The sequence below is a fragment of the Chryseobacterium limigenitum genome (genome assembly GCF_900114875.1).
In the GTDB taxonomy this organism is placed as follows: domain Bacteria; phylum Bacteroidota; class Bacteroidia; order Flavobacteriales; family Weeksellaceae; genus Chryseobacterium; species Chryseobacterium limigenitum.
In genome coordinates this window covers 1-57506 of the sequence record NZ_FPKW01000024.1, presented here as the reverse complement: position 1 = coordinate 57506, position 57506 = coordinate 1, and the positions used below count along the sequence as shown (strand labels likewise).

Sequence of the window (57506 nt, the reverse complement as noted above, 5' to 3'; positions counted from 1 at the left end):
TACCCGTCTCTCTTGGAGAAGATGCCTACCGCCTTTTTTAAGATATCACGTTCAAGCTTTGTTTCTTCTAGTTCTTTGCGAAGTCTCAATAACTCTTCCCTTATTGGATCAGAGGATATTTGTTTTTCCTTGCTAAGTTTACCTTCTTTGTGAAGTTTTCGCCAATTAACGAGACTTTCTTTACAGATCCCCAATTCTTCAGCTACCGAGGATACATTGCCTCGCTGCTCACTTAAAGATACTGCTTGGATCTTAAACTCTAGACTGTAATTTTTTCTGATCTTTTTCATACTCTTAAAGATAAAGAGTATAAGAATTGTGTCCTAACAAAGTTAGCAACTCCAATCTTTTCCTACTACCAGAAATGAATTACTGAAAGATGTCAATTCATTTGGTACAAAAAAAGAATCTGAGCCTTCAATATCAAAAAAAGCAAGCAATACTTTTATCAAAAAATACTGTATTAACAAAAATGATCAGGTAAAAAGTAAAAACAAAAAAGAACTTTTAGTAGGCCGGGACACAGAAATTAATAAAATCACAGAAATTCTTTGCCGTTTCAGTAAACAAAATGTATTGATAATTGGTGATCATGGCATTGGAAAAACTGCATTAATAGAAGGTTTTGTTCAAAAAAATATTGCAAAACAAATTCCGGATGTACTTTCTGGCCTTCAAGTTTTCGAGATGGATATGGGCGCACTTGTCGCCGGCGCTTCTTATAAAGGCGAAATTGAAGACAGAATTAAAAGTATTGCTCAGGAGCTGAAAGCTTTTCCGAAATCTGTTTTAATTATTGAAGAATTTCATTCGCTTTTTGGAAATCAGGGCTCAGATTCAGGAATTGTAAATCTTTTGAAAAGTGAAATTTCCAATGGTTTGACAATCATTGCAACCTCAACTATTGAAGAATACACGAAAAAAATAGAAAAAGAACAAGGTCTCGCAGGAATGTTCGAACTTCTAAAACTGGAAGAAACAGAAGATGAAACTCACCTGAGAATGCTGAAACAGACATTAGAAGATTATCAGATTCACCACAATATTAAGGTGGATGACGAAACCATGAAGGAGGCCATTCGCCTTTCCAAGCGATACATGAAGGAAAAAAGTCTTCCCGCTTCTGCCATTGATTTGATCGACCATACAATGTCCGTTCTAAAAACAGCAGGAGAATCCTTTTTAAAAGAAAAAAATCATTTATTAATCAAGATCATTCATCTTGAAGATAATACAAATAACTATAATGATTCTGAACGAAAAATACACTCCGAGTGGCAGTTAAAAGATTTGATTGAAAAAACAAAATATCTCATCAGCACTTCAGATACTTATAAAGAAGAAGATCAAATTCCGGAATTTGAAAACGCAGATGAGATTTTAAAATATTCAAGAGAATTAATTGAAAGTGTTGAAAAAATAGCCCAGCAAAAAAGAACGCATATTACAGAACTGGATTTAGCGTTAATAATTTCTCAAAAAACCAACATCCCGATCGGAAAACTGAAAGAAGAAGAAAAACAAAGGCTCAACGACATGGAAAATGTCTTGGCAAAACGCGTTGTCGGGCAAGATCATGCCATTTCCATTGTTTCGGAAGCTGTGCTGGAAACCCGTTCAGGATTAAGTAAAGCCGGACAGCCCATCGGATCTTTCTTCTTTTTAGGACCAACAGGAACCGGAAAAACAGAGCTTGCAAAGTCATTGGCAGAATTTTTATTTCAGGACGAAAATGCTATCATCCGTTTTGATATGTCTGAATTCAAAGAAGAACACTCCGCGGCATTACTTTACGGCGCACCTCCGGGATATGTTGGGTATGAGGAAGGCGGACTTTTAGTGAATAAAATCAGGCAAAAGCCCTACTCTATTGTTCTTTTTGATGAAATCGAAAAAGCACACGCTTCAGTTTTTGATGTTTTTTTACAAATTATGGATGAAGGGAAGCTTCATGACAGATTGGGTAAAGAAGGTGACTTTTCTAATGCAATTATTTTATTTACATCAAACATAGGTTCAGAATTTATTGTTGAATCTTTTGGAAAAGGTGAAATTCCACCGTCATCAAAATTAATGGAAATGATGAGTCGCTTTTTCCGCCCGGAATTTTTAGGAAGATTAACGGAGACCATCCCATTTGCCCCTATCAGCAGAGAAAATGCATTGAAAATCTTTGAAATTCATCTTAAAAAAGAATTACTGGATCTTGTAAAAAATCTAAATATTGAACTTAGCATTACCCAGGAAGCCAAAGCGTTTTTATCAATGGAAGGGTACGACATCAAATACGGAGCAAGGCCTTTAAAAGGTATTATCAGAGGACGATTAAGAAGACCTTTGGCAAAAAAAATAGTTGCAGGTGAATATAAAGAAGGTGATAAAATAGAAGTTTCTTTGGGAAATAACGATCTGATTTGGAAGAAAATTAATTAGATTTAAATTTTTCTTTTACAAATAAAAGCCACAATAATCTTATAGAAAATCATCCCCAAGTTTGTATGTATGTATGTATGTATGTATGTATGTATATACGAAGATTCAATTTTTAAACTCATACATCAATTAACCAAATTCAAACTTTGAATCTGATTTTGGGCGAAAAAAAAAACGAAAATCACACATATTTCTGACCCTTATCATAAATTATACAATAAGATTACAACTTAAACGCCTGTAAATAAATACTCAACAAAACAGTTACCATAACAATTCACAAATTCATAATAATTTATTGAATATTGCATAAAATTATTACATTTAGGAGTTAATAAATAGTTAATTCCAACTTTTTACATATTTATCAATTTTTATCACAAAGAATGCAATCGATTACATTTTTAAGTTTAAAATATAAGATGTAATAAAAATCATCATTAATCACAATTAAAACTAAACTATGCAAATTATAGATTCAGGGCCGAAATATTCATCAGGCACAAAAGCACAGATCAATATGATGTACGTTACCGTTTTGACTTTGGTGGCCACACTGGGCGGGCTTTTGTTCGGATATGACACCGCAGTGATCTCGGGAGCTGAAAAATCAATTCAGGAATATTTGATTATTCCGTTGGGATTGAGTTCGTTGGCGCATGGAGCGACAATTTCCAGTGCTCTGATAGGCTGTATCATCGGAGGTGCGGTTTCAGGATATATTTCAACAAGATTAGGAAGAAAAAAATCATTGATGCTTGCGGCATTTTTGTTCTTCATCAGTGCTTTGGGAGCTGCTTATCCTGAATTTTTATTTTTTAAGCACGGAGAACATTCAATGGGTGTTTTGCTGGCTTTTAATTTTTATCGAATTATCGGCGGTATCGGTGTTGGACTTGCTTCTGCGGTTTGCCCGATGTACATTGGTGAAATTGCCCCCGCCGAAGTTCGCGGAAGACTGGTTTCTCTAAACCAGTTTGCCATTATTTTCGGAATGCTGGTCGTTTATTTTGTTAATTGGGGAATTGCTGATGGCAAAAGCATTGAATGGATTAATCAGATCGGATGGCGTTACATGTTTTTATCATTAACGATTCCTGCCGCGTTATTCGGGGTTCTATTATTTTTTGTTCCGGAAACGCCACGTTATCTTACCTTAATTAAACAGGATGATGAAGCGTTGAAAATTTTAACCAAAATAAACGGTGAAGCAAGAGCAAAAGAGATATTTTTTGAGATAAAAGGAACCGTTGCAGAACATAAAAGTGAAATTTTCGCTTTCGGAAAAACAGTAATCATTATTGGGATTTTGCTTTCTGTTTTTCAGCAATTTGTAGGAATTAATGTGGCTTTATACTATGCCCCAAGGATTTTTGAAAGTATGGGTGTTCATAAAGATGCATCCATGTTGCAAACTGTTGTGATGGGATTGGTCAATGTAGTCTTCACGGTTGTTGCTATTTTTACGGTTGATAAATGGGGACGAAAACCTTTATTGATCGTAGGTTCCATCGGCATGGCAATCGGAATGTTTGCGATCGCCATTTTCTCGTATTATCATATTATCGGGATTGCAACATTGGTTTTCATCATCGTTTATACCGCTTCTTTTATGATGTCCTGGGGGCCGATTTGCTGGGTTTTAATCTCAGAAATCTTTCCTAATAAAATCAGAGGTTCTGCCATTGCTATTGCAGTTGCCGCACAATGGGCAGCCAATTATCTGATCTCTTCTACCTATCCTTTTATGATGGAATTCAGTGGAGCTTTTACGTACGGTTTTTACGGCGTGATGAGCGTTTTATCATTAATTTTTGTCTGGAAAATGGTTCCTGAAACAAAAGGAAGATCATTGGAAGACATTGAAAAAATCTGGAAAAAGTAAAGTATTTTTTATATCAGTTAGTAAAATAGGGCATCGATTTTTCGGTGTCCTATTTTGGTTAAATCAACCACACATTTTTGGTATTTAAATTCATCATAAAATGTCATTTTTTATGATAAGTACCATTGATTATATGTAAGTACAGCATTTTGTCTCATACAGAAAACAGCCTTAAAACAAAGATAACTAAGCATTTAAATACATTTTATCTTTAATTTAGTCATACCCCACCATAACCTGATATAAAATACATAATATTTCCTGTCTGATAGTTATAATTTGATTAAATTTACCTCAACAACATATATCGTTTTGATATATAAAAAACAGCTAGAAAAACTCATTTATGAATAAGAAAAGTGCCACCATATACGATATTTCAAAGAAAATTAATGTGAGTGTGGCAACTGTTTCCAGAGCGCTTAATGATCATCCGAGGATAAGTCAGGCAACGAAAGATTTGGTGAAAAAAACCGCCAAAGAAATGAACTATAAGCAGAATAATCTTGCCAAAGCCCTAAAAAGTGGTGAAACAAAAAACGTAGGAATTATCGTTCCTTTTGTTAATACCAACTTCTTCTCCTCCGTTATCCGCGGAATTGAAGAAGAACTTTCTCCGCACGGTTATCACGTAATTATCTGCCAGAGTCACGAAGATGTAAATATTGAAAAAAGACACTTAAATACGTTGCTGAATGCTCAGGTTGACGGGATTTTCATGTCCGTTTCGAAGACAACTATTGATACAGAACATATTCAGAGTATTTTAGATACAACCAATACGCCGATCATCTTTTTTGATAGAAAAAAGGATATTCCGGGCATCAGTACCATCGTTATTGATGATTACCGAGGCGGTTACATGGCTACCGAACATTTAATTAAAGAAGGTTATAAAAATATTTGTCATTTTGCAGGAGATCTTAATCTTGAGATCTATCAAAACCGTCTTAACGGCTATAAACAAGCTTTAATTGATCATAATTTTCAGGTAAAAGAAGACAATATCATTATCACAGGAAGTTCGATTGAGGAAGGAATTGATGCTGTTAAAAAGTTTTGGGATAAAAAATCTATCCCCGATGCGATATTTTCATCGAGTGATTTTGCGGCATTAGGCGCTTGTCAGGAATTGAAAAAACGTAAGATTAAAATACCTCAGGAAGTAGCAGTTATTGGCTTTTCAAACGAACCTTTTACTCAATTTATGGAGCTTCCGATGAGTTCTGTAGACCAAACTCCCGTTATCATGGGGAAAATGGCCGGACAGGTATTTATTGAAAGCGTAAAGGAAAATGGTTCCGGAGTTTCTATTGAGAAAAAAGTGGTATTGGCACCGCAGCTTTATATTAGGAAGTCTTCGAAAAGGAAGTAGTTTTAGTTAGTTTAAAGACATACAAAAGTGGATCTGGATAATCAATCTCTTTATATTATTCTTGGCGGCATTGGTCAAATTATCTTATGGTTATTTTATAAAATATTAAGAAACACAAAAATATTTTTGATAGTATTAATATTAGCAATTTTGCTTGCTTTGCTTGGATATCTTAATATCAGCCGCGAATCACTAAAAATGCCAAACGGTAATGCTGCTACATGGGCATTCTTGCCTTTATTTTTTATGATATATTACTGGATACTCAGAAATTTATTTCTGATAATTTTCGGAAATGAACCTTTGATGACTGGTTATATGCAATCAAGCTGGGAACAAGGCGAGTATAGAAAACTACACATGGGTGATGCTATTTTTACAGTATTGACTTTAGTTTTACCATTTTTGACAACTTTACTCTTTTAATAAAAAATACCAATATTTATTTAATTTGAAAATATGGAAAAGAAACATTTAACTGATGAAGAATTTAAAAAGCTTGTAATAGAAATAGCTATAAAAATTTCGCCAATCTTAGTAGAGAAAAAACCTGATTCGTGGTCAGCAGCAGAGAATATAGCAATATATTCAAAAGATATTGCTGAAGCAGTAAGAAGTATTTTGATTGATCCAAGTGGTAAAAGTTTATAAACACAGATTACAAATCCCCGCTATCAATCCAAGAGAAAATGCCTCCCACAAATGTAGAAAGCATTTTCAACCCTAATATTTATATAATTAAAACAATTATAAACTTACTCCCCGTCTCCAGGGAATAAAATCGTTTTGATTCAAAATTGCGGCTTTTGTTTTTACCTCTCCGCTTGCGACTTCGATGATAAATTCTAAAAGCTCTTCTGCCTTTTCGTCGATTGTTTTTTCGCCTGTAATCACGTCTCCTGTGTTGAAATCGATGATGTCGGGCATTCTTTGTGATAAAGAAGTGTTTGACGAAATTTTTACAACGGGAACTACCGGATTTCCGGTCGGAGTTCCCAAACCTGTAGTGAATAAAACTACGTTTGAGCCTGAACCAACCAAAGCAGTTGTACATTCCACGTCATTTCCGGGGGTGCATAATAAATTTAAGCCCGGTTCTTTGATATATTCTGTGAAATCGAGAACGTCATTTATCGGTGACGAACCACCTTTTTTAGCCGCTCCTGCAGATTTCATGGCGTCGGTTATCAGCCCATCTTTAATATTCCCCGGTGACGGATTCATATCAAATCCTGAACCAGCAGCAACGACTGATTCTTCAAAATCTTTCATTAACTGTAAAAATCTTTCTGCATCATCTTCATTCACACAGCGATTCACCAATTCCTGCTCTACTCCACATAATTCCGGAAATTCGGAAAGGATGGTTGAACCACCGATTCCAGCCATTAAATCTGATAATTGTCCTAAAACCGGATTGGCAGAAATTCCTGAAAAACCGTCTGAGCCACCGCATTCCAAGCCTAAAACTAACTTAGAAATTGGAGCTGGTTTTCTTTCGATTTCATTGGCTTGTTTGATCGCTTCGTAAGAGTCTTTGATGATTCCATTAAGCATTTCATCAACGGTTCCCGATTTTTGCTGTTCGTAAACGATGATCGGTTTTTTATTATTCGGACTTATTTTTTGCAATGCATCCGTAAAAATCTGAACCTGCAAATTCTGACAACCCAAACTCAAAACCGTTGCTCCGGCTACATTCGGATTATTCACATAACCTGCCAATAACCTTCCCAATGCTTCTGCATCCTGACGAATACCGCCACAACCGCCTTGGTGCGTGATGAATTTTACATCTATATTTTTAAAAACTCTAGAGTTTTGATCTTCTTCAACAACAGTTTCCGCTTCAGAATTATTGATTAATGATCTTAATAATATCTGATGTTTTGTTGCTTTTTCAAACAACAATTCTTTTTCAAAAACATCTTTTAGAATCTCTACATTTCTATTTTCACAAAAAACCAATGGAAAAAATAACCACACGTTTTCTGTTCCGACCTGCCCGTCTTCTCTGTGATATCCCATGAAAGTTTTATCCTTCCATTTATCAACATTCGGAGCGGTCCAAGCAGTTGTTTCTGTTTTGCCTTCTACTTTTGCGCTTTGGTGCTTAACGTTTTCAGTTGTGATAACCTCTCCTTCTTGGATTGGCTGACTGGCTTTTCCCACCAAAACACCATACATAATGATCTCGTCTCCAATCGCAAGATCTTCAGTCACGAATTTGTGTTTCGCCTTCGTGTCTTTTATAATGTCATACGTAAGATCACCCAAAGTAACAGTTTCCCCCTGCGTCAGATCAACCAATGCCACTGCTACATTATCTTTGGGATTTACTTTCAGTACTTTCTTTTGCATAATTTTTTAAGAATAAAATTGTATAAAGTTGTGATATGCAGTTTCAATATCGTCGTGGTCTATTTCCCACAATGCTTTTGCTACCGCAGATTTCAAACCGTTAACCTTTGTAAGGTCTGCGTCCCAGAAAATGGTTTCGCTTAACGCCAATTCTGCGACTTTCTCATAATCTTCGTTTGCCCAGATCTCTTTGAATCTAGTGACAATCGCTTCTTCATCATTTATCGGTAAAGATTTTTCTCCAAAATTCCCTTGATAGAATCTGATTAAACTTGCCAATGAGAAGGTTAAATTAAGCGGTAATTTATGGTTAATTTCAACATATTTCAACAAACTCGGAAGAATTCTCACCTTAAATTTAGAAACAAAATACAATGCGATACTTGCCTGATAATGCTTGATAAAAGGATTTCTGAATCTGTCGAAAACTTCTTCAGCAAAATCTTTCAGTTCATTTTCATCTAATCCTAATGTAGGATTTACTTCATTAAAAATCGTTTCATTTAAAAATTTACCTAAAAATTGATTATCGATAGATTCTTTTACCGTTTCTTTTCCTGATAAAATCGCCGGAGCCAACATTAAAGTATGACCACCATTCAAAATTCTCACTTTTCTCAAACGATATGGCTGAATATCATCAACAACCAAAATCTGCTCGTCAATTTTATCAAAAGGAATTCTTTCTTTTAAATTTGCCGCATCCTGAATCACAAAAAGTAAAAATACTTCCGAAACCACCATCATCTGATCTTCGTAATCCAATTGGTCTTCGTACGTTTCTACATCATCTTTTGGATAACCCGGAACGATTCTGTCTACCAATGTATTATGGAAATAATTATTTTGTTCAATCCATTGCACAAAGTTAGAATCTAAATTCCAAAGTTGGGCATATTTTAAGATAATTTCTTTTAAAGCTAAAGCATTGTCCTCAATCAATTCACAAGGAATAATTCTCAACCCTTTATCTTCCGCTCCATTGAAATGTTTGAATCTTTCGTGTAATAAAACCGTTAGTTTCGCAGGAAAATTCTTGTGCGGACCAGCGTAGTTATTTTCTGATTCGTCGTAAGCAATTCCTGTTTCTGTTGTATTGGAAAAGATAAATTCTAATTCTTCTTCTTTCGCTAACGCTAAGAATTCATCATAATTTGTATAAGGATTGATCGACTTCTGAATCGCAGAAATCACTTGTTTTGTATCAATGATCTCCCCTTTTTTAATTCCTCTAGAGAAAAGCGTGTATAAATTATCCTGCTCTTCCAGTTTATGAACCGAACCGCCTGCCGTTGGCTGAACGTTTACGATTCCGGCATTAAATCCTGCTTCTTTATTTAATTTATCAATCACATAATCTGTGAATCCTCTCATGAAATTTCCGCCTCCAAACTGTACAATTTTGATTGGAAGTTTTTCCTGAGAACCGCGTAATTCACGATTTAATTTTTGTTTTGTCTGATTTTCCATCTTTTTTAACTCGATGATTTTGTTTTTTAAAGCAAAGTCCGCAAAGTTTTTTTTTTTGCTTGAAATGCCGTTTATTTTTCGTTCGCAAAGGCGTTTCACTCAGCTAAGGGCATTACAACCCTTGCTTCCTTATCTATTTATTTTATTTAAACCATTAAGGTTAATTTATTTACTTATCACTTTATATTTTGGAACCAATGTTTTCATTACAATCCATGCAATAAGGTAAGCCACTGCGCAGATTGAAAAAATGATCATATATCCTTTATCAATTCCGTCTGAAACTACTGCTCCGGACTTTTTTAACTGCTCAAAGAAACCATCCGGTAAACGATCGTTGATGTACTGAGGATATTTTTCCAACAAAGGAACTCCGTCCACTGTTGACCAAGCTTTATGAGCATGATCGAATAATACTCCAGAAGATTTATTAATGATAAACGAACCGATTCCACCTGCCATTCCGCCAATTCCTGTGATGGTTGCAATTGCTTTTTTCGGAAACATATCGCCTACAGTCGAGAAAATATTTGCTGACCAAGCCTGGTGAGCAGCACCTGCAATACCGATAATTAAAACAGGAATCCAATAGGTTGCACTCCCTAATGGTTGTGCTAAAAGTGCTAGCAAAGGGAAAAATGCGAAAATCAACATCGCTTTCATTCTTCCTGAATAAGCGTTCATTCCTTTCTTTTCAACAAAATATTTTGGAAGCCAACCACCGATGATCGACAGTAAAGTGATCATATAAAGAACGAATAATGGTAATGCACTCTGTGTGGAATCCATCCCATACACTGAACTTAAATAAGCCGGTGTCCAGAATAAAAAGAACCACCAAACGCCGTCTGTCATAAATTTTCCGAACGCAAACGCCCAAGTCTGCCTGTAGCTGAAACATTCTTTGAATGTAAATACTTTTTCCGGAACAGAAGTGTCTTCATTGGGAAGATCGTCCTGATCCTGATTAATATACGTTAATTCATGTTCGTTAACTCTCTTGTGTAAATGCGGTTTTTTGTAAACAAATACCCAAAGTCCCATCCATACAAATCCTAGCGCACCAATAATGATAAATGCCCATTCCCAACCCATTGATTTTGCAATAAAGGGGATCGTAAGGGGTGCTGCCAAAGCTCCGACTGTTGCTCCTGCATTCCAGATACTTGTAGAAAACGCTCTGTCTTTTTTAGGGAAATATTCCGCCGTAGTTTTAATTGCTGCCGGAAAATTTCCTGCTTCACCAATTGCCAGTACGAAACGTGCAAAAATGAACAGTGTAACACTCGTACTGATGATCGCAGAGGTATTGGAAACCGTAGAAATCAGTTCTTTTGAACCATGAAAACCAGCTAACCAGTTTCCGGTAAGAATTCCAGATGTACCAATTCCGCAGAATGCATGTAAAACCGCACCAATAGACCAAATACCTATTGCCCAAAGAAAACCTTTTTTCGTATCCATCCAATCCACAAACTTTCCTGCGAAAAGCATTCCTACCGCATAAAATATAGAAAATAATGCAGTAATGTTTCCGTAATCGTTGTTATTCCAGTGAAATTCGGGTGCGATAAAATCTTTCCAAGTTAATGACAACACCTGACGATCCAAATAATTGATCGTAGTAGCAAGAAATAACAGAAGACATATCGTCCATCTGTAGGTAGTCGGTTTAAGAGATTTAACTGAACTCATATTAATTTAGAATTAGTTCGCTTTTTGTTTGTTTTAATAATGATGTTTGTTTTTAACGCAAAGTCCGCAAAGTTTTTTTTGCCAACTGTATTACTTATTTTAAGTTCGCAAAGGCGTTTCACTTAACTAAGACCACAAAGTGTTTTAGTTTATTTAATCATTATTATTTTAAAGTCTGAATAATTTCCAGCACTTTTTTAGTTTCGTTTTCTATGGTTGTATAGTCTTTAGCGAGCATCAATTCTTTACTTACCAATTTACTTCCCATTCCCACGGCAGAAACACCTGCTTTGAACCAGCTTTCAATGCTTTCTTTTGTAGTATCAACACCTCCTGTCGGCATGAATTTCAGGTTTGGGAAAACATCTTTAATGGCGCTCATAAATCCGGTTCCCAAAGAATTACCCGGGAATAATTTAATGAAAGTTACTCCTGAATTTTCAGCTTCGATAATTTCAGTCGGAGTCATACAACCCGGACTGTACAACAAGTCTTTTGGAATTAAAAATTCTGCAACTTCCGTCACAAAACCCGGGCTGATAAAGAAATCTGCACCCACTTTATAATATTCTTCAGCTTGCTGTACATTCTTTATTGTTCCGATTCCCAAAAGCATTTCAGGCATTTCTGCGTTACGGATTTCTACCATCTTTGTGAAATTACTCAATGCAGCTTCGCCACGGCTTGTATATTCTACCGCACGGATTCCTGCTTTGTAAAGTGATCTCAATATTTCTAAAGTCACTGCCTCATCAGTATTATAGTATAGAGGCAAAACTCCTTGGCTGATGATCGTATTTGTAACTGATTGAATTTTTGTCATTTTGCTTAATTATCTTGTTTAAAAATAATTTTTGATGGGATTAAATCCATCCTTTAGTATGCTGTACTTGCAAGACTTTTTTTAATTATCTCTTGATGCGTCCACCGGAATCCCCGTTCATCACTTCCAGAATATCTTCTGCGCTGCTGTAATTAATATCACCTAAAATAGTATGTTTTATTGCGCAGGCTGCGTTGGCAAATTTTAATGCTTTTTCGTCATCAAAATTGATTAAACCGTAAATTAAACCTGCTGCAAAAGCATCACCTGTCCCGATTCTGTCGACTACAGGATTAACTTCCAAAAGTTCCGTTTCAAAATAATTGTCTTCAACTAAAGCTCTTCCCTGCGTTTGCTGAGAACTTGCTGTAACGCCAATTCTTATCTTGTCGAAAATCTTATGAATAGAAGGAATTTGTTGTTTTAATTCTTTACAGGCTTCGATGAAACCTTCTTTATCTGATGAAAACTGAGTTCCGAGAATTTCATTAATTTCATTCACTCCACCGATAAAAATCGTTGAATATGAAACCAATTCTTTCAAGACTTCATTTCCGTTTTTGCCATATTTCCAAAGGTTTGAGCGGTAAGCCGAGTCTGATGTAACTTCAATTCCCAATTCGCGGGCAGTTTGCAACCCTTCTTTTAAACTTTCATAAGCCGATTCGGAAATTCCGGGGCTGATGCCGGTCCAATGGAAATATTTGCAGCCTTCAAGGGCTTTTTTCCAGTCAATTTGTTCAGATTTAATGTTTGCGAAAGAACCGTTCAATCTGTTGTAAGCAATTCTGCTGGCACGAACTGATGAACCGACTTCTAAAAAATACAAACCTAAAGGATGCTCATTTTTGTTGATGAAAGTCGTATCAATCCCAAAACTTTTGATGAAATAAACTGCCGATTCACCCACAAAATCATCAGAAACACTGCTGATATGTCTCACGTCACAACCCATTGTTGCCAATGAAGATGCTACATTAAGCTCTGTTCCGCCAAAAAAGAATTCCATTTCGTGGCTTTGCTTCATCGTTCTGTTTCCGGGTGGCGAAAGTCGCATGATGACTTCTCCGAATGTGACTATTTTGTTGCTCATTGTTTTAATTAACTCTCTTTATTTTAACCACAAAAGACACAAAAGCTTTTAACACTTTAGCAATCTTGAAGTTTAATACATTGAAAATAAAAGATCACATAAGTTAAAAATCTTCGATTTTTCTTCTTAAAATTCTTAGTGATTTAAAATTTTACTTTTTATTTCTCGCAAACTTTATTCAATTTGAAATTTAAAAATCAAAATAATTTTTAGCATTATGATAACAAATATCTGAAATTGTTTTACCAATCAGTTCGATATCGTCAGGTAATTCACCGTTTTTCATCTCTTCACCGAAAAGATTACACAATACTCTTCTGAAATATTCGTGTCTCGGGTAAGAAAGGAAACTTCTGGAATCTGTCAACATTCCAACGAAACAGCTGATCAATCCCATGTTTGAAAGAGCATTCATCTGCTTGATCATTCCGTCTTTCTGATCAAGGAACCACCATCCTGAACCGAACTGTACTTTTCCTTTGATGCTTCCATCATTGAAATTCCCGATCATTGTCGCGAAAATCTCGTTGTCGGCAGGATTTAAGTTATATAAAATGGTCTTCGTTAAGTTATCTTTTCCGTCTAAAGTGTTTAATAATTTAGACAAAGTTTCAGCCTGAACGAAGTCACCGATAGAATCCCAACCCGTATCTGGACCTAGAATTCTGTGCATTCTTTCGTTATTATTTCTCAATGCGCCCAAGTGGAACTGCTGAACCCATCCAAATTTATGATAAGCTTCGCCTAAGAATAATAAAATAGCTGTTTTGAACTGATTCACCTGTTTTTCAGCGATCACTTTTCCTGATAATTTATCATTGAAAATAGTACTCACTTCTGCTTCTGAAGCTTCTTCGAAAGAAATATTGTTCAATCCGTGGTCGCAAAGTCTGCATCCGTTTCCGTGGAAATATTCAATTCTTTTTAGTAAAGCATCACATAACGTTTGGTAAGAATTAATTTCAATTCCGGCAGATTCGCCTAGCTTTGAAATGTAATCTGCAAAGTTGTGGTTTTCAATCAAAATCGCTTTATCAGGGCGGAAAGCCGTACTTACTTTAATGCTGAAATCGCTTTTCGCCAAATCCTGATGATAATTCAATAGATCTGTAGGATCTTCCGTTGTGCACAGAGATTCTACATTCATCATTTTTAATAAACCTCTTGTCGATTTTTCAGGAGTCTGAAGTTGAGCGGTGATATTTTCGTAAATTTCTGATGCATTGCTTTCATTTAACAATTCATCAATTCCGAAATATCTTTTTAATTCTAAATGTGTCCAGTGATACAAAGGGTTTCTCAATGTATACGGAACAGTTTTAGCCCAAGCCTCAAATTTTTCTTTATCTGAAGCATCTCCCGTGATGAATTTTTCGTTCACGCCCATGGTACGCATCGCTCTCCATTTGTAATGGTCGCCGGCAATCCAAACCTTTGAGATATTTTCGAAAACGGTGTCTTCTGCAATATCTTTGGGAATCAAATGATTATGATAATCAATGATCGGTTGCTTTTCTGCATACTTGAAGTATAATTCTTCAGCGTATTTATTTTGTAATAAAAAATTATCTGTAATAAAAGGTTTCATTCTAATCTAATTCTGTTGTTACTCATTAGCCGGTTTCCCGATCGTTGCCAAAATTCCGCCATCAACGTAAATAATCTGTCCGTTGACAAATCGGCTTGCATCTGAAGCCAGGAAAATAGCTGTCCCAGCAAGGTCTTCAGGGTTTCCCCATCTTCCTTGCGGAGTTCTGCTAATGATAAAATCGTTAAAAGGATGTCCATCCACTCGGATTGGTTCTGTCTGGGAAGTTGCAAAATATCCGGGACCGATTCCGTTCACCTGAATATTGTGTTTTGCCCATTCTGTCGCCAGATTTTTGGTAAGCATTTTCAGGCCGCCTTTTGCAGAAGCGTATGCCACTACATTGTCGCGACCCAACTCGCTCATCATCGAGCAGATGTTGATGATCTTTCCGGATTTTCTTTTGATCATATGTTTGCCGACTAATTTCGACATGATAAAAGGCCCTGTAAGATCCACATCAATTACTTTTCTAAAGTCTTCTACCTCCATCTCAATCGCCGGAATACGTTTGATGATTCCTGCATTATTGACAAGGATGTCTATTTTTCCATGGGTAGCTTCCATAAGCGCTACTTTCTGAGCGGCTTCCAGCTCGTCCGTCACATCAAAAAGATATCCGGTTGCTTTGTAGCCTTTATCGTGATAATAGTTTAAAGCTTCCTCTAATTTTGACGGCGTTGTGCTTGTGATCGCCAGTTCAGCACCTGCAGCGGCAAGACCTTCAGCCATTGCCATTCCTAATCCGTGAGTACCGCCAGTTACAACGGCTACTTTACCGGATAAATCAAATAAATTCATTAGAAAAATTACTTTAGTTCGTTAGTTTTGATACCGTCCATATCGCCGTAGTCCATATTTTCCCCGGCCATACCCCAGATAAAAGTATAATTGGACGTTCCTACCCCTGAGTGGATAGACCATTCCGGAGATAGTACAGCTTGACGGTTTTGCATAAAAATATGACGCGTTTCCTGAGGCTGTCCTAAGAAATGACTGATCGTCTGCCCTTCTTCCAAATCAAAATAGAAATAAGCTTCCATTCTTCTGGTGTGGGTATGTGAAGGCATTGTATTCCAAACACTTCCCGGGTGAAGTTCTGTCATTCCCATTTGTAATTGACACGTTTCAAGAACAGAATTGACTATCAGTTTGTTGATCGTACGCTTGTTGGCATATTTCTCTTCACCTAATTCTACAATTTCAGCTTCGTTTTTCGTGATCTTTTTTGTAGGATAAGTGTGATGCGCCGGAGCTGAGTTGATGTAAAAATAAGGTTGATCATCACCCGATTTTTCAAATACTACTTCTTTTGCACCTTTACCAATATATAAAGCTTCCTTGTTTCCAAGCTCATATACTTCGCCATCTACCGTTACTTTTCCGGCACCGCCAACGTTGATGATCCCCAACTCTCTCCTGTCCAGGAAATTCTCGGCTTTCAAATCGTCTGTTGGTTCCAGTTTTAAAGCTTGTGTTGAAGGCATGATACCTCCTACAATAAGCCTGTCGTACATAGAATAGACTAATTTTATCTTATCTTCATTAAATAAATCATTGATTAGAAACTCCCTCCTAAGATCCTCAGTGGTATACTTTTTTGCATCTTCAGGATGGTGGGCGTAACGAAATTCTGATTGTGTCATACTACTTGATTTTTATACTTTTCTTTTTGCGGTTTTCTCAAACCTGTTAAACTTTGCGTAATCGATTGCATAAAATTACACCAAAATTTGATAGAATTACTGTTGGGATAAATATATAATTATTCTTTAATTAGTTAACAAAAAATTAATTTTAATTTACAATCACCTGAAAAACAGACTTATAATTTTAAATTTTTAAAAAAAATAAAGAAATTTTCATGAAAATTTATGCGTAAAAATTAACCAAAAGTTAATCCTAGCCTTTAATTTTAAATAAAATCATGCCAAAATAAAGCAGTAAAATAAGAGTTACAAAATCCTTAATAATAACTTCATTTCACTATACATATGATGCGTATTAAGTTTAATCATTAACATTAAAGAAAAACGGTTAAAAATATTAACTTAAAAAGATGACAAAAATCAGGAAAACTGATGAAATTTTGAGTTTGGGTATCAATTTTGGGAATTTTTAAGACAAAAAAACAGTCATTTTTAAAGTAAATTTTAAGTTTCCGAATATTAAACAGTAAAAAAAATCATGTATTTTAAAAATATTTCAATATTCACTAATTAACTAATAAATATTTAATTATCAGTTAATTAAAATTGAATAACTAACAAATGTTCTGTTAAATTTAACAACTTAAACAATCAAATTAATGAAAAAATAATATTTTTTTCTTTGCGTAATGGAAAATAATATTAGTTTAGAAGCCAAGATATTTTATAATGAAAAATTACGCAATCGATTGCACTTGAATAAAGCGTACAATTTTTAAAAATATTAATCACTAAAAAGAATAGAATACTTACTAAATCCACAAACAAAAAAGCAACAAAGCTTGAAAAAAAACTTTCAACCAAAGAATTAAAACTATAAGGATACAATAATGGATAAAAGAGTACAATCAGTAAAGTGGTTATATTTAACTTTCTTTCTACTTCCTGTCCTTGCAATGGCTCAAGAAAAAGAAACGAAAGCAGAAAAAGAAACCAAAATCGATGAAGTGGTTTTGGTAGGATATTCCAGAGTTTCTAAAAAAGATGTTACCAACGCCGTTGGTTCTGTAAAAGCCGAAGCTGTAAAGGATATGCCTGTTAACAGCGCTGCAGAAGCCATCCAGGGAAGAATTGCCGGTGTACAGATCACTGCAAGTGAAGGCTCGCCCGGTGCAGAAGTTGAAATTAAAGTAAGAGGTGGTACTTCTATCACACAGAGTAATGCGCCCTTATATATCGTAGACGGAATCCAGATGGATAATGCACTATCTATCATTTCACCGAAAGAAATTGAATCAATTGAAGTATTAAAAGATGCTGCTTCCACTTCTATCTACGGATCGAGAGGTGCAAACGGGGTTGTGATAATTACAACAAAAGGAGGGCGCAAAAAGGCGGTTACAACGATTAACTACAGCGGTTACACAGGGGTTAGAAAAATCACGAATACGATTCCGGTTTTAGATCCTTATGAATTTGTAATGTACCAGTATGAACTTTACAACAAAAACGGTGTCGCTGAAGATATTACAGCTTTTAATACAAGATATGGAACGTATGACCAACTTGCGACCAAATATCAGAATATTAAAGAAAGAGATTGGCAAAATGAGCTTTTCGGACAAGAAGCATTCAACTTTACGCATAATTTAAGCTTAACAGGAGGATCTGACAAATCTGCATTTTCATTAACATTAAATCATGTGGAAGAAGACGGTATCATGCTAAATTCTGGTTTCAGAAGAAGTATGGCCAACTTTAAATATGATTATGATGTTTCTAAAAAATTAAAAGTTGGATTCAACGCAAGATACAGCCGACAGCTAATTTCCGGAGCAGGAACTTCTGCTACAGGATCTCAGGGAACAAACAGACTGAGAAATGCGGTAAGATATCAACCTTTCGAAGGAGGAAGTAATGTTCCTGTTGACGATTTTGATCCTAACTACGCAACAAATACCAATTTGGTAAATCCTTTATTGTTGAATGACAATGAAATAAAGGACGCAAGAACCAATGACTTATTATTAAACGCCTATTTAAACTATAATATTACGAAAGACTTAACTTTCAGAAGTGTTGTAGGTTATGTACAGAAAGATAATTTTGTGAATCAGTTTTGGGGAACTATTACAAGTGATGCCAGAGCGAATAACAATCAGCCGATTGTACAGTTAACAAGAAACCAAACCAGAAGAATTACCAATACGAATACTTTAAACTATACAAAGAAATTCGGAAATCATAAACTTGATTTATTATTGGGTCAGGAAACGGTACAGACCGATGGTGAAGTATCCAGTACTTACACAAAATGGCTTCCGGTTTCTATTCTTCCTAACGAAGCATTTGCCAATATTCAGGCGGCAAGTCCGCCATCAGGAATGATTCAGGATGCACCAAAAACAAGTGCATTACCTCCGGACAGATTAGCTTCTTTCTTTGGGAGAGTCAACTATATTTATGACAACAAATATATCATAACGGCTTCTGTAAGAGCGGATGGTTCTAATATTTTTGGTCCTGAAAATAGATGGGCAACATTTCCTGCGCTTTCAGTAGCATGGAAAATGAAGGAAGAAAAATTCCTTAAAAACAAAGAATGGCTGGATGAGCTTAAACTTCGTTTTGGATATGGTTTAGCCGGAAACAACAGAATTACCCCTTATTTATACAATACATTCTTTACTACATCTACAGATTTCGGATATACTTTCGGAAGCGGTGTGACGCCTGGAGCGACTACCGGAACTGTTTTAGCCAATCCTAACATCAAATGGGAAGCTACTGTTTCTAAAAACCTAGGGATTGATTTCGGATTTTTCAACGGAAGATTATACGGTAGTGTAGACGGATATATTACCGATACAAAGGATCTTTTGGTTTTAGCTAAAATTCCACAGACTTCAGGTTATGATTCTCAATTTCAAAATTCAGGGAAGACTCAGAATAAAGGAGTTGAAGTTTCATTAGGAGCTATTATCGTAAATAAAGAAAACTTTACATGGAAGACTGATTTTAATATCTCTGCCAACAGAAATGTTATTAAAAGTTTAGGCGCCAGTAATGGGCCAAACAGTACTCAATATCTTGTAGCTTCGGGATGGGTAAATAATTTATTTGATTTTATTGCTAAAGTTGGAAACCCTGTAGGAACTTACTACGGGTATGTTACGGAAGGAAGATATGAAATCAGTGATTTTGATTATAATTCAACAACACAAGCCTATACTTTAAAAACAGGAGTTGCGAGTAGCAGTGCGGTAGCAAACGGTTCAAAACCAATCCAGCCGGGAGATCTTAAATTAAGAGATCTTAATGGTGACGGGCAGATCACAGCAGCTGACCAGACAGAGTTAGGAAGCGCTCAGCCAAAGTTTTTCGGAGGTTTCAGTCAGACTTTCAGATACAGAAACTGGGATATGAGCTTATTCTTTAATTTCTCTGTTGGAAATAAAGTGTACAATGCTAATAAAGTAGAGTTTACCACTCAATATTTATACAGAGACAACAACATGGCTGCGGAAGTTGCAGACAGATGGAGATGGTTTGACAATAACGGTGTTAAAGTGAATGATCCCACTGCCCTAGCCGCTTTGAATGCTAATACAACAATGTGGACACCTCCACAGGGAAATTACATTTTACATTCCTATGCCATTGAAGATGGATCTTTCTTAAGATTAAACAATGTAACGATAGGATACAGCCTTCCGAAAAATTCATTAGAAAGCCTTGGTATCAAGAATTTCAGGTTATACGCTACGGTTAATAATCTATTTACCATTACAGGTTATAAAGGTTACGACCCTGAAGCAAGTACAAGAAAAAACCCTTTAACTCCGGGGGTAGATTATGCTGCATATCCTAGAAGCAGATTTATTTTAACAGGTGTTGATATAACCTTTTAATTAAAACTTAAACATGAAAAAGACAATAATTATTTTAAGTTGCATCCTGTCCTTAACTACGCTTAATTCATGTAATGATTATCTGGAAGCAGAAAATTATTCAAGTGTGGCAGAAGCGCAACAATTTGACAGTACAGCAGATACATTTTCCGCATTGGTAGGGGTTTACAGCCAGCTTGCCGGTGATGATGGATATGGACAAAGATTATCATTGATCTATCCTCATTCAAGTGACGACTTCAGAACTTCAGGAGATTACAACTGTAACGACAGAAGAGGAATTGCTACGTTCGGATCTTGCCCTACCAATACAGAACTTAATAAACCTTTCTTAAAATTATATTCAGGAATTGAAAGAGCGAATCTTTGCATTAAAAACATTCCGCTTTCTCCGGTTTACCAGACAGGTTCTGATGCCGATAAAAAATTAATGGATCGCTATCTTGGTGAGGCATTAACCTTAAGAGCTCAATTTTATTATGAATTAATAAGAAACTGGGGAGATGTTCCGTTTCAGGATAAACCGTCTGCAGATCTTGAGGATCTTTATCTTGCAAAAACAGACAGAGATTTTATCTACGAAAGAATGATCTCTGATCTTGCACAGGCTTCAGTATTAGTTCCGTGGAGATCAGAAGGAAGCACAACCAATGCAAGAATTTCCAAAGGTTTCGTAAAAGGTCTTAGAGCAAGAATTGCATTAGCGAGAGCAGGATATTCTTTAAGAAGAAGCCCGCAAGTGATGGCACAGGGGTCAAATCCTCAAACCTATTATCAGATTGCTTTAGATGAGTGTAAAGACATCATGAATCATACAGGAGAACACAGTTTAAATCCTAGCTATGAAGCCGTTTTCAAAGCGCTACACAGCAATTCTCAAGATGCTACAAATGAAATTATTTTCTGTGTGGGAGCTTTTGGAGGAAATGCCAGAACAGACAGTAAAATTGGGTATTATAACGGTTTAAAACATGATGATAACTCCAACTGGAAAGGTGGTGGCGGTATCAATGCACTCCCAACTTACTTCTATGAGTTTACTAAATATGACTTAAGAAGAGACATGAACGTTGGAATTTTCAAAGTAAACAACACCAACCAGGCAGAATTGGTAACGGCGATTTCTTTCACAGATTCTAAATACAGAAAATCTTGGACAAATATTACAGGTCCTTCTCAAAACCTTGCAGTAGACTGGCCTTTATTACGTTTTTCAGATGTATTATTAATGTTTGCTGAGGCTGATAATGAAATTCATGGAGCGCCTTCTGCTGATGCAATCAATGCCGTAAAAGCAGTAAGAAACAGGGCTTACATAGGAAACTTAGCTCAGGTAGGAACAATTCCGACTGATAAAACCGGATTCTTCAAATATATCGTTCAGGAAAGACTGTTGGAACTTGGTTCTGAAGGAATCAGAAAATATGACCTGATCCGTTGGAATCTATTAGATGCTAAAATCACAGAAACAAGACAGAAATTGACAGCTTTCGCAAACGGAACGGGCCAATATGCAAATGTTCCGCTAAACCTTTACTTTAAAAAATCGGTTTACGATCCTACAAAGTCTGCACAGCAAAATATTAATGACATCGATATCTACTATACTGGTGGAGACAAATCTCAGGTATTTTACATGGCTTCACAAGATGCAACGCCTACAGGTTACACAAAAATTGCCTGGAGAGCAGCAGTTTTACCAACTTACATCAGTGATCCGGTAAAAGGTTTTGCTCAGTATTTCCAGCCAAATAAGAGAGAATTATTGCCAATTTATAGCGATATCATCCAGTCTAACTACAATCTTACCCAAGATTACGGTTACTAGAAGATAAAAAAATACATTCATATCAAGTTAGATACAGACTTACTCCGTAACAAGAGCTAAGTCTGTATTTTTAAAAAAATCCAAAATCAAATTCAATGAAAGCTTCCACTTTTCATAAAAATTTTATTCTGTTTTCTGTTTTTTCTGTATTAATTTTAAGCCTTCTTTCTTTCAAAACTAATGATAAAACAATCGTGGTTTCGAAAGACGGAAAAGGCAACTTCACCACAATACAACAAGCCGTTGACGCGGTTGAAAACAGAACTTCAACAAGAACAAAAATTTTAATCAAAGCAGGAGTTTACAAAGAAAAAATCATCATTCCCGAAACAAAAGGAGCTATTTTATTGGAAGGAGAAAATCCTGAAAACACGATCATCACTTACGACGATTTTGCTTCAAAAAAGAATTCTGAAGGTAAAGATATTGGAACAACAGGTTCTTCAACTATTTTTATTTATTCAAATGATTTTACAGCGAAAAATATTTCGTTTGAAAACAGTTCAGGAAGAGTCGGACAAGCTGTTACCGTTTTGACTTCAGGCGACAGGATTATTTTTGAAAACTGTAAATTCTTAGGAAACCAAGACACTTTATATTTAAAAGGAGCTCAGGATTTAGTTGATAAAACAAAACCATCAAGAAATTATTTCAAAAACTGCTATATCGAAGGTACAACCGATTATATTTTCGGAGCCGGAACAGCCGTTTTTGAAAACTGTACAATTTACTCAAAAGAAACGGCAAGCTATGTGACAGCTGCTTCTACTCCACAGGAAAACGAGTTTGGATTTGTCTTTATTAAATCTAAAATTACCGGAAATGCTAAAGAAAATTCAGTCTATTTAGGAAGACCTTGGCGACCTTTTGCTAAAACCGTTTACATCAATTGTGAAATCAATTCCACCATAAAACTAGAAGGATGGCATAATTGGAGCAAACCTGATGCAGAAAAAACAACTTTCTATGCAGAATCTAATTCTAAAGGAACAGGAGCCAACATTTCCAAGAGAGTTTCCTGGTCACACCAACTAACCAAAGAAGAAAGAAAAAAATACACTACAGAAAATATTCTCAAAGGAAACGACAACTGGAACACGAAAAAAAGTTTAAAATAATTTAAACCACACCATCACAACCACCAAAGATTTTCAATCATGAAAAAACACTTCACAAAACTATTCACGATAGGAATTTTATGCGGTATTTCCTCATTGGCAAATGCTCAGAATGTGTTGAGTTTCCCCGGTGCAGAAGGTTTCGGAAGATACACAACCGGCGGACGTGGCGGAAAGGTTTATTTTGTAACGAAATTAACAGATGACGGTTCAGAAGGTACTTTGAGATATGCTTTAGACCAAAAAGGTCCGAGATATATTGCTTTTAAAACAAGCGGAACGATTTATTTAGAATCTCCATTAAAAATAAAAGAAGGTGACGTTACCATTGCCGGACAAACCGCTCCCGGAGACGGAATTACCGTTGCCAATTACGAAACTTTCGTTGGCGCAGACAATGTGGTTATACGTTACATGCGATTTCGAATGGGAGATCAGAAAAACTATGAAGGCGATGCTTTGGGCGCAAGATTCATTAAAAATCTGATCGTTGATCATTGCTCAATGAGTTGGTCAACAGACGAGACGGTTTCTATTTATGTCAACGAAAATACAACACTTCAATGGTGTGTCATTGCAGAAAGTCTGAGAAATTCTGCTCACCAAAAAGGCGCTCACGGATACGGTGGAATTGCGGGCGGAAAATTTGCCTCTTTTCATCATAATATTTACGCTCATCACGATAGTAGAAATCCGCGATTGGGGGAATATGCAGGAAGCAAATTTGCCTTAACCGACCTTACCGATTTTAGAAATAATATCATTTACAATTGGGGGCACAACAATGTTTACGGAGGCGAAGGAATGAATGTGAATATCGTCAATAATTACTACAAACCCGGCCCTGCAACAATGACAAAACAACGAATTGTTGCCATCGATAAAAACGAAAAACCCGAGACAGAAGTTTACAATATTTGGGGGAAATATTACATCAACGGAAATGTAATGGAAGGAAATCCTGCAGTCACAAAAGACAATTGGACGGAAGGTGTTTTCAGTCAGATGAAAGCTTCTTATAATTTGACGGATAAAGATAAAAACTCAATAAAAATCAATCAGCCACACGATATTCAGAATAATGTAAAAACGCAGTCTGCAAAAGAAGCTTACGAGAAAATTTTACAGATCGGTGGAGCAAGTTTGGTGAGAGATGCAGTGGATCTGCATGTTTTGAAAGATGTAAAAAACGGAAGTTTCACTTACAAAGGTTCAAAAGGAAGTACCAACGGAATCATTGATTCCCAAAAAGATGTCGGCGGATTTCCAGACCTGAAACAAGGGAAAACTCTACTCGATTCGGACAACGATGGAATGCCTGATGAATGGGAAATTAAAAATAAATTAAATCCAAAAGTGGCCAACGCCAACGGAAGAGATTTAGATAAAAACTACGATAATATTGAAGTTTATTTTAATGATATTGTTAAAAAAATAACCGAAAAACAATTCTAATAACCATGAAAACTCTTGTTAAATTCGGTAAAAAATAATCAACTTTAAAGTTTAAAATCATGAATTTCATTAACAAAAACATAAAAGCATACGCTGTTGCAATTTTAGGTTCAGGAATGTTCTTGGCATGTGCTCAAACTAAATCTGTAGCATCAAAACCTGCAACAGAAAATTCAAAATCAGGAAAAGTAGTTCCAACCAACCTAAAATGGTCTGAAAGAATGCTACTTTCCGAAATGAACCGTTTTCCGGAATCCTGGATGCTTGATTTCAGTAAAAGTCCGAAATGGACCTATCCATCAGCTATTGTTTTGGATGGAGCTGAACAGGTTTATGCAAAAACAGGCAAAAAAGAATATTACGACTACATTAGCAGCTTTGGAGAAAAATTGGTGAAAGAAGATGGCAGTATCCTTACCTACGAATTAGATAAATACAATATAGATCTTCTAAACAGCGGAAATGTACTTCTTTATCTTTACGAAAAAGAGAAAAAAGAAAAGTATCTAAAAGCTTTGAAAATGCTTCGTTCTCAGATTGACGGACAACCAAGAACATCAGAAGGTGGTTTTTGGCACAAAAAGATCTATCCAAGCCAAATGTGGCTGGATGGTTTATACATGGGACAACCATTTTATGCTCACTACACCAAAGATTTTGCAAAAGGCGCAGATGCAACAAAAGCTTATAATGATGTTGTTTTACAGTTTGATTTGATTCAAAAACATTTGGTAGACAAAAAAACAGGATTGCTGTATCACGCTTGGGACGAGAGTAAAGAACAGGCTTGGGCAAACAAAGAAACCGGAGTTTCTCCTAATTTCTGGGGAAGAGCAATGGGTTGGTACGGAATGGCAATGGTAGACGTCTTGGATTATTTACCCAAAGACCATCCGGGAAGAGCAAAATTAATTTCTTACTTAAAATCTTATACAGATGCTATAATAAAAGTTCAGGATAAAGACAACGGACTTTGGTATCAAGTGCTGGATAAGGCTGGAGAAAAAGGAAATTACACAGAAGCTACAGCATCATCAATGTTTGTCTACACGATCATTAAATCTGTCAACAACGGTTATCTTCCAAAATCTTATAAAGCTGCTGCCAAAAAAGGTTATGATGGAATTATCAAAAATTTAATTACAGTTGATGAAAATGGTGTGGTTAATTTAAATAAATGCTGTGCAGTGGCAGGTTTAGGAGGAAAACCTTACAGAGATGGTTCTTACGAATATTATGTAAACGAAGAAATTCGTTCCAACGATGCAAAAGGAACAGGACCATTTATCTTGGCAAGTATAGAATTTGAAAAATAAAACCTACAATCCAATTCCTACCACCTAAACAATGAATCTGATTTTATGAGGACAAAAAATATTTTAAATATAGCAGCAATTGCAGCATTTTCAGTTGCTTCAACATATCTTAATGCACAGGAAAAAAACTATGTTTCCGAAGTTTGGACTGTAGATCAGGGAAAAAACTTTAGAAATCCTGTTTTGTATGCAGATTATTCCGATCCGGATGTGATTCGTGTCGGTGACGATTATTATATGACGGCTTCAAGTTTCAATGAAGCTCCGGGATTACCCATTCTTCATTCAAAAGATATGGTGAACTGGAAATTAGTGAATTATGCACTTCCTGACGTTCTTCCGAGCGAACATTTCTCTACTCCAAAAAGAGGTGACGGAGTTTGGGCGCCAAGCATCAGATTTCATAAAGGTGAATTTTACATTTATTGGGGCGATCCCGATTTCGGAATTTATATGATTAAAACCAAAGATCCATTGGGAACTTGGGAAAAGGCTGTTTTGGTAATGGAAGGAAAAGGCTTGATCGATTCTTGTCCGTTTTGGGATGAAGATGGAAACGCCTATTTAGTTCATGGTTGGGCCGGAAGCCGTGCCGGAGTGAAAAGTATTTTAAGCCTAAATAAAATGAATCCTGAAGGAACAAAGGTCTTGGATAAAGGCGTTCACGTTTTTGACGGTCACGACGCACATCCAACCGTGGAAGGTCCCAAAATGTATAAAAGAAACGGCTATTACTATATTTTTGCCCCTGCAGGAGGAGTTGCTACAGGTTGGCAATTGGTTTTAAGATCAAAAAATATTTACGGTCCTTATGAAGAGAAAGTTGTGCTAGAGCAAGGTTCCACAAAAATCAACGGACCTCATCAGGGAGCTTGGGTAGATACGCCTTCAGGTGAAGATTGGTTTTACCATTTTCAAGACGTTGATGCGGGTGGAAGAATCGTTCACTTACAACCTATGAAGTGGGAAAAAGACTGGCCTGTCATCGGAATCGACAATAATAAAAACGGAATCGGCGAACCGGTTTTAACCTATAAAAAACCAAACGTCGGACAATCCTACCCTATCGTTACCCCAAATGAAACAGATGAATTTGATGGTGAAAAATTAGGAATTCAATGGCAATGGAGTGCGAATGAAAATATCGTCTGGTCATCCAAACTTCCGGGACAAAAATTTTTAAGATTATTCTCAATGAAAGTTCACGAAGGTGAAAAAAATCTATGGAACGTTCCGAATTTATTAACCCAAAAATTCCCGGCACCAAGCTTTGCAGCTTCAACAAAAGTGAAATTAACACCCGAAGATGCCAAAGAAGGAAAAACAGCGGGATTATTGATCATGGGATTAGATCATGAATCAATCGTGATTACAAACAAACCCGACGGATATTATTTACAATTAAGAAGAGCTGAAAAAGCAGATAAAGGCGGTGAAGAAAAAGTTTTATTTGAAACAAAATTAAAAGGAAACGAAGTTTATTTAAAAGTAAATGTAAACGAACCGAATGGTTTATGTCAATTCAGTTACAGCGAAAACGGAAAAAATTTCACAAAAGCAGGCGACGTTTTCCAGGCAAAACCCGGAAAATGGATTGGAGCTAAAGTCGGTTTATACAGCGTAAGCACAACCAAAGCACCTCGCGGAGGATATGCGGATTTTGATTGGTTTAGAATTACTAAAAATTAATTATTTCCCACAGAATATCCTTAAAATAAAAGCTATGCCAGCTAATTTTAAAATCAATTAAAAAAATTAAAACTCAAAAAAAATAAAATGAAGAAGTCTCTCAAAGTTATCGGTTTAGTAGTAGCAATGATGTTTTCAGGGCAAATGTATGCTCAGAATCCGGATATTTATAAAAACATTGAGTTTAAAATGCCTCAGGTTACAGAAACTTCTTTTGCCGCAAACACCGTTTCAATCAATCACTATGGTGGCGTTGCAGGCGGAAATGTAAAAAATACAGAAGCTTTCAAAAAAGCGATCGAGGATTTAAGTAAAAAAGGAGGTGGGAAATTAGTCGTTCCCCGCGGAATGTGGCTAACAGGCCCAATAGAACTTAAAAGCAACATCAATCTTCATGTAGAAGAAGGTGCTTTCATCGTTTTCAGTAAAGATAAAGCAGATTATCCTTTAGTTGATGTAAGTTTTGAAGGATTAAATACCATTCGTTGTCAATCACCTATTTCGGCTAGAAATGCAACTAACATCGCGATCACTGGAAAAGGGGTGATTGACGGAAGCGGTGACGCATGGAGAGCCATCAAAAAAAGCAAAGTCGCAGAATCTGAATGGAAAGAAATCGTAAAATCCGGAGGAATTCTATCTACTGACGGTAAAAACTGGTATCCTTCAGAAAGCTATAAAAAAGGATTTGAAAGCAGTTCAAGCTTCAATGTTCCTGATAAAATTTCTAAAGAAGAACTGACAACAGTTAAAGATTTCCTTCGTCCGGTTATGGTAAGTCTGGTTGGATGCGACAAAGTTTTATTAGACGGCCCAACTTTCCAGAATTCTCCAGCCTGGAACCTTCACCCATTGATGTGTACAAACGTTATTTTAAGAAATCTTACGGTTAGAAATCCTTGGTTTTCTCAAAACGGTGATGGTGTAGACTTGGAATCTTGTAAAAATGTTTTGATCTACGATAATACTTTCGATGTTGGTGATGATGCAATTTGTATTAAATCAGGGAAAAATGAAGACGGAAGAAAAAGAAATATGCCCACTGAAAATGTTATCATTAAAAACAATGTTGTCTACCACGGTCACGGAGGTTTTGTGGTAGGAAGCGAAATGTCTGGCGGAGCAAGAAACATCCACGTTTCCGACTGTACTTTCATCGGAACAGATATTGGTCTTCGTTTCAAAACAACCCGCGGAAGAGGTGGAATCGTTGAAAATATTTACATTAAAAATATTGATATGATCAACATTCCGACACAAACAATTGGTTTCAATATGTTCTATGAAGGCGCTTCTCCGGTTTTGGAAGACGGACAAAAACAAGAAGGCAACAAAGCACCGGAAAAGGTTTATCCGGTAACAGAAGAAACTCCGATCTTTAGAAATATTTTCTTTAAAAACATCAATGCTGTTAATTCTTATGAAGCGATCACTTTGTTTGGTTTAGCTGAAATGAATCTTAAAAATATCGTTATTGAAGATTCTCAGTTCGACACGAAAAAAGCTTTAACAATCGTTGATGCAGACGGAATTCAACTAAAAAATGTTAAACTGAAATATTCTGAAGGAACAGGCGCAACAATTTACAACAGTAAAAATATCAACCTTTCAACAGTAAAATTTGAATCTGCAAATAAGCCGTTCGTTAAGGTTTTAGGAAATAAAACAGGAGCAGTCCTGTTACCAAAAGAAGTCACGTCTGATAAAAATTTGCTTTCTATCGGAACTGATGTAGCTAAAAATGCAGTTAAATAAATATTTTAATTATTTGACAACATGAATTTTAGCAAAAAACTTACTTATATTTCTATTTTTTGGTTAGGAGGCACATTAGCATTCGGTCAAGTTCCACGACCGAATGCTACTCCTTACACCAATGAAGTGACGTATGAAAAATTCAAGAAAAAATATTCTTTCATCACACCTATCGACCGACCTGTTCCGCAAAACATTGGAGTTGATAAAGATGTAGAATATACCAACATCAACGGACTTTCCTTAAAAGCCGACATCTACTACCCTCTCGATAAATCAAAAAAATATCCGGGAATTGCTATGGTTCACGGCGGTGGTTGGGTTTCAGGAAGTAAGGAGAATGAAAAATTTATGGCAATGGAATTAGCTTCAAAAGGATATGTTGTCATCACAATCGGATATCGATTGGCTGATGTTGCAAAATATCCTGCAGGAGTTGAAGATATTGAAACAGGTATTCAATGGTTAAAGAAAAATCATTCAACATATTCTTTAAACAAAAAGAAAATGGTGGTTTTGGGTGAATCTGCCGGAGCTCAAATTGCGACTTTAGTTGGGGTTAAGAAAAAGAATAAATTGCAGGCTATTGTCAATGTAGACGGCGTTGTTTCTTTTGTTCATGAAGAATCCGGCAAAGAAGGAACTTACGACGCTTATTGGCTGGGTTATCCACAAAAAGACAATCCGAAAATCTGGAAAGAAGCCTCACCTTTGGAATATGTGGATAAAAACACACCTCCCATCCTTTTCATCAACAGTTCGCAACCTCGTTTTCATGCAGGAAGAGACGATATGATGAAGAAACTGAAAAGCTATAATATTCCGACAGAATTTCATGAAATTAAAGATTCTCCACATTCATTTTGGTCTGCAGAACCCTGGTTTACAGAAACATTGAATTTAACGGTTGACTTTTTAGATAAAGTTTTGAAATAATAATTTTAAACGCAAAGTTTTATTAATAAATATGTTAAACTTTAAGGAGCAAAGAAGAATCAATAAATTGATTTGATAAAGTTAGCGTCATAGCTTCGCGAAGCAATTTTTTTTGCCTTTGCTCTCTAAAAACTATGAGGTTTTATAAAAAACTTTACGTCAAAAAAAGAATCCAACCTATGAAAAAATTATTCTTAATTCTGTTCATTTCGATGACTCAATTTCTGTTTGCAGGAAATGAGCCATACATTAAAATTACCGTAGCAAAAGACGGAAGCGGAGATTTTACATCGATTCAGAAAGCAATTAATTCTATTAGAGATTTAGGACCTTCCGAAGCATTGATTTTTATTCAATCCGGAACTTATAATGAAAAAGTTGTTATTCCATCTTCAAAACATAAAATCATACTAGAAGGCGAAAATAAAGAAAATACCATAATCACTAACAATGATTTTTCAGGAAAACTGGATTCTTTTAATGAAAAAATGACAACATTCAATTCCTACACTTTATTGGTGATGGGTGATGATATTAAAATCAGCAATCTGACGATTCAAAACAGTTCTTGTAACGAAGGACAGGCGGTTTCACTTCATGTGGAGGGTGACCGTTTTATTATTAAAAATTCAAAGATTCTGGGTTGTCAGGACACAGTTTATTCCGCAACCAATCACAGCAGACAATATTTTGAAAACTGTTATATAGAAGGAACAACAGATTTTATTTTCGGGCAGGCAACAGTTGTTTTTAAAGGCTGTACTATTAAAAGTTTAGCAGATTCTTACATCACAGCCGCAGCAACGGAAGCCGACAGAAAGTATGGATTTGTCTTTTTTGATTGTCAATTAATAGCTAAAGAAGGTATTACAAAAGTCTACTTGGGAAGACCTTGGCGACCTTACGCAAAAACAGTTTTCATCAATACCGAAATGGGAAAACACATTCTCCCCGAAGGCTGGAACCCCTGGAAAGGCGATAAAATGTTTCCTGATAAAGAAAAAACAGCTTATTATGCAGAATTTGGGAGTAAAGATGATGGCAGAAACACGACAAATCGCGTAAGCTGGTCACATCAACTGACAAAAAAAGACTTGAAAAATTATACTTTGGAAAAAATCTTCGATGGATGGGAACCAAATAAATAATTCGAGATGCTTCGACTTCGCTCAGCATGACACTGGTAAACATTATGTTAATTAATTACTTATCAAAACAGTTAGTATTAGCGCTGTCATGCTGAGCCCGTCGAAGCATCTTAAGTTTAATTAAAAAATAAATTTACTTAAAATGAAAAAGCTTACTGCACTATTTTTATTTCTGTCAGTACTGACATTTGCACAAAAACCAACCCTATTCCTCATCGGCGACTCCACCATGGCCAACAAGGAAAATCCTGATAAAAATCCGGAACATGGTTGGGGACAGGTTTTACACCAGTTTTTAACAACGGGAATTGAAGTCCAAAACCATGCGATGAATGGCAGAAGTTCAAAAAGTTTCAGAACAGAAGGAAGATGGGACAAAGTTGAAAAACAGCTTAAAAAAGGTGATTTCGTAATTATCCAGTTTGGGCATAACGATCAGAAGTTGAAAGATTCCACAAAATTTACCAATCCCTACACTCAGTACAGAGCCAATTTAGAAAGATATGTGAATGAAGCCAGGGCAAAAGGTGCAACTCCAATTCTGATGACATCAATTGTCAGAAGAAATTTCAATGAAAATGGAGTTTTAATTGATACTCATAAAGAATACCCGTTGGTTGTAAGAATGGTTGCGAATGATTTGAAAGTTCCTTTCGTAGATTTGCAGTTATTAACGGAACAGCTGGAAGTTTCTTATGGTCCGGAAAATTCAAAAAAACTTCATTTGCACTACAAAGAAGGTGAAGATCCATACTATCCAAAAGGAAAAGATGATGACACGCATTTATCAACTCTTGGAGCAGAATCTGTTGCAAAACTGGCCGTAAAGAATTTGAAGAGTTTGAAAATTGGATTGGAAAAATATATTAAATAGGTTTTTAATCTTAATAATTAAAATAAACATACAAAAATGAAATTCAAAAAAGAACCCTTCTTTGACGGTAATTCCGAATGGGAAGACTTAGGGAATGGTCTTTCCAGGCAATTTGTGGGATACAATTCACAGGTAATGATGGTGATTGTAAAATTTGAAAAGGATGCCATTGGCGCTTTACATCAGCATTTTCATTCTCAGATCACGTATGTTGCTTCAGGAAAATTTGAAGTGACTGTTGATGGTGAAGTTAAAATTTTACAAAAAGGCGACGGATTTTTTGCACAGCCTAATATTTTTCATGGCGTAAAATGTCTGGAAGAAGGGCAATTGATTGATTCCTTTACCCCGTTTAGAGAGGATTTTCTTAATTCTTAAATAGTTGGTTGGAAAACGTAAAGGCGCAAGTTTTTAATATAAAATATTTATTAAGGCGCAAGGATTTTATCTTCGATAAAATTTTACACGAAATAACTGAAAATCTCCTGTCACGCTGAGCTTGTCGAAGTGTTCTTGCGCCTTAAAACAGAAATAATTTTTATAAACTTTGCGCCTTTGCGATTAACCAACATAAAACCAAATCTTTAAAAGCAATGAAAAAAGCTGTTTTAATAGTATTAATTTCACTTTTGACTCAATTATCCGCTCAGGAGAAAATCATCTTGTGGCCAAAAGGTCAGATGCCAAATTCCAAAGGATTACAGTTAAAAACCGAAGAAAAAGACGGTAGAATTGTACAAATAAAGGAAACCGAACTTTTCGCGTTTTTACCTCCAAAAGAAGAAAGAAAACAGATGGCCGTCATCGTCATTCCCGGTGGTGGATATTATAAACTGACTTACGATTTGGGTGGTTATCAAATTGCAAAATGGTTTAATACGCTAGGAATTTCTGCGTTTGTTTTAAATTACAGATTACCGACTTCTCCCGACTTGAAGCAGAAAGAAATTGCACCTCTGCAAGATGTTCAGGCAGCGATAAAATATCTTAGAAAAAATGCTGAGCAATATGGCATTTCACCAGATCAGATTGGCGTGATTGGAACTTCTGCTGGTGGACATCTGGCTGCAACGGTGAGTAATATTCCTACAGATTATACAGAATTAAAAGGTGATTGGGAAAACTTTTCTACCATTCCGAATTTTGCAATTTTGGTCTCTCCGGTTATCGATTTGGGAGAATTTGCTCATGTTGGAAGCCGAAATAGTTTGCTTGGCGAAAATGCTTCTCCGGAAAAAATAAAAGAATATTCAATGCAAAATAGAGTGACGGAAAAAACTCCGCCTACGATATTATTTCATGCACAAAACGACAAAACAGTTCCTGTGATGAACAGTATTTTGTATTATCAGGAAATGGTAAAAAATAAAGTAAAAGGTGCACTATTTATTTTCCCGGAAGGTGAACATAAAATCGGTATTACCAATAAATCTGAACTTACCGATAACTGGAAAAAATTATGCTCAGACTGGCTGAAAACTATCGGTAATAAGTAAGTAAGTAAGTAAGTAAGTAAGTAAGTAAGTAAGTAATCATTACATTTTATAACTCTAACAAAAGACAAATCTCCCGCATATTTCACGGATTACGCAGATCTTTTTCTGTAATTTTTTTGAAATCTGCGGGAATTTTAGCTATAATTAAAAATATTTCAAATTGAAATAAATATAACTCAAAATGCAACCGATTGAATTAGTAAAATAATTAACATTGTAATTATATAAATATTAATACGTCAAAATATAAAACAATTAATTAAATATTTAATAATTTCGAAACTCACCAAATCACAAAAATTACTAAACTATGAAAACAAAAATCAAAGTTGCCTTATTTACGGTAGCTCTAAGTTCCGCTTTTGCATTAGCAGGATGCGGGCAGGAAGATGCCAAGAGTGAATTAAAGGAAAATCCAAACGCTATTAATCTGGGTTCATTAGAAACCAATGCTGTTGTTCCTCTCGCCAGTTGTGCTGCTCCGGGATGGGCATCTCAAAATGGAGGAACTACAGGAGGCGGAACTGCTGCTGAAACTACAGTTACTACCTACGCTCAATTAAAAGCGGCCATTGAAAACACAGCCGTAAAAGTTGTTAAAATAACAGGAACCATAACAATTACCACACGTTTATCTCTTCAGGATCAGACAGGAAAAACAATTTATGGTGCGAGCGGTGCAAAATTGGTTTCTACAGACCAAACAGCAAGCGGTTCAGGAATTATCAACATTAAAAGATGTAACAATATCGTTGTTAGAAATTTAATTTTTGAAGGGCCGGGAGCTTATGATACAGACGGTTGGGACAATGCAATTTTAGATGATTGCAGAAATGTGTGGATCGACCATTGTGAATTCAGAGATGGTGTTGACGGGAATTTTGACATTAAAAATAAATCTGACTTTGTTACCGTTTCTTACACTAAATTCCATTATCTGAAAGCTCCAAAACCTGGTGGTTCAGGTGGAACGGATGATCACCGATTTTCAAATCTAATCGGATCAAGTGATGGCGCCACTGCCGATGCCGGAAAATTAAATGTAACTTTCGTCCGTTGCTGGTGGGCACCGGGATGTAAAGAGCGTATGCCGAGAGTGAGATTTGGAAAAATACATATCATCAACAGCTATTTCAACAGTTCTGCAAGTAATAAATGTATTGCAGCAGGTGTTCAGGCGAATATTTTTGTGGATAGAAATGTTTTTGAAAACGTAAAAGAACCTATTAATTTAATGAGCGGATTTACAGCCGTAACACAGACAGGAAGTACTTTTACCAACGTAACAGGAAATACTGCCGGAAGCGGAACCGCATTTACTCCGCCTTATACAATTCCCGGTTTATCGGTTTCTGCTGTAAAAGCAGACGTTACAGCTAATGCAGGCGCAACTTTAGGAGGCAATATTTGCAATACGTTATAAATAAAAATTAGAATTAGAGATGAAAATGACTGAGCGTAGTACTCAGTCATTTTCTGTTTACAGTAATATTTTTCTTTTATTTAGGAGCTTTTCCTGCTTTTCATTACAATCTTTTTTTTCAAAAAAGGATTTTCATTACAATCAGGGCTAGGGCTGCAGTCGCCTATTTCAATCTACGTAATTTAACAAACAGTTTGTCATCCTGAAAGGTTATAAACATAGTATTAGAGATCTGTTTAGGTCATTGCGAGGAGCGAAGCGACGAAGCAATCTATTTATGTTATTTTTTAAGATGGAGTTTCAACTGTTGAGATCATTCTGGAATAACAAACTTTATGGTTAAGGGGGATGCTTAATGTCATTTATTGAGATTGCTTCGTCGCTTCGCTCCTCGCAATGACTCCAAAAAAACTCTGCAACTCTACTACCCTAAAACCCTCCCATTCTACAACCTTCAAACTAGGGCATTACATTATTCTTCTGCACCCATTTCGGGTATTCTTTATTAATTAATTTATCCGGCGCATCACCGAACCAGCTGTACCCGTTTCTTCTTTCTTCGGAAACATCGTTATAATTATATTTTACGCTTCCGTCACGGTCTCCGAATAAAGGCCTGTTATTATTAATATCATAAAATCTTGCCCAAATGATGGAATTTTTATCTTCGGCTAAAGTTCTGACAGCTTTTCCGTTTTGTTTGGCAACGTTGTAGCTGTATCCTTCAATTTTATTGTCTTTGAACCATTTTATTGCGGCCTTTATTGATTTTTGAATCTCTGGAGTTGCCGTTTGCATCATTAAAAACCGTACAATATTTACCGATTCTCCCGTAGCCAAAGAAACAGGCTCAAAAGCCCGGGCTTTGTCCGGTTGCATCGTAATTTCATTATATTGATCTCCCCAAATTGACGGAATACCCTTCTGTACAACCTGAGTTTTCAAGATACAGTCAATTCCTTTCTGAACGGCAGTTTTAGATTTTTCCTTTAATTTAGAATCAACAACATCAAAATCATTTTTTCCTTCTGCAATGTTGTATAAAACTGTCAAAGCATTAATCATCGCGTTGTCATTGTAAGTAATCTGCTTTCTGTACAAACCTGAATTCGGATAATATTGCGGAAAACCTCCATTTTTATACTGCATCGAAAGAAGATAATTAATTCCTTTTTCTGCAGATTTTAAATATTCCGGGTTGTGTGTAGTTTTATAAGACTTAATCAGTGCATTAATCTCTCGTGAAGTAGCATTGTTATCAATCGTTGCGTGGTCGTCTCCTGTTTCTTTTATCCTTGCTAAAAGTTTTTTATCGATGGGTAAATTATAATCCACCACAGATTTATCATCAAGCTGTTTTCCCCAGCCGCCATTTGGAAGCTGGTACACCAACATTTTTTCAGCTAACGTATCTTTTATCTGAGCTGAGAACGTAGCAGTAATTAAAGAAGCTGCTATTACGGAAATTTTAAGTTTCATCATTGTATCTTATTATTTAATCTTAAATACTTTTTCAATCTGAATAGAGTTTTATGCATGTAAAGAATATTTAACAATGCAAACGATTGCACAATTCAATCCAAAGAAAAATTTTCAAAAAGCATATATGAGTTATTTTTTCAAAAATAGAAAATATTTTCAGTTTAATCTCAAAAAAACTTATCAATGAAATGTATTTTTTTAATTAATCTGAGTTCGGGATAATAATGGAAATATAATTTGTAAAAACAGCAATAATTCGAATGTTTAATATTCTGAAATTCAAATACTTAAATGATTTATTGCTATAAATTTGAAAAGCCAAATTACAAATATTTTTGTACAAATTGATGATTTTTGTAAAGAGTTTGATGCGCAAATTAAAAAATTGAAGCTGGAAGTATTAGGAGACAGCAAAAAAAGCCTTCCATTACAGAAGGCTCTACTGAATTTAAAATCTTTAAAAGTTATTTTTATAAATACTTAGGAACAATAAAAACTAATAATTTGTGTGTTTTAGAATCTGTTATCTTATCCATACTCTATGAAGAGTGTTTCGGGAATTGTTATTTGGAAAATCATCCATTTCCCAACGGTTTATTGCTCCAATACCCCAATGGTTTCGCGCCGCTACATAGAATGGAAATTCAGTTAATTCTCTGCCAGAAGCAACTCCACCGTAAAAGTCTACTGCATTCCCAGGAAGATTCGTTGTATGTCCTGTCAACGGAGTAAAGGAACTCTGAATACCAGTGGCATTACCAACCCCTGTTTTAAAGTAGGTAAGACTTCCAACATGAGAAGTTTTAAAATGCATTACCCGAGGATGACTATTTGTAATTCCATAAAAACGATATTCTGAAGGATTCAAAGCTACCTGCAACGCACGTCCTGCATTGCCCCAAAAATCTGTATTTCCACTTTCATCTGTTCCTAATGTAGATGAGCCTATAATCGGAAGTGTTGTTCTTATAGAAGTCCCAGGAGAAGTTCCACCTAAATGAAGATAATTTAATATCAAAGTCCATCCGCCACCATCAGTTGTCATATCACACTGCGCTCTCATTGGTGCATATGTAATTCCCACTTGGTCTGGGTCTATCCAATATACTCCATCGGTATTTGCCAGTCCTAAATCTAAAATTTGTTTACAGCTCGTACAAGGACCCAGATAAATTGAACATCCCGATGCCATCGTAAATGTTACCGAACCATTATTAGTTCCTGTATAAGTACCTGACAATACGTAGTTTATCGTACCTGACGCAGAAAGAGGGCCTCCTGCATAGGTAAGAGTCAACCCGTTGGAGGTAACCACATCTGCAGGCAGGCTGCATTCACCATTTGTATATGCAACACTATATGTTCCTGAATACGCTTGACCATTAATCAAACCGTTAAGCTTATAATCTGGAGATACAGCTGTACTCCATGTACCATTAGCACAATCAATAGTAGGATTTGGGGCTACTGCTATGGTTTTAGTACAATTTAGATTTATCTTCTGCCAGTTTCCTGTTAACGTTCCACAAACCGTGGGTGTACCCGATAATGTATAAGTAATGATTTCAGACTGCCCCGCAGTTAAAGTTACTGACGTAGGGTTTACAGAAGCAACCGTTATTCCTGCTACCCCCGAAAGTGTAAGATCTGTACTGTCAAGAGCAATAGTAACCTGAGAGAAAGAGTTATTGGTCAAAGTAACTTTAAAAGTATTTCCAGCTGTCATCGCTGTTCCTTTCTTATATCCTCCGCTAAATCCGTTCCCAGCAGCATTACAATCTGCTACAACAGAACTTGAGCTTCCAGATTGTAGACAGTCTGACCACCCCGCGGCTCCACCATTTAAACTCTGTTTATACAGTTTTACACAATCTTCAGTACTGTCATACATAATTGTTCCGGGAGGAACACTACCTCCTTGCGGATTTTGCATGTTGGCAGGCGATGCATTGGTAGGTAGAACCAATCCATGAGTATTCGTCAGGGGCTTATTAATATCTAAAGCGCCTCTAGGCGTTGGGGTACCTATCCCTACTTGCCCGTACAAGGTACAGCAAAAGATAAAAACGACTATAACTAATAGTCTTTTCAAAAAATAATAATGACTTTTTTTCATAATATATTTATTATAATTGTTTTATAATATTAAAATTAACCGGAGTTCGGTTTAAGCAAAATTTAAAAATAGTTGACCGTCATTTACATTTTTCAAGTTAAGTGACGGTTTTTTTAGAAAGAAACAATATGCTGTTAGCTCTCCCAAGATATTCCTTATAAAATTGTTCAAGCTTCGGTGTCTGGTGTGTTCAACTTGACAGTAATTCTTTAGTTCGTTATTTATAGTTTAAATGATAGCTCTTTTTCTAAGTAAAATCTTCTCTTTCATTGTCATTATGTGATTTTCCATATTCTTTCTAAGCTTGGTAAAGAGTTGAATACCATCTGCAAAAAGCATCCCCCACAAGGCTTTTGAGAGATATCCTTTATCGGCAAACAACTTCCTAAACAGTTGCTTGGTCATTTTCTTAATATGTTTCGGATTTCGGTCATCGACATTTCCTTTTGTCAAATAAAAGGATAAAAGTTCTCCTTTTTCATTACATACCAAATGTAGTTTGAAGCCGTAAAACCAGCCCATTGAGGACTTTCCGCGTTCGGCCAAACCTTTGAAAACTTTATGATTATGTATCCTTTGGTTTCTACAGACTTTCAAAGTTGTACTGTCCATAAAGCTGATTCCTGTGCATTTTCGAAGACATTTTTCTTTCAAAAACAAAGCGAAAACTACAAAACTTCTTTGCTGAAGTTCTAAGAATCTGTTGTAGGAAAGACTTTTAGGAAATAAATCTTTCCAATATCCACAAACTATTTCCTGGTAGTAATGTTTAAATTTTTTGTGAGCTCCCAAATGAAAGCCTATCATGATGTGATAATTTAAGAATCAAACATTTTTGAATTTCTGTTTCTTCTTTTTTTGCTGTCTCCTAATGCTTCCAGCTTTAATTTTTTAATTTGTGCATCAAACTCTTTACAAAAATCATCAATTTGTACAAAAATATTTGTAATTTGGCTTTTCAAATTCATAGCAATAAATCGTTTAAATATTTGAATATCACAAACTTAAACATGCGAATTATTGCTATTTTTCACAAATTATATTTTAATTATTATCCCGAACTCAGGTTATCTTATATTTTTTGTGGTTAAAAATATATTTTCCCCCTCTTTTTGATAATTTTTTTTCATCTAAAATTAGTACTAACTATTTTGGGAACAATTTGAGGGGGAAAAATATTTATTTAATCATCATCTATGTAAATTTTATTTCAACAAAGTTTTTTTAATTCTATCAATCAATCATTTATGTTTTGTTGAATTTTCTATTTGCAAATGTATACCGGAAATTTAAAAAAATTAGTACTACACATCTACTTCACAGTTACAAACATCTACAAATCAATAAATTAAAACCCATGAGGTAGTGAAGATGTAGTGTACAGTGTTTTGCTTATATATAAAAAAACACCTGCTTTTTTGCAGATGTTTTTCCTTATTACCATTGTTTTCCGGATAGATATATCAATATAGTAAATATTTTTTACTGTTATTTCGCCACCCCGCCTGACTGTCATATTTTACAAAAAAGATTTTCAGATCAGCCTGGCTTTCATAATCAACAAAAAAGATTTTCTTTTTAGCCTGACTTGCATATTCCGTAAAAAACCATTTACCATCGTTACTTCCTGCCTGGCTGTCATACTGAACTTTATATACTTTAAGATCAGACTGACTTTCATAATCAACCACAAAAACTTTTACATCAGCCTGACTTGAATATTCGGTTGAAAAAACTTTTTGGGCTTTTAATTGCGTTCCAAAAACAATAAGAAAAAAAATAAATAGGTGTTTCATCTTGTATCTTTTTTATCAACTTAAAAATAATCATTTTTAATCCTACTTCAATAATAAAAAAAACAAGAGCCGGTAAAAAAAACCGACCCTTGCCACACTAACATTCATATTAACATATTACATCCTTTTATCTAAAATTCAAATTCTCCGATTAGCACTCCGTCACGATTTCCTGTATCTGCTTCACTTTTATTTTGGAAAACTACAATTTTTCTTTCCTGTTTTCCGGAAGCATAATTGATGAAAACTTCTGCCATAATTGCTGTTGCGCCTGCAATACTTACCTGATTTTCGTTATAGAAATTAGTTTCAATTTTATATTTTCCTTTGATGGCTTTTTTCAATAAAAACTGCTCCGGCCCGAAACCTCCCGTGAAATCATCACTTAACCTACCACCAATTTCTGTTGATTTATGAGAATACATGCAACGCTCATTGTTGGGATCAGTTACCCAAAGATCGATGTCTGTATTGTCTTTGTTCCAGTTGATCACCACACGAATATTGACGGGCAGGTCTGCAATGATTTTAGGATTGATATTTTTGATATCCAACTCATTTCTATGATTGCTGATCAGTTCATTGATCTCCATGATGATGGTTTCTTCGATTCCGTGATCACGATTGGCCATTTCGCGGGTATAAGACTGATTTAAAATCTTATATAAATTGTCTAAAGCTCCCTGATAATCTTTGTTATCTTCCAAAGCCAATGCATAATCTCTGTAACTTTGAGGATCGAAAGGTAGCCATTCCAGTACTTTTTTACTGATCCAAAGTTCCTTATCGTAAACCTCAGCCTGTTTTAATTTGTAAGCTAATAATTTGTATAATTCCTCATTTTCAAGATCGAGATCAGCGATAGAGCTCAATACTTTTAAGCCTGTTTTCTTGTCATCAATTTTGAAAAATAACTGAGCCACGTCAAAATAATATTGAGGAGTTTCAGCGTAGTCTTTTCTATGCTCAAGATATGTCTGATAGATCTCTTCTGAATTTTTAGCAGACCCAAAAAACTTCATGTATGCAGCGTCGGATTTTACATCTACTATTGTTATTTTCCCTTTCTGAATAATTGTTTCAGCGATCTCTTTACTCTTTGAATCTCCCTGCACAGAACCAGCTCCTCTTATAGATATTCCCTGAGCTCTACCCTCAAGAGCCTGCACTACATTGGCTTGTGCTGAAGGCGTTGGTACCGGAGATGAAACAACGGTACTAGATGCGTATGCAACCGAAGATTCACTTCTTTTAATACCATAAGCTGTTACTACAACCTCTTCAATATCCATAACTCTCGCTGTATCTTTTGACCGTCTGGGTGTCGGATAATATTTGGGTTTCTTTTCAAAATCTGTATCCCACCATTTTTTCAGATTTCCGGTCATTATTTCGGCTTTTGCCATCAGATCATTGACGCGAGCATCTTTTTGAGCCTGATTATTTTTTACAATCTGATTGTATTCTTCACGCAGTTCAGATGGCGGATTTATTTCATATCGAACATAATCCTGAACATTTTCCAATACCATTAAGCTCATATTATTGCTTACCAAACCGAATTGTCTGCTGATATTTTTGATCTGATTTTTGTTTTCTTTTTCAAACATTTCCAGTTCATTCAGTTTTTTCTGAGCCCAGAATTGAGAAATCTCCCAATCTTTTACAGATTGTCTATTCACATCTAAAGAAATAGCTTTTGCCTCTGTTACTTCATTTTCGTAGCCAAATAAAACTTTTATGGTTGCCTGATTCCCGTTTAGAATTCCTGTTAGTACAAAATCCTGAGAGATCGTTTGTGACAATGAAGGATAAACTTCCGTCAATGAAGAATTATTTTCAATTCCTATAAATTTTAAAGCCTGATATAACAGTTTACGGACTTCCTTTTTAGCGTCATTTTCACTTAAGTTTAAAAATTCACCTCCTGTTTTATTACTGATAAATTTTAATTGATTAAAATTCGCATTACCGGATGAAGAAATTGTATAAACCGGCCTATTAATAGCCATTTTCAGGTCTCCGAAAGAAGACAGCCCATCTGTGAAAAATAAAACCTCATCTTCTTTTACTGATTTTAATTGTCCGAAATCAGTTCCTCCATCATACGTAACTTGGGATAAATATGATTTTAATTCACTCCAGTTTCCATCGTTTATTTTTAAGTTTTTCCCTTCATCAAACGTATTATTAAGGAAATAAATCTTCACAGAAAGGTTTTTATTTACCTTAAAATATTCTTCCAGTAAAGTAAATTCTTTGGTATGATCTCGTTTTGATCCGCTTAAAGAGTTATCCCAAATAATGGCTAATTTATTAGGTAACTTTTTTGCTTTTTCTTTGGGATCAATTCCTAGATTAGCAAGAAAATAAGAGGAGTTATCTGAGGCTCTCTGAATCAATACATTTTGAGTTCCTTCAGTCTGAGGAAAATTAATCTTCAGATTTTGAGTTGGTTTATAATTTAATTGGTGAGTTTCGGCAACCCAAACATTTCCGTTTTTAACAAAATTAAAGCTTCCATCAGGCTTTTCTTCCAACTGAGGAGAAACCGTATTCTGAAAAACACTTGTCTTTATAGTAAACTCAGGAATTTGAGCGGAATAATTAAGCGGTAAAAAATATTGGTAATTACTCCCCTGCTTTTTCAGTTCATAATTATAAGAAATCTGAACGGTTCTTTCTCCTCCATTCGCATTGATCGGATAAATTCTTGTTCGGAAATTGTTCCCTTCCACTTTTTCTAAAATTCCGGGGTCTACATTTCTTTTTTGAATAGTTTCAAAAACTTCCTTTGCTTTTTCTTTTTCTACGGGAACAGCATTTCGCAGTTTTCCGTTAATATCCAAAGCATATCCGCTCACGTTCACTCCTTCCGGAAGCGGGAACGTCAATCGGCCTTCCATTAATCGGTTAGAATTATTTTTAAAAACCATTGTGATAACGTTGGTGGAAATTCCTGCCGTAATTTTGGTTTCGATATTCAGTTTGTGAAGAATAACCTTATTATTATTCTCAAATCCTCCTTTTTTATCGGGTGTTTCAATAATCGGTATTTGCGCCCAATATAACATGGGGAAAAACAGCAAAAGTTTCAGGCATATGTTCTTCATCTTTTAAATATTTGAGGTTAATAAATGTCTCTATTTATAAAGATGCTTTGCGAACCAAAAAGGTTGGAAATAATTTTATTAAAATTTAAAAATCATTAATAATACCATTTAATCTTTGGATTTCCTGCATTAGTTTGTCGTCCAAAAAGATAAATATCCATATAGCTAAAGAGCTTTATTAAAAAAATCTAAGGAAGTTATCCGGAAGATTAAAAAAGGAGAATATAGCTGCCAAAGTGATGTAGCAAAAAAATTGAGGAGAGGAAAAAACTATTCGTACCCGGATCCCGGATTATATAAAAACAAGCCCTGACTCACCGCCAAGGCTATGTTTTAGAGTAAATATCCGCTATAAATATATTCCTAATTGTTATACTTGAGATTGATGAATGATAGTAATCAACCAATTGCCAGTGAGTTTGGTGTAAGTCCGTTGGATGCATTAACGTTTTTGTTTTGCAACTCTAAATGGCAATTTTATAAAACCTTTACCCCTTACTCTTTTTTATTTTTACTTTTTTAAACAGGCTCTTAGATTATCAAACTCGTCTATTCCTTTGTATGGAGATAGAACTACTGGGACAGTTCAATATGCTCCAAATGGATTTACTACAGTTTCTGGAGGTTTTCGTCCAGGGGTAATTATCTTATAACTACTTTGCCATTAAATAATACAATAGTAAGGATTCGTTTTGTTCATCATGTAGATGAGAGTTCTGACCTTAATAATGCAACTTTGCAAGCTTATGCATATGGAGATTTTACTGTCGTAGGTAGAGGTATTGCAAATCCGATACATTTTGTAGATGTTCAAATAAAGGGATATGATGGTTTGGCCAGAACTATAAGTTCAACTGCAACAAGTATTTCATGGGATACTACTGGCACAAGTACCGCCTTAGGGACAAGTACGATTACACTAAATCAAACTACAGGAGAATTGAGAATTACTAATGGAAATCCACTTGTTTTCAGCTATATGTTTGAAATATTGGGAGGAATGTAAATATTAACTATTTTTTACTGTAATTAATTTTTCCCAACTGATAAATTTTGGATTTGAAAAAAAATAATATTATGTCTGTTATTTCTAATAGTTTGTATATTTATTTGACTATAAATGCTTGTAATGAGAATGTTTTAATAAATAATATTGAATTATTAGGTATTTTTTATTTCGAAAAGAATGTAAAGAGTGATCTATTTCATCACTCTCACATTCTTAACACGAAACACTAATGAAAATATCGTTAAAAATTATCTACTTTCAGCTTTTTGTAATTGTATTTCATTACTGAATAATACATAGCTTTGAAGTATCATCAAATAATGAACCTGATGGGCAAGTAAATTTATATGTTTCCATTTTATTGTTGACAAGTATACATCTGTAATATTTTTGCGGATTATTAGGGTCTATATAAATTCCTTGTTGACCTTTACAGACATATGCTGTTACTTCTACTGGTATTGAAAGTGTACAAGTGCTTCCTCCAATATTAATGGTAAAGTTAGCAGGCCCTGCTCCTGTTGGAGTTCCAGATATTGTATATATAATTGTTCCATTACCGTTTGCAAAGTTTCCTGCAGATAAAGTTGCCGTTAAACCAGCTACGCCTGTTGACAATATTGTTTGCCCTGTATACGAACCTCCATTTCCTCCAGTATAAGCGATTGTAGAAACTACACCTGACACAGCAGTACCTGCCGATAGTGCACCTGTGGTACTTGCTCCTGCACAATTTAGACTTGAAATAGAACCAGCGGCGGCAACTACTGTCCTTGAGAGTATACATGATTGTCCGCCAATATTTATAGCAAAATTGGCTGTACCTGTTCCTGATGGAGTCCCTGTAATAACATATGTAAGAGAGCCTGTTCCATTACTAAAACTTCCTGCTGTTAAAGTTGCTGTTAAACCTGTTACTCCTGTTGAATTTACGGATTGACCAACATGGGTACCACCGTTACCACCAGAATAAGGTATAATCGAAGTTACTCCAGAAGCACTTATACCATTTGTTAAAGTTCCGTTATTACCAACACTTATACAATTAATAGCCGTTATATTTCCCTGTGGTGGAGTAATACTGCCACACATCGATACCCATGAAGCAGAATTCCAGAAATCCATGCAATTGGTGCTTACATTATAAATCATTAATCCCGCAGGTTTAGGACTTAAAGCATCCCTTTGTGCTGTAGTAAGTCTTGGTGGAAGAAAGCCCTGATTAGTAGAGGATAATTCAAGAATAGCACTATTTGCAGGAGTTGTTGTTCCAATTCCAACACTTCCGTTAGCTTTCATTGTGGCAACGGTTTTAAGAGTCTGTCCATCACCATATGTTCCAGTAGCATTAGTTCCTACGTTAAATTGCAACCCATTTTCTGCTCCAGAAGCATTGATAGACGGAACATAAGAGTTTACATTAAACCAAAGATTATCCCAACTTCCACTCCCGGCAGAATTCTTAATACCAAAGGTGGTACCTACAATATCAACTGTTGCTGTAGGTGTAGTTGTACCTACTCCGATTCTATTATTAGCGGCATCTACAGAAAATGTTGCACCGTCTACAGAAAATAAATTTGCAGAAGTTCCAGTGAAAGCTAATGTATTAGCCCCTTGTGTTACAATACGATTACCTATAACTGTTCCGTTCGTATTATAAATATTAGGGGAATTCTGTATCGGTATTGCCTGCCATGTTGCCACACCATTTGCGTCAGATGTTAAAACCTTGTTTTCTCCCTGAGTACCATCTACAATTTTTACAGCACCACTTGTAGCAGATTCTATATGGAATAGATTGGTAGGTGTCTGAGTGCCAATACCAATGTTACCAGATGATTTCATGGTCATTCTTGGAGCATATCCGGAGGCATTTCTTGTATAAAACTGTAGTCCTGCATAACCATTATTTCTATCTCTGTCAATCCCTTTTATAGAAGCACCGCTAATACCATCTGCCGTGATAGCTGGAATAAAATCCAGACTTGCAAACTGAGAGTTGGTACCGTTTGCATTAAATAAATTTATATTCCTCGCGGTGCCCTGCCCGCAGGGTGTACCACAATTATTTATTCCTGCTGAAAATGCATCAATCGTATTACCGGCAGTAGGGTTCACTACTGACAATACTGATGGCGGAGCAATGGTTCCAATTCCCACCCTATTATTTAGAGCATCTATGGAGAAAGTCTTTCCATCTACACTAAAATGACTCGTTCCTGTTGTAGCAGTACTTGTAAAGGCTAATGTTTTATCAGCCTGTGCCACAACTCGGTTAGAGCTGATAGTTCCATTGTTTTCATAAATACTGGTATCTGCAAATAATGTAGGGTCAGTAACCATCTTTGTCCAAAATGTTCCGTCAAAATAATAATATCCTGGTGAATCTATTTGAGCAGCAGCTCCAGATTGCGTACCTGTTGTAACATTATTTATATAAATTAACGTAGATGTTTCAACACCTGTCATCGATTGCGCTCTTTGTCTGTCAACTCTAGGTACCAAAAGTCCTTCTGCTGTTCTTGCAGTGCCTGTAGGATTTTTTGCAGTAATATCAAAAGTGGATTTTGGATTAGGAGTATTCACACCTACTTGTGCAATCGATAATCCAGAAATTGCTATCGCTGATAATAATAAAATGTTTTTTTTCATTTTCCTTAAATTTAGTGTTTAATAAATTTTTTTTGTAACTGATGAATGTGTTTTCAGAATCTAATTTTTTATCTTTGAGAAGTGCACTCTCTACTTGATAATTTTGTTCTGCAAAGTTACCGTCATCAATACGGAAAATATCTACTGCATTCCTACTTGGAAAAACTCAAATACCTAAAAATCAAATATTTAAACATAAAACAAAGTGTATATGTAGTACCTAAATAAGGTTTATTTTATTCCAGAAAATATATTTCATTCTTAAAAATATATTTTTATATGATTAAAATTTCACAGAAATAAGCAATTATATCATAATAAATTAAAAAATAATTAATTTTGTTTTAAATAAAAACATCATGTTTTCTCAAAAACTCAAACTGTTTCTTTTTTTATTCTTATTCCTAATTGGAAAAAATTATTATTCACAAATTTTTACTTTAAATAAAATTGATAGTATATCAGGCGAATTTGAAAAACATGGAGATTATAAGAGGATTGTAGTATATAATTTAGAGCTTGTTAAACAATCCAAAAAAACTAACAATAAAGAAGTTCTTGTTATCGCGTATATAAATTTAGGAAGAACACTATGTACATTAAATAGATATAAAGAAAGCTTATATTACTTAGATAAAGCAGAAGAACAAATTAGTGAAATTAAAAATAACCTTCTTGAGTCCAGGTTATATGCACAGTATGGTAGAAATTATTATGCCTTAGGCTTATTTAAAGAATCTGTTAAAAATTTTAACAAATCTATCAGCTTTGCAAAAAAACTGAAAGATTTGAAAAACAAGAACAATCTTCTGTATTATAACTATGCCTGGAAATTGGATAATTTTCACGAATTGAATCTAATAGATTCCATGTATATTATGCAAAATAAGTGTATAAAATTAGGCCCAGAACCACTATTATACGTTACTATAGCAGCGAGACATCTGAAAGATAAAATACACTTGGATTCTACTGAGTATTATTTAAAAAAAGCGCTGAAAATTACCGACAACTATCCCTTATATCAAAAATCCCGAGCATATTTTATTTACGGAAAATTTTATACTGAGAAAAAAGATAATGAAAGTGCGCTTAAATATTATCTGAAAGCATTAGATATATTTAAAAAAACACAACGTCAAAGTGATAAGAGAGATGCTTATAAATCTATTGCAGAAACATATAAATCTCTTAACGAAAAAGAAAAGGCAAATGAGTATTTAGAAAAATACAGTAATATTAATGATAGCATTAATGAATCAGAAAAAAGCAGTTTAGATATTCCTATAGAAAAAGTAATCAAAGAGAAAGAAAATCAACAAAAAAATGAAAAGTATCAACTCTATCTAATTATATTTTTAATAGCCGCTTCTGCCCTGATAACAATTTATTATATTAGAAAAAGCTACATAAAAAATCAAAGTAATAAAGTTCAAATATTAAACGAAAAAATTAAAGAAACGGAAATTCTTAAAAATAAACTTACAATAAGTACCGAAGGAGTAATAAAATTAGCAAAAAAAAATGACCCTTTTTTTTTATCTCGTTTTCAAGATGTTTATCCTGAATTTTATGAAAAGTTAAAAACGCAACACCCTTTACTCACACTGAAAGACTTAAAAATATGTGCCTTAATAAAACTTAATCTTACCAGTCAGGATATTGTTGAGTGTGAAAACATATCTTTAAGAACCGTAGAAACAAAGAAATATCGATTAAAAAAGAAATTAAATCTGTCTGTTGATGATGACTTAAATATTTGGATTCAAAATTTATGACACACTCTGGGGGATAGTGTCTCAGAATTCTTGCAAAAAGATAAAAAAAACACTCACATTACTGCAAGTGCTTGATTTTAAAAGTGGTCCCACCTGTAATGTCCCCCGTGTATTTATGAGGAGTTGGATGATATTATATTTACTTTATATCAGCAATCTATAAAAATTTTGGAGTTATGAGGAGCTATATGGATGTAGATGGGTTTAAGCGTGTTTCGTAAATTTAGTTGAAATGATGACTTACAGCTTTTTCATTAAACCAATTAAAGGTATAAATCATATTTCTTTTCTAAGAAAGCATTTATTGCTTTTTTAGATTTTAAATTTATTAGCTTTTTTCTTTCATCTCTATTAAAAGAAGGAATTCCAAAATTTTTAACATAGTTCTTTGCTAAAGAGAAATAATTATTTGAATACGGCTTACTCGTATTTTCAATATAGTACCAAAATATATCTGAAGACAATATTTTTTTCAGAAAGATTAAATCCTCGAATGAATCTGAAATAATTGCATAACCATTATAAAACATTAAATCTTCATCATCTGTATAAACAAAGTATGGCATATTTGATATATATGGAAACAATAATTTCTTTCCTTTTATATTTAAAGCTTGTGTCCTTCCAAATGAAAACCATTCTGGATAATTTCTTTGCCCTTTATCTCTTAAATCTAATTCTGATTTGTAATTAGACAAATAGAGATGTGCATTTGGATATTTCTCTTCAAATTCCGATTTCGGAATAACACTAACAATTTTAGACTCAGAATCAATCTTATAAGGAAAAATAATCTTCTCTTTTAAAATAGGTATCTCCTCTTCTTTTTTCAATACATTTGGTTTTATTGCATCTCTACACAATGCTTTTTCAACAATATACTCAACATCATCTTTAACAAACCTGTAATGTGTTTCATTTTCGCCCACTGATTTAAATAGAAATACATCATTTTTTAAAGTAGCAAAACCATTTCTAATATTAAATAAATTTCCCAAACTATCACCAATATTTTCAATTTTTCGGATGTTTGCTTGAGTAACATAGTCATCCAATAACCAGCCATCTTGATCATTTAATTGTTCATAATCGATTGAATAAAAACTGTTGTCAGACAGATTAGATAGATTACCTAATTTAGACTTTGAATATAAAATATCTCCTTCCTTTTTATCAATTAAACAAATGCATGTATATGTTAATCTATTATTAAATATTTGTTCTGAGCCGAAATCTATAATCTTAAAAGAATATTTTTTCGCAGAAAAATAGCTTCTTAAAGCTCTTCCATTTAAGCTTTTATAAAATGTATTCACTGTGATATATCCTAAAGAACCATTTTCATTCAACCATTTCAACCCTAATTCAAAAAAAGGTATATACAAGTCTGCCTTACCAGTAGATGCAACAGACCAATTCTTCAATAACGCTTTAGAATCTTCATCAATATTTGTCGAGCCTACATAGGGTGGATTACTAAAGATATAATCAAACCCACCTATTTCCCTAAAAATATATGAGGATTCTCGCCAATTAAACGATAAAGAGTTACCAACATACAAGTTAAAATTAAACTTATCTTCATCTTCCCCATGTGTTATTGCCAATAAACAAAGTAAAATTTTAGTTCTATAGATACTATATTTCTTGATGTCTATACCAAACAAATTCTTTTCGTAAATATTTTTGAATCCGATACCTGAACTATACAGTAGTTTAGCAACATCAAATAAAAAACCTCCGCAGCCACAAGCTACATCACAAAATGTTTTTTTTGATAAATCCTCATTCTTTAACGATGAGTTTATTATAAATTGTCTAATATTTGATGGAGTGTATATAGCTCCGTTAATAATTTTATCCGATGGAGATACTACAAATTCGAATAATGTTATTAACAATTCGAAATCACAATTTTGATTTTCACTATTAAATAAGTCTATTAAATCTAAAAGTTTCTGATACTCTTCAGCATCTCCCTCATCAATTAGTAAACTTTTAATTAAGATATTATTTTTAACAGAGATTGAGTTTAATTGACAAAAAGTTGATACGATTAATCTATTAACCAGTGACTCATTGAATGAATATTTACCTATAAAATTTAGAATTTCTTTATAAAGTTTCACTATGAATTGATTATTAATTGAGGACATAAAAAAGACGGAGTCCAATGATTCCCAATATTTAAAGAATTGTGATCATAGTTCCAAGTACTTGATATTGTATGATAATATGGTTTAAGAATACGAGCTTGATATTTTTCTATAAGATTTACATACTCTTGTTCACTCTGCAATATTAAGGCTCTTATATCCGGAAAGAAATAAGATAAAATATAGTCAATTCCCAAAACAAATTCCATAGGGTAATGAGCTATTCGAGGGGCTTCAAAGATTATTAGCTTTCCCGAATCAACATCTCTACCAATATCCATGATATTTTTTCCACCAAATTGGAAGTGATAAAAAGGATGGGGTTCTATTGGCAATTCATCTCCTGGCTTATATAGATGTCTATCTAGATGGTAACTTGTAATAAAATCCTGTCCGTTATATTCACCTGAAACTGTAATATTGAAAATCAACCATAAGAAAGGATCTTTTAGAGTACCAATATCATTACAATTTCCAACCAAATCAAAGTCAAGAGTAAGTTCTAACTTTTCTATATCTTTTGGATGTCTTTTCTCAGGGTATTTTTCTAATTTAAAGTTTAGCGAATTGATTTTATAACCCCAATTCTCTTCACTAGCGACACCATTACATAAAATAGCTCTATTAGAACTTAAAGTTGTTATTGCAGCCTCTATATTTCCTAAAGATGCATTATGAAAATATTTATAGAGTACATTGCTAAATGCTCTAATATCCTTAGCTAAATCTTTTCTAATTTTAAGATACTCCTCATTAATTTCCATAACTTTCAGCTCCATATTTTTGTTTAAGCTCCTGAAATCTATCCTTTTCAGTAGGATGTAATTTTAACCCTAACTTGACAAAATCATATTCTATCAATCCCTTAATCGAAACGTAGGATTTATCTTGCCATATTTGAGAATTGTTTAAAAGAAGTAGTCCATCTCTAGTATCAATAGGTTTTTTCAATATTTGGCAAACAGTCCAAAATTTAGAACTCATCCATGAATTTATAGGTACAGCTGGTAATAATTCTTGTATTTCAAATTTTTCAGATAGAAATTTAACTCTTTCAGTAGCATTTAAAGTAATTAAACTTTTAGCAGTGGGAAAAGTATCTTCCCACCAATATATAAGTTTTTGTGCCCACCACCTATCAGAATTAAAACTAAAGATTCCAGTATACTTACAATAGGAGTTTATGCTTTCTAATAATGGGTCCAAATTTTTAGACTCCTTATCTATTCCTAATCTAGCGAATAGTGTATCTTCAGAAATCAATATTCCATCCTTGTTTATTACTTCATTATTTATGTATTGTGATACTATTGATATTAGGTTATTATCTAAATTATGATAAAAATTAAGAGACTTAAAATCTTCTTTAGGAATTTGTAACAAATCATGAATTTTAAGTCCTTTCTCAATTTCTACATAAGATGAAATTATAGAATACATAGTTTTTTCATAAAATACTCCTTCCGCTGCTAAATTATTTTTAGATATGAAAAAATCAAATAAGTCATGTGAAGATACGTCAGTATCATAAAAATCTTTTTTCTTATCATCTGAAGAAATAAGAAAAATAGGAAACTCTTTGAATTTTGCATCCTTGCCACTTTGATATGTTCTTATAGCTCCTGCAAGAACTTGAGCTGGGTATGAAGCATAATTTGATTTACCCTTTAGATTTTCATTCAGTTTTAAGTCAATTAAACAAGCATCGATATCCGAAAATTCAGATCTAATTTTTTCAACATAGTCTTCAAGTTTTTCTGGATAACTTAAAACAATATCAATCAACGCTTGTGATGTTAAAGAGTTTACAATAGGTTCTATTTTTAATTTTTCATCTTTATCATCATCTATATATAAAACTTTAAAAGTAGTCATTTGGGATGTCTTCATTTTTTGCTATTGGTATTTCGATTCTTATGTTTGTAGAATAATTTTCTTCAGGATTCTCTACGGTAATTTCTCCTTGATAACTTTCTATAATATCTTTAATAATTTTTAAACCTAGTCCTGTACCTGATAACTCATTAGAAATATTAGATTTACTCCTTGGACTAGATGTTGTGAAAAATGCATCAAAAATTTTCTCTCTATTTTCAAATGGAATTCCATCCCCATTATCTAAAAACTCTACAAAAAGCTTATCTTCTAATTTGCCCGCATTTATTTTTATTTTTCTATCAATAATTCCCCGTCTTTTCATTGCCTTTTTAGAATTACTATAAAGATTAAACAAAATTGAAGCCCATTCTGATGGATGCATTTTACAAGTGTATAAATCAATATCTAAGTAATTTACATCAAGAGCAATATTATTTCGCAATAAATCATTTTCCAAACTTTTAAAAAATGGGTTTATAACATGTCTCAAATCAATTACTTTCAATTCTCTATTTACATTCTCAGAAATTGTTTCATCAAAATAAGAAGCATAGATTCTAAATGATTTAAAACGACCTTGTAAGTCCAATGCTTTTTCATATTCTTCACTAGCTATAGGTAAATTATCCAGAAGGAATTGAGTGTCAATTTCAAAAGGTGTTAGATATTGAAATATTTCATGGGTAAATTCACCAATCACCACTCCTAAACCAGCAAGAACTCTTAACATATTTATCTCATCGATAAATTCTAGAGCATGACGGAGCTCTTCAGCTTTTTCCCTTGCTTTATTGGCTTTTTCTCTGTTCTTCTCTTTTGTCTCCTCATCATTGAATGTAAAACCATCAGAATTTTCCTTTTCAAATTCATTAGCAAAATCTTCGAGTATTTCAACTGCTTCTTCAACTGCTTGCTTTGCAGTCCTAGAATATTTTCTATCCCAATCTTTTTGATCTGTTGTTTCTTTAATACCTCTTTCTGATGCTATTCTTCTGACTGCTGATGTCAGGCATTTATATGTGAAGTCTACTAATTCTTGATATGCTTCGTTACTCAAAAATCCTTCCCGACTTGACAATTCAACAAAATTTGGATTATCTCCTTTTATTTCAACAAATCCAAAAAAGTTATGATTACCATGTACAAACAAATACCTTCTAGTCCTTACAGATTCATCTAATGTTACCCAATCATTATCTTCTTCGCCATATGGTAATACTCTAAAGCCATTTCTGTAAATTTTTATACCACCTTTTTTACTATCAATATATGTTTCAACTTGTTTCGGAATTAAGCCTACATTATATATGTAATAGTAAGCTTTAAGACTTACACCTTTTAAAAATTTATATGGAACATTATCAATATTATCATCTTTACTGATTAATTGATTTGAAATAGTAGTAACTCCTGATAATTTACTATCAACAATCTTCCAATATCCCATATTATGCTCATCAATACCACCCATTATTTCCGCTGCAGCATGATCATAGAACATAGATTGAGTATCAGCAATTATATTCGAATCTTTAAAACAACTAATAGTAAAACCTGGGTCTTTAATTATTTCGTGATCACTCTCTGGGTTTAAATTTTCCACATTTGAAATTGGAAAGGGCTGAATAATATCAAGAGTATATCTATATACTCTCTTAATCATTGCTTCTGACCACCAGTCCCGTAAATCATCAATTATTAAAGTCGTGCCTTTTGTTTTTGTTTTTTCAACAAATTCCAAAGAATTTGAGATTGACATCAGGTCTTTATCAATGCTATAATTATCCCAATCAATTTTTAATTTTATTGCTTTTGTAGAATCAGCTGTTTGAGTAATTATTGTTAAAGCACTTCCAAGTCGTTGTGTAGCAAATCTTCCTATCCCCTTTCTACCGGCACGACTCCTGCTGTAAATTGGAGATAAAGGCTCATGAATCTTCTCAGTAGACGAAATTCTCATAAAACCACTTAATAGTTGTTCTCTGGACATACCATTACCGTCGTCATCAATAATTAACTGTCCTCCGTAATCATCAACATCATTAAAATATATTTTAGAAAAGGTAGAGTCAGCATCAAATGAATTTTTTACAAGCTCAGAAACTGCGGTTTCGTGTCTAGCTACTAATTCTTTTCCTAACCTATCTATAACACCTGCATCTACTAAAAAACGGGCATTATTTTCATCTAATAAAGCCAAGTCTCTTGATAGACTGAGAATCAAATCTATATTATCAGGATCATTAATAATTACATCTTGTAATTTTTTTTGAATTTCTATTTTTTCAGACATTACATATCTTTGTAGACAAATGTAAGTTAAAAAAAGTATTTTTAATTACAAAAACACATTCCAGTTAAATAACAATAATGTGAATAAATCTCTTTTATTAGTGATAACTGAAATACTATTTCGCATACATGATATTTAAATGAAGATAATTATCACTGAATATATAATTACTTCGTGTGTTGCAGTAATAAAAAGATTATTTGCTTTCTACGTATTTTGAAATATCAAATGAATAATCAGTACAGTCTGAACCACCTCTCTTAATTTTCTCCTTCGCTTTCAACCATCTATCAGTCACATCTCTTTGTGAAACTAATATTTTTTCAGAAGCATTATTGATTTGGTCTTTTGTATCAATATAATACTGGGTAAATACCTGCTTCACTGGATAATTAAAATATTCAATAGGAATTGTACAGGATTTTAATTCATCAATTGACCAAATTTCGTTTGGTTTCCAGTCGTACTTAGTCTGGGAATTTGCAATAGAACTCAAAACTGGATCAAAAGAAGAATCAATACTACTACAATTAAGCTCATTTCCATTTTCGAGGACAAGTATGACTTCTCCTTCTACAGTTGCAGATTTGTATATGTTTTTTGTGTTGTTTTTTAGAACGCCTTTAAATACGTAAACTGTGGATACAGGGTCATTATTTCTTCCTGTTGAACTGCTTAGTACAACGAAATTACTAAACTTATTTTTTTCTAATAAGAATTTGTCTGTTCCGTCTTCATTGAGGTATGATGTATCTACCTCGTTATTTGCTGAAAATTGTTTGCTGCAAGTGATAAACACTATTGGAGTTAATAAGATAAGTAGTAATGTTGAAAATTTTGTTTTCATTTTATTTATTGGTTTTCAATTTTATAGACTTTTGTCTGATATTCCTTACTGAAACCCGTAACGATGTATGAAAACAAAAAAAACAGGCTTGAGACGTTTGTCTCTACCTGTAATCGAGGGAGTCGAAGCCCTATCCACAAAGTAAAGCAACGCTCAAGCCCTTAGACTCAAGCATTTTGCTAAACTTTTCCTGTGGATTACAAAATTTTCGACTTTTCGATTACAGAAATCAGTTTGCTAAATGCAGTATATTTTTATTCTAATAAATATCTATTGAAATTTTTATTCTTATAATTTTTTGTTTGTTCGTTTACTAGCGTAAAGCTATTAATTTTAATAGTGTTAAACAACAATTTTATGTTTTTAACCTTAGTAACAATTCAATATTCTTCAATCTTAATTATGATAAAACTTAATTTGAGTAGTATTCTCGGTTCAAAAATCGGGTTTTATTTCAATTTGGGTGTCTGACATCAAACCGATTATAAATTAATCTACTTTGTTAAAAACAATGTTCATATAAAGGAGATGTTTAAAGCACCAGTTTTGCATTTCAATTTTGTTTTTTGTTAAAACTACAAGTGATGATTCTCCTTTGATGGGTATAATATCCTGTTACGATCCGATACTTTTTAAACAGTCCTTTTTCATTTAGAGATTTCGTCCAGTTCGTTATGGTTTCTACACTTGCATTCAGGCGATTTGAACTTGCAACTATTTTTGAGACAAAATTTATATACTCTTTATGCTACATTTTTAGATTGATTAGACATTAAATTTTGATACTCTTTTATGGTTAAATTTCCTAAAGCCGAATGCCTTCTGTGAGTGTTGTAAAATGTTTCTATATATTCAAACACAGAGTTTTTAGCATGATCTCTAGTTTCATATTTATTTTGATAGACAAGTTCGGTTTTCAGAGTTTTGAAAAAGCTCTCAGCTACAGCATTGTCATAACAATTTCCTTTTCCGCTCATGCTTCGAGTAATGTTTTTTCCGACTATTGATGTAAATTCTGTACACGCATATTGTATCCCTCTATCTGAATGGAAAATCAAGCTA

The 57506-nt window shown here is 34.4% G+C and carries 40 protein-coding genes and 2 pseudogenes; 21 read left to right on the top strand and 21 right to left on the bottom strand.

Annotated elements, in window-relative coordinates; translation table 11 throughout:
* Positions 1-290, bottom strand: a 290-nt coding sequence (locus BT156_RS19510; RefSeq protein WP_034676731.1) for a transposase, incomplete at its 3' end; no start/stop codon positions are given.
* A gap of 82 nt (positions 291-372) precedes the next feature.
* On the opposite strand from BT156_RS19510, the gene BT156_RS19505 reads away from it, so the two are divergent.
* The 5 genes from BT156_RS19505 (at position 373) to BT156_RS19485 (ending at position 6344) form a co-directional block, all read left to right on the top strand.
* The gene (locus BT156_RS19505; protein ID WP_139255529.1) at positions 373-2433 is read left to right on the top strand and encodes an AAA family ATPase; all 2061 of its coding nucleotides are present in this window, start codon (positions 373-375) and stop codon (positions 2431-2433) included.
* Between the two features lie 463 nt (positions 2434-2896).
* A complete protein-coding gene (gene xylE, locus BT156_RS19500) occupies positions 2897-4318 on the top strand; it encodes a D-xylose transporter XylE (protein ID WP_072412608.1) in 1422 nt (473 codons plus the stop codon).
* Positions 4319-4664: 346 nt separating this feature from the next.
* Positions 4665-5693: a LacI family DNA-binding transcriptional regulator gene (locus BT156_RS19495; RefSeq protein ID WP_072412607.1), complete on the top strand. Its 1029-nt coding sequence runs from the start codon at positions 4665-4667 to the stop codon at positions 5691-5693.
* Between the two features lie 27 nt (positions 5694-5720).
* Entirely contained in the window at positions 5721-6119 is a 399-nt protein-coding gene (locus tag BT156_RS19490) for a hypothetical protein (RefSeq protein ID WP_072412606.1), read from the top strand.
* A 33-nt stretch (positions 6120-6152) separates the two neighbouring features.
* Entirely contained in the window at positions 6153-6344 is a 192-nt protein-coding gene (locus tag BT156_RS19485; protein WP_072412605.1) for a hypothetical protein, read from the top strand.
* 96 nt (positions 6345-6440) lie between these two features.
* Here the strand turns inward: BT156_RS19485 and BT156_RS19480 are convergent, their stop codons facing one another.
* From BT156_RS19480 to kduI, 8 genes are all read right to left on the bottom strand, one after another.
* Positions 6441-8054: a UxaA family hydrolase gene (locus tag BT156_RS19480; protein WP_072412604.1), complete on the bottom strand. Its 1614-nt coding sequence runs from the start codon at positions 8052-8054 to the stop codon at positions 6441-6443.
* A gap of 6 nt (positions 8055-8060) precedes the next feature.
* Positions 8061-9524, bottom strand: coding sequence for a tagaturonate reductase (locus BT156_RS19475; protein ID WP_072412603.1), 1464 nt, complete (start codon positions 9522-9524; stop codon positions 8061-8063).
* A gap of 165 nt (positions 9525-9689) precedes the next feature.
* The gene (locus BT156_RS19470; RefSeq protein ID WP_072412602.1) at positions 9690-11219 is read right to left on the bottom strand and encodes an MFS transporter; all 1530 of its coding nucleotides are present in this window, start codon (positions 11217-11219) and stop codon (positions 9690-9692) included.
* 163 nt (positions 11220-11382) lie between these two features.
* Positions 11383-12042 carry a beta/alpha barrel domain-containing protein gene (locus tag BT156_RS19465; RefSeq protein ID WP_072412601.1) on the bottom strand — a complete coding sequence of 220 codons (660 nt, stop codon included), beginning with the start codon at positions 12040-12042 and terminating at the stop codon, positions 11383-11385.
* 85 nt (positions 12043-12127) lie between these two features.
* A complete protein-coding gene (locus tag BT156_RS19460; protein ID WP_072412600.1) occupies positions 12128-13135 on the bottom strand; it encodes a sugar kinase in 1008 nt (335 codons plus the stop codon).
* Positions 13136-13325: 190 nt separating this feature from the next.
* Complete coding sequence (uxaC, locus tag BT156_RS19455) at positions 13326-14723, bottom strand: glucuronate isomerase (protein WP_072412599.1); 1398 nt, start codon at positions 14721-14723, stop codon at positions 13326-13328.
* An 18-nt stretch (positions 14724-14741) separates the two neighbouring features.
* Positions 14742-15524, bottom strand: coding sequence for a gluconate 5-dehydrogenase (locus BT156_RS19450; protein ID WP_072412598.1), 783 nt, complete (start codon positions 15522-15524; stop codon positions 14742-14744).
* 8 nt (positions 15525-15532) lie between these two features.
* Positions 15533-16369: a 5-dehydro-4-deoxy-D-glucuronate isomerase gene (gene kduI / locus BT156_RS19445; RefSeq protein WP_072412597.1), complete on the bottom strand. Its 837-nt coding sequence runs from the start codon at positions 16367-16369 to the stop codon at positions 15533-15535.
* 893 nt (positions 16370-17262) lie between these two features.
* Between kduI and BT156_RS19440 the strand changes: the two genes are divergently transcribed.
* The 13 genes from BT156_RS19440 (at position 17263) to BT156_RS19380 (ending at position 35321) form a co-directional block, all read left to right on the top strand.
* Entirely contained in the window at positions 17263-20283 is a 3021-nt protein-coding gene (locus BT156_RS19440; RefSeq protein ID WP_072412596.1) for a SusC/RagA family TonB-linked outer membrane protein, read from the top strand.
* 13 nt (positions 20284-20296) lie between these two features.
* Entirely contained in the window at positions 20297-22111 is a 1815-nt protein-coding gene (locus BT156_RS19435) for a RagB/SusD family nutrient uptake outer membrane protein (protein ID WP_072412595.1), read from the top strand.
* A 95-nt stretch (positions 22112-22206) separates the two neighbouring features.
* The gene (locus BT156_RS19430) at positions 22207-23229 is read left to right on the top strand and encodes a pectinesterase family protein (protein WP_072412594.1); all 1023 of its coding nucleotides are present in this window, start codon (positions 22207-22209) and stop codon (positions 23227-23229) included.
* Positions 23230-23268: 39 nt separating this feature from the next.
* Positions 23269-24684, top strand: coding sequence for a pectate lyase family protein (locus tag BT156_RS19425; protein WP_072412593.1), 1416 nt, complete (start codon positions 23269-23271; stop codon positions 24682-24684).
* A 59-nt stretch (positions 24685-24743) separates the two neighbouring features.
* Positions 24744-26000 carry a glycoside hydrolase family 88/105 protein gene (locus BT156_RS19420; protein ID WP_072412592.1) on the top strand — a complete coding sequence of 419 codons (1257 nt, stop codon included), beginning with the start codon at positions 24744-24746 and terminating at the stop codon, positions 25998-26000.
* Between the two features lie 45 nt (positions 26001-26045).
* On the top strand, positions 26046-27689 hold the full coding sequence (locus BT156_RS19415) for a glycoside hydrolase family 43 protein (RefSeq protein ID WP_072412591.1): 1644 nt from the start codon (positions 26046-26048) through the stop codon (positions 27687-27689).
* 87 nt (positions 27690-27776) lie between these two features.
* Positions 27777-29444, top strand: coding sequence for a glycoside hydrolase family 28 protein (locus BT156_RS19410; RefSeq protein ID WP_072412590.1), 1668 nt, complete (start codon positions 27777-27779; stop codon positions 29442-29444).
* Between the two features lie 21 nt (positions 29445-29465).
* On the top strand, positions 29466-30380 hold the full coding sequence (locus tag BT156_RS19405) for an alpha/beta hydrolase (RefSeq protein ID WP_072412589.1): 915 nt from the start codon (positions 29466-29468) through the stop codon (positions 30378-30380).
* 179 nt (positions 30381-30559) lie between these two features.
* Entirely contained in the window at positions 30560-31528 is a 969-nt protein-coding gene (locus BT156_RS19400) for a pectinesterase family protein (RefSeq protein ID WP_072412611.1), read from the top strand.
* Between the two features lie 142 nt (positions 31529-31670).
* Positions 31671-32402 (top strand): rhamnogalacturonan acetylesterase, encoded by a 732-nt coding sequence (locus BT156_RS19395; RefSeq protein WP_072412588.1) that lies wholly within the window; start codon positions 31671-31673, stop codon positions 32400-32402.
* A gap of 36 nt (positions 32403-32438) precedes the next feature.
* Positions 32439-32780: a cupin domain-containing protein gene (locus BT156_RS19390; RefSeq protein ID WP_072412587.1), complete on the top strand. Its 342-nt coding sequence runs from the start codon at positions 32439-32441 to the stop codon at positions 32778-32780.
* A gap of 215 nt (positions 32781-32995) precedes the next feature.
* Positions 32996-33898, top strand: coding sequence for an alpha/beta hydrolase (locus BT156_RS19385; protein WP_072412586.1), 903 nt, complete (start codon positions 32996-32998; stop codon positions 33896-33898).
* 310 nt (positions 33899-34208) lie between these two features.
* Positions 34209-35321 carry a pectate lyase family protein gene (locus BT156_RS19380; RefSeq protein ID WP_072412585.1) on the top strand — a complete coding sequence of 371 codons (1113 nt, stop codon included), beginning with the start codon at positions 34209-34211 and terminating at the stop codon, positions 35319-35321.
* A gap of 459 nt (positions 35322-35780) precedes the next feature.
* On the opposite strand, the gene pelA is transcribed toward BT156_RS19380, so the two are convergent.
* Complete coding sequence (gene pelA / locus BT156_RS19375; protein ID WP_228430204.1) at positions 35781-36803, bottom strand: pectate lyase; 1023 nt, start codon at positions 36801-36803, stop codon at positions 35781-35783.
* A 304-nt stretch (positions 36804-37107) separates the two neighbouring features.
* Between pelA and BT156_RS22670 the strand changes: the two are divergent.
* Positions 37108-37221 (top strand): annotated as a pseudogene (locus BT156_RS22670) (IS982 family transposase); the annotation flags it as partial.
* A gap of 105 nt (positions 37222-37326) precedes the next feature.
* On the opposite strand, the gene BT156_RS19370 reads toward BT156_RS22670, so the two are convergent.
* The 4 genes and pseudogenes from BT156_RS19370 to BT156_RS19355 all read right to left on the bottom strand — a co-directional run bounded on the left by BT156_RS19370 (position 37327) and on the right by BT156_RS19355 (position 43828).
* Positions 37327-38919, bottom strand: a complete 1593-nt coding sequence (locus BT156_RS19370) for a fibrinogen-like YCDxxxxGGGW domain-containing protein (protein WP_170857346.1) — start codon at positions 38917-38919, stop codon at positions 37327-37329.
* Between the two features lie 51 nt (positions 38920-38970).
* Positions 38971-39887: pseudogene (locus tag BT156_RS22665) on the bottom strand (IS982 family transposase).
* Between the two features lie 495 nt (positions 39888-40382).
* Entirely contained in the window at positions 40383-40715 is a 333-nt protein-coding gene (locus tag BT156_RS19360) for a 7(1) septoil knot domain-containing protein (protein WP_072412583.1), read from the bottom strand.
* A gap of 131 nt (positions 40716-40846) precedes the next feature.
* A complete protein-coding gene (locus BT156_RS19355) occupies positions 40847-43828 on the bottom strand; it encodes a VIT domain-containing protein (protein ID WP_072412582.1) in 2982 nt (993 codons plus the stop codon).
* A gap of 736 nt (positions 43829-44564) precedes the next feature.
* Between BT156_RS19355 and BT156_RS19350 the strand changes: the two genes are divergently transcribed.
* A complete protein-coding gene (locus BT156_RS19350; protein ID WP_139255527.1) occupies positions 44565-44834 on the top strand; it encodes a hypothetical protein in 270 nt (89 codons plus the stop codon).
* Positions 44835-45119: 285 nt separating this feature from the next.
* On the opposite strand, the gene BT156_RS19345 is transcribed toward BT156_RS19350, so the two are convergent.
* Positions 45120-47492, bottom strand: a complete 2373-nt coding sequence (locus tag BT156_RS19345) for a chitin binding peritrophin-A domain-containing protein (protein WP_072412580.1) — start codon at positions 47490-47492, stop codon at positions 45120-45122.
* 359 nt (positions 47493-47851) lie between these two features.
* Between BT156_RS19345 and BT156_RS19340 the strand changes: the two genes are divergently transcribed.
* Complete coding sequence (locus BT156_RS19340) at positions 47852-49270, top strand: tetratricopeptide repeat protein (protein ID WP_072412579.1); 1419 nt, start codon at positions 47852-47854, stop codon at positions 49268-49270.
* Positions 49271-49533: 263 nt separating this feature from the next.
* Here the strand turns inward: BT156_RS19340 and BT156_RS19335 are convergent, their stop codons facing one another.
* The 6 genes from BT156_RS19335 to BT156_RS19310 all read right to left on the bottom strand — a co-directional run.
* Positions 49534-51399, bottom strand: a complete 1866-nt coding sequence (locus BT156_RS19335) for an HsdM family class I SAM-dependent methyltransferase (protein ID WP_170857345.1) — start codon at positions 51397-51399, stop codon at positions 49534-49536.
* On the bottom strand, positions 51399-52205 hold the full coding sequence (locus BT156_RS19330; RefSeq protein ID WP_072412577.1) for a hypothetical protein: 807 nt from the start codon (positions 52203-52205) through the stop codon (positions 51399-51401). Before BT156_RS19330 ends, BT156_RS19335 begins: the two co-directional genes overlap by 1 nt.
* On the bottom strand, positions 52180-53316 hold the full coding sequence (locus BT156_RS19325) for a hypothetical protein (RefSeq protein WP_072412576.1): 1137 nt from the start codon (positions 53314-53316) through the stop codon (positions 52180-52182). Before BT156_RS19325 ends, BT156_RS19330 begins: the two co-directional genes overlap by 26 nt.
* Positions 53288-55597, bottom strand: a complete 2310-nt coding sequence (locus tag BT156_RS19320) for a sensor histidine kinase (RefSeq protein WP_083582410.1) — start codon at positions 55595-55597, stop codon at positions 53288-53290. Before BT156_RS19320 ends, BT156_RS19325 begins: the two co-directional genes overlap by 29 nt.
* 196 nt (positions 55598-55793) lie before the next feature.
* A complete protein-coding gene (locus BT156_RS19315; protein WP_072412575.1) occupies positions 55794-56444 on the bottom strand; it encodes a hypothetical protein in 651 nt (216 codons plus the stop codon).
* A 743-nt stretch (positions 56445-57187) separates the two neighbouring features.
* On the bottom strand, positions 57188-57506 hold a 319-nt coding region (locus BT156_RS19310), incomplete at its 5' end, for an integrase core domain-containing protein (protein ID WP_139255526.1).

Bases quoted from the DNA above. Each gene is read 5' to 3' on its own strand.
- BT156_RS19420 (WP_072412592.1), top strand. From the start codon at position 24,744: ATGAATTTCATTAACAAAAACATAAAAGCATACGCTGTTGCAATTTTA.
- BT156_RS19320 (WP_083582410.1), bottom strand. From the start codon at position 55,597: ATGTCTGAAAAAATAGAAATTCAAAAAAAATTACAAGATGTAATTATT.
- BT156_RS19495 (WP_072412607.1), top strand. From the start codon at position 4,665: ATGAATAAGAAAAGTGCCACCATATACGATATTTCAAAGAAAATTAAT.
- BT156_RS19430 (WP_072412594.1), top strand. From the start codon at position 22,207: ATGAAAGCTTCCACTTTTCATAAAAATTTTATTCTGTTTTCTGTTTTT.
- BT156_RS19325 (WP_072412576.1), bottom strand. From the start codon at position 53,316: ATGAAGACATCCCAAATGACTACTTTTAAAGTTTTATATATAGATGAT.
- BT156_RS19400 (WP_072412611.1), top strand. From the start codon at position 30,560: ATGAAAAAATTATTCTTAATTCTGTTCATTTCGATGACTCAATTTCTG.
- BT156_RS19480 (WP_072412604.1), bottom strand. From the start codon at position 8,054: ATGCAAAAGAAAGTACTGAAAGTAAATCCCAAAGATAATGTAGCAGTG.
- BT156_RS19360 (WP_072412583.1), bottom strand. From the start codon at position 40,715: ATGAAACACCTATTTATTTTTTTTCTTATTGTTTTTGGAACGCAATTA.
- BT156_RS19345 (WP_072412580.1), bottom strand. From the start codon at position 47,492: ATGAAAAAAAACATTTTATTATTATCAGCGATAGCAATTTCTGGATTA.
- BT156_RS19405 (WP_072412589.1), top strand. From the start codon at position 29,466: ATGAATTTTAGCAAAAAACTTACTTATATTTCTATTTTTTGGTTAGGA.
- BT156_RS19465 (WP_072412601.1), bottom strand. From the start codon at position 12,042: ATGACAAAAATTCAATCAGTTACAAATACGATCATCAGCCAAGGAGTT.
- BT156_RS19475 (WP_072412603.1), bottom strand. From the start codon at position 9,524: ATGGAAAATCAGACAAAACAAAAATTAAATCGTGAATTACGCGGTTCT.
- BT156_RS19425 (WP_072412593.1), top strand. From the start codon at position 23,269: ATGAAAAAACACTTCACAAAACTATTCACGATAGGAATTTTATGCGGT.
- BT156_RS19450 (WP_072412598.1), bottom strand. From the start codon at position 15,524: ATGAATTTATTTGATTTATCCGGTAAAGTAGCCGTTGTAACTGGCGGT.
- BT156_RS19435 (WP_072412595.1), top strand. From the start codon at position 20,297: ATGAAAAAGACAATAATTATTTTAAGTTGCATCCTGTCCTTAACTACG.
- BT156_RS19340 (WP_072412579.1), top strand. From the start codon at position 47,852: ATGTTTTCTCAAAAACTCAAACTGTTTCTTTTTTTATTCTTATTCCTA.
- uxaC (WP_072412599.1), bottom strand. From the start codon at position 14,723: ATGAAACCTTTTATTACAGATAATTTTTTATTACAAAATAAATACGCT.
- BT156_RS19460 (WP_072412600.1), bottom strand. From the start codon at position 13,135: ATGAGCAACAAAATAGTCACATTCGGAGAAGTCATCATGCGACTTTCG.
- BT156_RS19410 (WP_072412590.1), top strand. From the start codon at position 27,777: ATGAAGAAGTCTCTCAAAGTTATCGGTTTAGTAGTAGCAATGATGTTT.
- BT156_RS19355 (WP_072412582.1), bottom strand. From the start codon at position 43,828: ATGAAGAACATATGCCTGAAACTTTTGCTGTTTTTCCCCATGTTATAT.
- BT156_RS19380 (WP_072412585.1), top strand. From the start codon at position 34,209: ATGAAAACAAAAATCAAAGTTGCCTTATTTACGGTAGCTCTAAGTTCC.
- BT156_RS19440 (WP_072412596.1), top strand. From the start codon at position 17,263: ATGGATAAAAGAGTACAATCAGTAAAGTGGTTATATTTAACTTTCTTT.
- BT156_RS19385 (WP_072412586.1), top strand. From the start codon at position 32,996: ATGAAAAAAGCTGTTTTAATAGTATTAATTTCACTTTTGACTCAATTA.
- BT156_RS19370 (WP_170857346.1), bottom strand. From the start codon at position 38,919: ATGAAAAAAAGTCATTATTATTTTTTGAAAAGACTATTAGTTATAGTC.
- BT156_RS19315 (WP_072412575.1), bottom strand. From the start codon at position 56,444: ATGAAAACAAAATTTTCAACATTACTACTTATCTTATTAACTCCAATA.
- BT156_RS19395 (WP_072412588.1), top strand. From the start codon at position 31,671: ATGAAAAAGCTTACTGCACTATTTTTATTTCTGTCAGTACTGACATTT.
- xylE (WP_072412608.1), top strand. From the start codon at position 2,897: ATGCAAATTATAGATTCAGGGCCGAAATATTCATCAGGCACAAAAGCA.
- kduI (WP_072412597.1), bottom strand. From the start codon at position 16,369: ATGACACAATCAGAATTTCGTTACGCCCACCATCCTGAAGATGCAAAA.
- pelA (WP_228430204.1), bottom strand. From the start codon at position 36,803: ATGATGAAACTTAAAATTTCCGTAATAGCAGCTTCTTTAATTACTGCT.
- BT156_RS19330 (WP_072412577.1), bottom strand. From the start codon at position 52,205: ATGGAGCTGAAAGTTATGGAAATTAATGAGGAGTATCTTAAAATTAGA.
- BT156_RS19415 (WP_072412591.1), top strand. From the start codon at position 26,046: ATGAGGACAAAAAATATTTTAAATATAGCAGCAATTGCAGCATTTTCA.
- BT156_RS19485 (WP_072412605.1), top strand. From the start codon at position 6,153: ATGGAAAAGAAACATTTAACTGATGAAGAATTTAAAAAGCTTGTAATA.
- BT156_RS19470 (WP_072412602.1), bottom strand. From the start codon at position 11,219: ATGAGTTCAGTTAAATCTCTTAAACCGACTACCTACAGATGGACGATA.
- BT156_RS19390 (WP_072412587.1), top strand. From the start codon at position 32,439: ATGAAATTCAAAAAAGAACCCTTCTTTGACGGTAATTCCGAATGGGAA.